This is a genomic window from Clostridium fallax (genome assembly GCF_900129365.1).
Classification (GTDB): Bacteria; Bacillota; Clostridia; order Clostridiales; family Clostridiaceae; genus Clostridium_AH; species Clostridium_AH fallax.
In genome coordinates this window covers 57,672-115,342 of sequence record NZ_FQVM01000005.1, presented here as the reverse complement: position 1 = coordinate 115,342, position 57,671 = coordinate 57,672, and the positions used below count along the sequence as shown (strand labels likewise).

58 protein-coding genes (2 of these 58 cut by a window edge) are annotated in these 57,671 nt (G+C 26.3%); 57 read left to right on the top strand and 1 reads right to left on the bottom strand.

The genetic code is table 11. The features are described 5' to 3' along the window. A protein-coding gene (gene recJ, locus BUA70_RS04360; protein ID WP_072893748.1) for a single-stranded-DNA-specific exonuclease RecJ crosses the window boundary here: on the top strand, nucleotides 1-806 show its final stretch. 970 nt of this gene lie to the left of the window's left edge; 806 of the gene's 1,776 nt are visible here — the last part of the coding sequence; its start codon lies beyond the left edge, outside the window; it ends in the stop codon at nucleotides 804-806. A gap of 27 nt (nucleotides 807-833) precedes the next feature. Then, complete coding sequence (locus BUA70_RS04355) at nucleotides 834-1,586, top strand: DUF5714 domain-containing protein (RefSeq protein WP_083573454.1); 753 nt, start codon at nucleotides 834-836, stop codon at nucleotides 1,584-1,586. A 255-nt stretch (nucleotides 1,587-1,841) separates the two neighbouring features. Here the strand turns inward: BUA70_RS04355 and BUA70_RS04350 are convergent, their stop codons facing one another. Then, nucleotides 1,842-2,021 carry an alpha/beta-type small acid-soluble spore protein gene (locus BUA70_RS04350; protein ID WP_072893745.1) on the bottom strand — a complete coding sequence of 60 codons (180 nt, stop codon included), beginning with the start codon at nucleotides 2,019-2,021 and terminating at the stop codon, nucleotides 1,842-1,844. 237 nt (nucleotides 2,022-2,258) lie between these two features. Between BUA70_RS04350 and BUA70_RS04345 the strand changes: the two genes are divergently transcribed. The 55 genes from BUA70_RS04345 to BUA70_RS04070 all read left to right on the top strand — a co-directional run. Beyond that, the gene (locus BUA70_RS04345; protein ID WP_072893742.1) at nucleotides 2,259-3,332 is read left to right on the top strand and encodes an undecaprenyldiphospho-muramoylpentapeptide beta-N-acetylglucosaminyltransferase; all 1,074 of its coding nucleotides are present in this window, start codon (nucleotides 2,259-2,261) and stop codon (nucleotides 3,330-3,332) included. A gap of 408 nt (nucleotides 3,333-3,740) precedes the next feature. Next, the gene (locus tag BUA70_RS04340; protein ID WP_072893739.1) at nucleotides 3,741-4,166 is read left to right on the top strand and encodes a flavodoxin; all 426 of its coding nucleotides are present in this window, start codon (nucleotides 3,741-3,743) and stop codon (nucleotides 4,164-4,166) included. 109 nt (nucleotides 4,167-4,275) lie between these two features. Continuing rightward, on the top strand, nucleotides 4,276-7,791 hold the full coding sequence (gene nifJ, locus BUA70_RS04335; protein WP_072893789.1) for a pyruvate:ferredoxin (flavodoxin) oxidoreductase: 3,516 nt from the start codon (nucleotides 4,276-4,278) through the stop codon (nucleotides 7,789-7,791). Nucleotides 7,792-8,117: 326 nt separating this feature from the next. Then, complete coding sequence (locus BUA70_RS04330; protein WP_072893786.1) at nucleotides 8,118-8,513, top strand: DUF1292 domain-containing protein; 396 nt, start codon at nucleotides 8,118-8,120, stop codon at nucleotides 8,511-8,513. A gap of 138 nt (nucleotides 8,514-8,651) precedes the next feature. Continuing rightward, nucleotides 8,652-9,296: an HAD-IB family hydrolase gene (locus BUA70_RS04325; protein ID WP_072893737.1), complete on the top strand. Its 645-nt coding sequence runs from the start codon at nucleotides 8,652-8,654 to the stop codon at nucleotides 9,294-9,296. Nucleotides 9,297-9,479: 183 nt separating this feature from the next. Continuing rightward, on the top strand, nucleotides 9,480-11,387 hold the full coding sequence (locus BUA70_RS04320) for a flagellar assembly protein A (protein ID WP_072893734.1): 1,908 nt from the start codon (nucleotides 9,480-9,482) through the stop codon (nucleotides 11,385-11,387). A 13-nt stretch (nucleotides 11,388-11,400) separates the two neighbouring features. Next, the gene (locus BUA70_RS04315; RefSeq protein ID WP_072893730.1) at nucleotides 11,401-11,844 is read left to right on the top strand and encodes a chemotaxis protein CheW; all 444 of its coding nucleotides are present in this window, start codon (nucleotides 11,401-11,403) and stop codon (nucleotides 11,842-11,844) included. Nucleotides 11,845-11,854: 10 nt separating this feature from the next. Then, nucleotides 11,855-12,340, top strand: a complete 486-nt coding sequence (locus BUA70_RS04310) for a chemotaxis protein CheD (protein ID WP_072893726.1) — start codon at nucleotides 11,855-11,857, stop codon at nucleotides 12,338-12,340. 13 nt (nucleotides 12,341-12,353) lie between these two features. Next, nucleotides 12,354-13,415 carry a protein-glutamate methylesterase/protein-glutamine glutaminase gene (locus BUA70_RS04305; protein WP_072893722.1) on the top strand — a complete coding sequence of 354 codons (1,062 nt, stop codon included), beginning with the start codon at nucleotides 12,354-12,356 and terminating at the stop codon, nucleotides 13,413-13,415. Between the two features lie 7 nt (nucleotides 13,416-13,422). Next, nucleotides 13,423-14,193, top strand: coding sequence for a CheR family methyltransferase (locus tag BUA70_RS04300; protein ID WP_072893720.1), 771 nt, complete (start codon nucleotides 13,423-13,425; stop codon nucleotides 14,191-14,193). An 11-nt stretch (nucleotides 14,194-14,204) separates the two neighbouring features. Continuing rightward, a complete protein-coding gene (locus BUA70_RS04295; RefSeq protein ID WP_072893717.1) occupies nucleotides 14,205-16,226 on the top strand; it encodes a chemotaxis protein CheA in 2,022 nt (673 codons plus the stop codon). Between the two features lie 15 nt (nucleotides 16,227-16,241). Beyond that, nucleotides 16,242-16,844: a chemotaxis protein CheC gene (locus tag BUA70_RS04290; protein ID WP_072893714.1), complete on the top strand. Its 603-nt coding sequence runs from the start codon at nucleotides 16,242-16,244 to the stop codon at nucleotides 16,842-16,844. Between the two features lie 18 nt (nucleotides 16,845-16,862). Further along, nucleotides 16,863-17,219, top strand: coding sequence for a response regulator (locus BUA70_RS04285; protein ID WP_072893711.1), 357 nt, complete (start codon nucleotides 16,863-16,865; stop codon nucleotides 17,217-17,219). A 20-nt stretch (nucleotides 17,220-17,239) separates the two neighbouring features. After that, nucleotides 17,240-17,641 carry a chemotaxis protein CheW gene (locus BUA70_RS04280; RefSeq protein ID WP_072893708.1) on the top strand — a complete coding sequence of 134 codons (402 nt, stop codon included), beginning with the start codon at nucleotides 17,240-17,242 and terminating at the stop codon, nucleotides 17,639-17,641. Nucleotides 17,642-17,659: 18 nt separating this feature from the next. Further along, nucleotides 17,660-18,655, top strand: coding sequence for a flagellar motor switch protein FliM (fliM, locus tag BUA70_RS04275; protein ID WP_072893705.1), 996 nt, complete (start codon nucleotides 17,660-17,662; stop codon nucleotides 18,653-18,655). Further along, nucleotides 18,648-19,814, top strand: a complete 1,167-nt coding sequence (fliY, locus tag BUA70_RS04270) for a flagellar motor switch phosphatase FliY (RefSeq protein WP_072893702.1) — start codon at nucleotides 18,648-18,650, stop codon at nucleotides 19,812-19,814. The genes fliM and fliY overlap by 8 nt, the downstream gene beginning before the upstream one ends. A 185-nt stretch (nucleotides 19,815-19,999) precedes the next feature. After that, nucleotides 20,000-20,281, top strand: coding sequence for a flagellar biosynthesis anti-sigma factor FlgM (gene flgM / locus BUA70_RS04265; RefSeq protein ID WP_072893699.1), 282 nt, complete (start codon nucleotides 20,000-20,002; stop codon nucleotides 20,279-20,281). Continuing rightward, nucleotides 20,281-20,691 (top strand): flagellar protein FlgN, encoded by a 411-nt coding sequence (locus tag BUA70_RS04260; RefSeq protein WP_072893696.1) that lies wholly within the window; start codon nucleotides 20,281-20,283, stop codon nucleotides 20,689-20,691. Before flgM ends, BUA70_RS04260 begins: the two co-directional genes overlap by 1 nt. Nucleotides 20,692-20,703: 12 nt before the next feature. After that, entirely contained in the window at nucleotides 20,704-22,539 is a 1,836-nt protein-coding gene (gene flgK / locus BUA70_RS04255; RefSeq protein WP_072893692.1) for a flagellar hook-associated protein FlgK, read from the top strand. Nucleotides 22,540-22,554: 15 nt separating this feature from the next. Beyond that, nucleotides 22,555-23,532 (top strand): flagellar hook-associated protein FlgL, encoded by a 978-nt coding sequence (flgL, locus tag BUA70_RS04250; RefSeq protein WP_072893689.1) that lies wholly within the window; start codon nucleotides 22,555-22,557, stop codon nucleotides 23,530-23,532. Between the two features lie 16 nt (nucleotides 23,533-23,548). Next, on the top strand, nucleotides 23,549-23,980 hold the full coding sequence (gene fliW / locus BUA70_RS04245) for a flagellar assembly protein FliW (RefSeq protein WP_072893686.1): 432 nt from the start codon (nucleotides 23,549-23,551) through the stop codon (nucleotides 23,978-23,980). Then, a complete protein-coding gene (gene csrA / locus BUA70_RS04240; RefSeq protein ID WP_072893683.1) occupies nucleotides 23,980-24,192 on the top strand; it encodes a carbon storage regulator CsrA in 213 nt (70 codons plus the stop codon). The genes fliW and csrA overlap by 1 nt, the downstream gene beginning before the upstream one ends. 16 nt (nucleotides 24,193-24,208) lie before the next feature. After that, nucleotides 24,209-24,538, top strand: coding sequence for a flagellar protein FlaG (locus BUA70_RS04235; RefSeq protein ID WP_072893680.1), 330 nt, complete (start codon nucleotides 24,209-24,211; stop codon nucleotides 24,536-24,538). Nucleotides 24,539-24,564: 26 nt separating this feature from the next. Further along, nucleotides 24,565-24,873, top strand: coding sequence for a hypothetical protein (locus tag BUA70_RS04230; protein WP_072893677.1), 309 nt, complete (start codon nucleotides 24,565-24,567; stop codon nucleotides 24,871-24,873). A gap of 10 nt (nucleotides 24,874-24,883) precedes the next feature. Beyond that, nucleotides 24,884-25,267, top strand: coding sequence for a flagellar export chaperone FliS (fliS, locus tag BUA70_RS04225; RefSeq protein WP_072893674.1), 384 nt, complete (start codon nucleotides 24,884-24,886; stop codon nucleotides 25,265-25,267). Nucleotide 25,268: 1 nt separating this feature from the next. Beyond that, nucleotides 25,269-25,601 (top strand): flagellar protein FliT, encoded by a 333-nt coding sequence (fliT, locus tag BUA70_RS04220; RefSeq protein WP_072893669.1) that lies wholly within the window; start codon nucleotides 25,269-25,271, stop codon nucleotides 25,599-25,601. Nucleotides 25,602-25,619: 18 nt separating this feature from the next. Then, the gene (fliD, locus tag BUA70_RS12905) at nucleotides 25,620-27,203 is read left to right on the top strand and encodes a flagellar filament capping protein FliD (protein WP_083573451.1); all 1,584 of its coding nucleotides are present in this window, start codon (nucleotides 25,620-25,622) and stop codon (nucleotides 27,201-27,203) included. Nucleotides 27,204-27,528: 325 nt separating this feature from the next. Beyond that, the gene (locus BUA70_RS04205) at nucleotides 27,529-28,347 is read left to right on the top strand and encodes a flagellin N-terminal helical domain-containing protein (RefSeq protein WP_072893666.1); all 819 of its coding nucleotides are present in this window, start codon (nucleotides 27,529-27,531) and stop codon (nucleotides 28,345-28,347) included. A gap of 115 nt (nucleotides 28,348-28,462) precedes the next feature. Further along, the gene (locus tag BUA70_RS04200) at nucleotides 28,463-30,226 is read left to right on the top strand and encodes a motility associated factor glycosyltransferase family protein (RefSeq protein WP_072893663.1); all 1,764 of its coding nucleotides are present in this window, start codon (nucleotides 28,463-28,465) and stop codon (nucleotides 30,224-30,226) included. After that, complete coding sequence (locus tag BUA70_RS04195; protein WP_072893659.1) at nucleotides 30,219-31,469, top strand: motility associated factor glycosyltransferase family protein; 1,251 nt, start codon at nucleotides 30,219-30,221, stop codon at nucleotides 31,467-31,469. The genes BUA70_RS04200 and BUA70_RS04195 overlap by 8 nt, the downstream gene beginning before the upstream one ends. Nucleotides 31,470-32,238: 769 nt before the next feature. Continuing rightward, nucleotides 32,239-33,999, top strand: coding sequence for a sulfatase-like hydrolase/transferase (locus BUA70_RS04190; RefSeq protein WP_072893653.1), 1,761 nt, complete (start codon nucleotides 32,239-32,241; stop codon nucleotides 33,997-33,999). A gap of 1,231 nt (nucleotides 34,000-35,230) precedes the next feature. Then, nucleotides 35,231-36,253 carry a UDP-N-acetylglucosamine 4,6-dehydratase family protein gene (locus tag BUA70_RS04185; protein ID WP_072893650.1) on the top strand — a complete coding sequence of 341 codons (1,023 nt, stop codon included), beginning with the start codon at nucleotides 35,231-35,233 and terminating at the stop codon, nucleotides 36,251-36,253. A gap of 21 nt (nucleotides 36,254-36,274) precedes the next feature. Continuing rightward, complete coding sequence (locus tag BUA70_RS04180; protein ID WP_072893647.1) at nucleotides 36,275-37,336, top strand: DegT/DnrJ/EryC1/StrS family aminotransferase; 1,062 nt, start codon at nucleotides 36,275-36,277, stop codon at nucleotides 37,334-37,336. Next, a complete protein-coding gene (locus tag BUA70_RS04175; protein WP_072893644.1) occupies nucleotides 37,326-38,054 on the top strand; it encodes a phosphocholine cytidylyltransferase family protein in 729 nt (242 codons plus the stop codon). The genes BUA70_RS04180 and BUA70_RS04175 overlap by 11 nt, the downstream gene beginning before the upstream one ends. Beyond that, nucleotides 38,051-39,223, top strand: a complete 1,173-nt coding sequence (gene apgM, locus BUA70_RS04170) for a 2,3-bisphosphoglycerate-independent phosphoglycerate mutase (RefSeq protein WP_072893641.1) — start codon at nucleotides 38,051-38,053, stop codon at nucleotides 39,221-39,223. Before BUA70_RS04175 ends, apgM begins: the two co-directional genes overlap by 4 nt. A gap of 13 nt (nucleotides 39,224-39,236) precedes the next feature. Then, nucleotides 39,237-39,878 (top strand): CDP-alcohol phosphatidyltransferase family protein, encoded by a 642-nt coding sequence (locus BUA70_RS04165; protein ID WP_072893638.1) that lies wholly within the window; start codon nucleotides 39,237-39,239, stop codon nucleotides 39,876-39,878. 34 nt (nucleotides 39,879-39,912) lie between these two features. Next, nucleotides 39,913-40,587 carry a class I SAM-dependent methyltransferase gene (locus BUA70_RS04160; RefSeq protein WP_072893635.1) on the top strand — a complete coding sequence of 225 codons (675 nt, stop codon included), beginning with the start codon at nucleotides 39,913-39,915 and terminating at the stop codon, nucleotides 40,585-40,587. A 30-nt stretch (nucleotides 40,588-40,617) separates the two neighbouring features. Next, nucleotides 40,618-41,664 carry a GNAT family N-acetyltransferase gene (locus BUA70_RS04155; RefSeq protein WP_072893632.1) on the top strand — a complete coding sequence of 349 codons (1,047 nt, stop codon included), beginning with the start codon at nucleotides 40,618-40,620 and terminating at the stop codon, nucleotides 41,662-41,664. Nucleotides 41,665-41,685: 21 nt separating this feature from the next. After that, nucleotides 41,686-42,660 (top strand): UDP-2,4-diacetamido-2,4,6-trideoxy-beta-L-altropyranose hydrolase, encoded by a 975-nt coding sequence (pseG, locus tag BUA70_RS04150; protein ID WP_072893629.1) that lies wholly within the window; start codon nucleotides 41,686-41,688, stop codon nucleotides 42,658-42,660. A 16-nt stretch (nucleotides 42,661-42,676) separates the two neighbouring features. Next, a complete protein-coding gene (locus tag BUA70_RS04145; RefSeq protein ID WP_083573448.1) occupies nucleotides 42,677-43,402 on the top strand; it encodes a cytidylyltransferase domain-containing protein in 726 nt (241 codons plus the stop codon). Between the two features lie 162 nt (nucleotides 43,403-43,564). Continuing rightward, a complete protein-coding gene (locus BUA70_RS04140) occupies nucleotides 43,565-45,577 on the top strand; it encodes a sulfatase-like hydrolase/transferase (protein WP_072893621.1) in 2,013 nt (670 codons plus the stop codon). Between the two features lie 144 nt (nucleotides 45,578-45,721). After that, complete coding sequence (gene pseI / locus BUA70_RS04135; RefSeq protein WP_072893619.1) at nucleotides 45,722-46,774, top strand: pseudaminic acid synthase; 1,053 nt, start codon at nucleotides 45,722-45,724, stop codon at nucleotides 46,772-46,774. Nucleotides 46,775-46,804: 30 nt separating this feature from the next. Continuing rightward, nucleotides 46,805-47,806 (top strand): dTDP-glucose 4,6-dehydratase, encoded by a 1,002-nt coding sequence (locus BUA70_RS04130; protein ID WP_072893617.1) that lies wholly within the window; start codon nucleotides 46,805-46,807, stop codon nucleotides 47,804-47,806. A 34-nt stretch (nucleotides 47,807-47,840) separates the two neighbouring features. Beyond that, the gene (pseC, locus tag BUA70_RS04125; protein WP_242977327.1) at nucleotides 47,841-49,001 is read left to right on the top strand and encodes a UDP-4-amino-4,6-dideoxy-N-acetyl-beta-L-altrosamine transaminase; all 1,161 of its coding nucleotides are present in this window, start codon (nucleotides 47,841-47,843) and stop codon (nucleotides 48,999-49,001) included. A 15-nt stretch (nucleotides 49,002-49,016) separates the two neighbouring features. After that, nucleotides 49,017-49,391, top strand: coding sequence for a DUF8042 domain-containing protein (locus BUA70_RS04120; protein ID WP_072893612.1), 375 nt, complete (start codon nucleotides 49,017-49,019; stop codon nucleotides 49,389-49,391). Between the two features lie 227 nt (nucleotides 49,392-49,618). Then, nucleotides 49,619-50,479, top strand: coding sequence for a flagellin N-terminal helical domain-containing protein (locus BUA70_RS04115; RefSeq protein ID WP_072893610.1), 861 nt, complete (start codon nucleotides 49,619-49,621; stop codon nucleotides 50,477-50,479). Nucleotides 50,480-50,948: 469 nt separating this feature from the next. Beyond that, entirely contained in the window at nucleotides 50,949-51,341 is a 393-nt protein-coding gene (gene flgB / locus BUA70_RS04110; RefSeq protein WP_072893607.1) for a flagellar basal body rod protein FlgB, read from the top strand. 4 nt (nucleotides 51,342-51,345) lie between these two features. Next, on the top strand, nucleotides 51,346-51,753 hold the full coding sequence (flgC, locus tag BUA70_RS04105) for a flagellar basal body rod protein FlgC (RefSeq protein ID WP_072893604.1): 408 nt from the start codon (nucleotides 51,346-51,348) through the stop codon (nucleotides 51,751-51,753). 9 nt (nucleotides 51,754-51,762) lie between these two features. Next, entirely contained in the window at nucleotides 51,763-52,065 is a 303-nt protein-coding gene (gene fliE / locus BUA70_RS04100; protein ID WP_072893601.1) for a flagellar hook-basal body complex protein FliE, read from the top strand. 15 nt (nucleotides 52,066-52,080) lie between these two features. Continuing rightward, nucleotides 52,081-53,655 carry a flagellar basal-body MS-ring/collar protein FliF gene (fliF, locus tag BUA70_RS04095; protein ID WP_072893598.1) on the top strand — a complete coding sequence of 525 codons (1,575 nt, stop codon included), beginning with the start codon at nucleotides 52,081-52,083 and terminating at the stop codon, nucleotides 53,653-53,655. A 5-nt stretch (nucleotides 53,656-53,660) separates the two neighbouring features. Further along, the gene (fliG, locus tag BUA70_RS04090) at nucleotides 53,661-54,677 is read left to right on the top strand and encodes a flagellar motor switch protein FliG (RefSeq protein ID WP_072893595.1); all 1,017 of its coding nucleotides are present in this window, start codon (nucleotides 53,661-53,663) and stop codon (nucleotides 54,675-54,677) included. 1 nt (nucleotide 54,678) lies between these two features. Then, entirely contained in the window at nucleotides 54,679-55,440 is a 762-nt protein-coding gene (locus BUA70_RS04085) for a FliH/SctL family protein (RefSeq protein WP_159429638.1), read from the top strand. A gap of 14 nt (nucleotides 55,441-55,454) precedes the next feature. Next, the gene (fliI, locus tag BUA70_RS04080; RefSeq protein WP_072893588.1) at nucleotides 55,455-56,765 is read left to right on the top strand and encodes a flagellar protein export ATPase FliI; all 1,311 of its coding nucleotides are present in this window, start codon (nucleotides 55,455-55,457) and stop codon (nucleotides 56,763-56,765) included. A gap of 5 nt (nucleotides 56,766-56,770) precedes the next feature. Continuing rightward, entirely contained in the window at nucleotides 56,771-57,208 is a 438-nt protein-coding gene (gene fliJ, locus BUA70_RS04075) for a flagellar export protein FliJ (RefSeq protein ID WP_072893585.1), read from the top strand. A gap of 20 nt (nucleotides 57,209-57,228) precedes the next feature. Further along, nucleotides 57,229-57,671: the beginning of a flagellar hook-length control protein FliK gene (locus tag BUA70_RS04070; protein WP_072893582.1), read on the top strand. 1,054 nt of this gene lie beyond the right edge of the window; only the first 443 of its 1,497 coding nucleotides appear in the window; its start codon is at nucleotides 57,229-57,231; its stop codon lies off the right edge, out of view.

Here is a 57,671-nt window from a genome sequence, read left to right as displayed (position 1 = left end):
CAAAAGAGCTTTATGAACTTAATAAAAAAAGACAGGATTTAACTACGGAAAGTGTAGAACAAATAATTGAACAAATAGAAAGAAATAAAATGGAAGAAGATAAGGTTCTTCTAATATATAATGATTATGTTCATGAAAGTATTGCAGGGATAGTAGCAGGAAGAATTAGAGAAAGATATAATGTGCCTTCTATAGTGATAACTAAGGGAAAGGATATGCCTAAAGGATCTGGTAGATCTATTGAAGAATATGATATGTTTTATGAACTATCAAAATGCAAAGATCTTATGAGTAAGTTTGGTGGGCATCCTATGGCAGCAGGACTTTCTCTAGAGAAAAATGCTATTGAAAAATTAAGAAAGAAGCTTTTAGATAATTGTACTTTAACAGAAGAGGATTTAATGTATAAGATAAGAATAGATTTACCTTTATCATTAAAAAACATAGATGAAAATTTAATAAAGTTTATAAATTTATTAGAACCTTTTGGTAAAGGAAACCCATCACCTATATTTGGAGCAAAAGGTGTAGAGGTTAAAAGAGTTTGGCTTTTAGGAAAAGAAAAAAATATAGTAAAGTTTAGATGTAAAATAAATGATAGTAATAATTATATAGATTGTATTTCCTTTGATAGATTCCAAAGTTTTAAAAATTTATATATTGAAAAATTTGGAGAAGAGAGGTTTAATGAAATTATAAATACTAGTTATTGTAGTTTCTATATGGATTTTATATTTTATCCTCAAATTAATGAATTTAATGGAAATAGGAATATTCAACTTGTAGTTAAAAACTTAAGGTTATAGTTACTATTTATAAGGGAGAGAATTATTATGGAAATAATAAAATTAAAAAACAAACCTAATATGGATTGTATGGTATGTGGAGAGGAATTGGTTTATAAGCAGAATAATGAAATTGCAGTTTGTTATTATTGTAAAAAAGAATTTATAACTAATGTTTCCTGTAAAAATGGACATTTTGTTTGTGATAAATGTCATGGAAAAGATGGATATTCTTTAATAGAAGAATACTGTGTAAATAGTGATGAATTAAATCCATTAGATATTTGCGAAAATTTAATGAATAATAAAAAAATAAATATGCATGGACCAGAACATCATTTTTTAGTTCCAGCAGCTTTATTGTGTAGTTATTTTAATAGAATAGGTGAAAAAGAAAAGAAAAAGGGAAAGATAGCTATTGCTAAAACTAGAGCAATGACAATTCCAGGTGGTTCTTGTGGATATTATGGAAATTGTGGTGCAGCAGTAGGGGCAGGCATATTTATGAGTATAATGACAGAATCTACACCTCTTTCAGAAGATAGTTGGGCTAAGTGTAATGAAATAACTGGTAGGATTTTAATTCATTTAGCAAAGATGGGTGGCCCACGTTGCTGCAAAAGATCTGTTTATACAGCAATAACAGAAACTAATAAATTTTTAGAAGAAAATTTTAGTATAACTTTAATTGGAAAGTCAGATAAAATATTTTGTGGATATTCAAAATATAATAAGCAATGTATCGGCAATAGATGTGAATATAATTTATCAAATAGTGATAACAAGATAGGAAATAAATAAGTTTTACATATTAAATTAAAGTCCTTATAAATTAAAAATTTTATGGTTTGTTTATTTATTAAAAAAATATATTAAATAAAAGAGAGCATCTTTTAATGATAAAATTCATTTTAAGATGCTCCCTTTACTCTTAAAATAATATTTTACTTTTTAAGAAGTCTTAATTGTATAAATATATTAATATATTTATATAGATTTTATCTTCTTAAATATAATTATATAAATTTAGTTTAATTATAGAAAGGAATATAAATATTATAGTCCTTTTTCGTATTGCTCAACCATTCTTTTAACCATTTCTCCACCAACGCTACCGCATTGTTTTGAGCTTAATTCTCCATTATAATCTGTAAATGGAACTCCCATTTCTTTTGCGATTTCCATTTTGAATTTTGATAATCCATTCTTAGCTTCTGGTACTAATTTTTGTGCCATTTTTAAGCACCTCCTTAATTATTTTTGTAATATTATATTGTCCTTTTAAATAAATTTTATTTTATATAATTGATGGACGATATAGAAAAATAATCCTCTTTAATAATAATTCCATTGCAAAAAAAATAATATTTAGAATATAATTAAATGTGTTTGATAATATAAGATAATTTTTATAGAAAATAAGTTATAATTATATAAATAAAATTATTGATTTTTATAAAGGGGATGTTTAGTTTGAATAGATATAAAATAATAATGACTGGTGGAGGTTCAGCTGGTCATGTTACACCAAATTTGGCTTTAGTACCTAAGCTTAAAAAGGCAGGGTTTGAAATAAAGTATATAGGAAGTAAGGATGGAATAGAAAAGGATATAATAAAAAAAGAAGGTATAGAATATTATTCAATATCATCAGGAAAACTTAGAAGATATTTTGATATAAAAAATTTTACAGATCCTTTTAAAGTAATGAAAGGTGTTTGCGATGCTTTTTTAATATTAGGAAGAGAAAAACCAGATGTAATTTTTTCAAAAGGTGGTTTTGTAACAGTTCCAGTAGTTATTGCAGCATCAATGAGAAATATTCCAGTGGTATCTCATGAATCTGATATGACTCCTGGACTTGCAAATAAATTAGCATCACCTTTTTGTAATAAGCTTTGTGTAACTTTTCCTGAAAGTGTGAAACTTGTAAAGGGGAATAAAGGAATTGTTACAGGTACTCCAATTAGGGAAAGTTTATTTGAAGGAAATAAAAATAATGGTAGAAGATTTTTAAATTTTGAAACGGAAAAAGATATTATTCTCGTAATGGGTGGAAGCTTAGGATCAAAAATAATAAATGATACTATAAGAAATAATTTGAAAGAACTACTATTAAAATTTAATATAGTCCATCTTTGCGGTAAAGGAAATTTAGATAAAAACTTAAAAAACATTAAAGGGTATAGACAATTTGAATATTTAAGAGAAGAATTACCAGATGTAATAAACGCAGCTGATTACTTAGTATCAAGAGCAGGGGCTAATTCTATATTTGAAATCTTAGCACTAAAAAAGCCTAATATTTTGATTCCTCTTTCTAAAAAGGCATCAAGAGGAGACCAAGTTCTTAATGCAAAATCCTTTGAAAAAAGTGGATATAGCATTGTTATAGAAGAAGAAAATCTTACTGATGCTGATTTTATGACTAAAATAAAATATTTAAAAGATAATAAAGAAAAGTTTATAAAAAATATGGAGAATAGTAAAAGTAGAAATGGAGTCGATAATATCATAAATGTAATATTAAATTCCATAAGAAAATAGTATAAGGTTTTTATAAATTATAAGGGTTAAAATAGCTTGTTAACTATATATCATTTAATTATATAGTTATATAGCTATTTTCTTTTTATTTTATAGAATTAGATAGCAGGATTAGAAGGTGATTTCAAGAAAATAAAGTATATAGAAAAAAGGAGCAATTTTGAGAAAATTCTAATAATGTAAAGATATATAGGGTTTGTAAAGAATATATAAAAACTAAAATGAGCTAAAATATTTAAATGTATTATATATAATGTTAAAAAAATAGAGGAATTTGGAGAAATAGCGTATATATGAAACTTGCAAAAAAAAATTCATGGGGTATAATAAATATGTAGTTACTGTAAAAACCAATGGCAAAAAATAGGGTTATGTTAAATTATTAACAAGTAGAGAGGTGCTTTTTATATGAAAAAAATATCAGTAATTTATTGGAGCAATGGTGGTAATGTTGAAGTATTAGCAAGCGCTATAGGAGAAAAAATAGAGTCTTTAGGTGCAAAAGCTATTATAAAACATGTTACTGATGCAAAGGTTGAAGATGTCCTAGAGGCTGACGCAGTTGCTTTTGGAAGTCCGTCTATGGATAATAATAGAATAGAACAGCATGATATGGAACCTTTTATAAGCCAATTTAAATTATTACCTGTGGAAAACAAAAAAATAATTTTATTTGGATCTTATGGTTGGGATGACGGAAAATTCATGGAAGAATGGGTTGAACGAATGAAGGATTATGGATTTGATGTTATTGGAAGCTTAGCAGTTAAAGAATCACCTACAGAGGAACAATTGCAAAAAGCAAAAGAATTAGCAGAACTACTTACAAGATAAAAAAGCTTAATTTATATTTCTAACATATTAAGTTTTTAGAAATATACTTAAATATATTCTATTTAAAAAAATTAATAGATTTAATGAAAGAGGGGTCAACACGATGGCAATGAGAAAGATGAAGACTATGGATGGTAATACTGCTGCTGCTCATATTTCATACGCATTTACTGATGTTGCAGCTATATATCCAATTACACCATCATCACCAATGGCAGAACACGTTGATGAGTGGGTTGCACAAGGAAGAAAAAATATATTTGGTCAACAAGTGCAAGTTATGGAGATGCAATCAGAAGCAGGTGCTGCTGGTGCAGTTCATGGATCACTACAAGGTGGAGCATTAACAACAACTTACACAGCATCACAAGGTTTATTATTAATGATACCAAATATGTACAAAATATCAGGTGAATTACTTCCAGGAGTATTCCATGTATCAGCTAGATCACTAGCTACTAGCTCATTAAATATATTTGGAGATCATCAAGACGTTATGGCAGCAAGACAAACAGGTTTTGCAATGCTTGCTGAAGGTTCAGTTCAAGAAGTTATGGATTTATCAGCTGTAGCTCACTTAACAGCTATAAAATCAAGAGTTCCATTTGTAAACTTCTTTGATGGTTTTAGAACTTCACACGAAATTCAAAAGGTTGAAGTTTTAGAATATGATGAATTAGCTAAATTAGTAGATATGGATGCAGTTGAAGCATTCAGAAGAAGAGCTTTAAACCCAGATCACCCAGTAACTAGGGGTACTGCTCAAAATCCTGATATATACTTCCAAGAAAGAGAAGTTGTTAATAAGTATTATGAAGCAGTTCCAGCAATGGTTGAAAGCTACATGGCTGAAATAACTAAATTAACTGGAAGAGAATATCACTGTTTCGACTACTATGGAGCAAAAGATGCTGATAGAGTTGTTATAGCAATGGGTTCAATAACAGATGCTTTAGAAGAAACTGTTGATTACTTAAATGCTAAGGGAGAAAAAGTTGGTGTCGTTAAAGTAAGACTATTCAGACCTTTCTCAAATGAATTATTAAAGAAAGCAATACCTGCAACTGCTAAGAGAATAGCAGTTTTAGATAGAACTAAAGAACCAGGTTCAGCTGGAGAACCTCTATTCTTAGATGTACAAAATGCATTCTACGGATCAGAAGAACAACCAGTTATAGTAGGCGGAAGATACGGATTAGGTTCAAAAGACACACTTCCAACTCACTTAATAAGTGTATACAATAACTTAAAAGAAAGTAATCCTAAGAATGGATTTACTATAGCAATTGTTGATGATGTTACAAATACATCACTTCCAGAAGTTAAAGAAGACGTTGATACTACACCAGAAGGAACTAAAGCTTGTAAGTTCTGGGGATTAGGATCAGACGGTACTGTTGGAGCAAACAAGAGTGCTATAAAGATAATCGGAGACCATACTGATATGTATGCTCAAGGTTATTTTGCATATGACTCAAAGAAATCAGGTGGAATAACAGTTTCTCACTTAAGATTTGGTAAGAAGCCAATTAAATCACCTTACTTAATAAACAAAGCTGATTTCGTTGCTTGTCATAATCAATCATATGTTTATAAGTATAATGTATTAGAAGGATTAAAGAAGAATGGTACATTCTTATTAAATACATTATGGACACCAGAAGAAATAGAAGAAAAATTACCAGCATCATATAAGAAGTTTATAGCTGAAAATAACATTAAGTTCTATACTTTAAATGCTGTTAAGATAGCTTCTGAAATTGGACTAGGTGGAAGAATCAACATGATAATGCAAGCTGCATTCTTTAAATTAGCTAACATCATTCCAATAGAAGATGCTGCTAAGTACTTAAAAGATGCTGTTGTTAAATCATACGGTAAAAAAGGTCAAAACGTTGTTGACATGAACCACGCAGCTATAGATAAGGGAATAGAATCAATCGTTGAGATAAAAGTTCCAGCTGCATGGGCTAATGCAAAAGATGAAGCTAAAGAATGCAACTGCGATAAACCAGAATTCATAACTAAGATAGTTGAACCAATGAACAGACAAGAAGGAGATAAACTTCCTGTAAGTACTTTCGTTGGAATGGAAGATGGTACATTTGAAAATGGAACAGCTGCTTACGAAAAAAGAGGTATAGCTATAAAGGTTCCAGAATGGATATCAGAAAACTGTATTCAATGTAACCAATGTTCATTTGTTTGTCCACATGCTACAATAAGACCAGTATTATACAACGAAGCAGAAAAGAATAATGCTCCTGAAGGAACTAAGGCTGTTCCAGCTAAGGGTATAAAATCAGAAGAACCATTATTCTTCAGTATAGCTGTAAGCCCACTTGATTGTGCTGGTTGTGGAAACTGTGTTCAAGTATGTCCAGCTCCAAACAAAGCTTTAGTTATGAAGTTACAAGAAACTCAACACGATCAAATAAAACCTTGGGATTATGCTATAGACGAAGTTTCACCAAAAGCTAACCCAATGAATAAGAAAACAGTTAAAGGTAGCCAATTTGAAAAACCATTATTTGAGTTCTCAGGTGCTTGTGCTGGATGTGGAGAAACTCCATATGCAAAACTTATAACTCAATTATTTGGTGACAGAATGATGATAGCTAATGCTACTGGATGTTCATCAATCTGGGGTGGATCAGCACCTTCAACTCCATACACTAAGAACCATAAAGGATATGGTCCAGCTTGGGCTAACTCATTATTTGAAGATAATGCTGAGTATGGTTTAGGTATGTTCTTAGGAGTTAAAGCTGTAAGAGATAGAATAGCTGAAACTGCTAAGAGAGCTTTAGAATCAGGTGTATCAGAAGAAACTAAGGTTGCTTTAAATGATTGGTTAGAAAATATGAACAATGGTGAAGGAACTAGAGATAGAGCAGATAAATTAGTTGCTGCACTAGAAAAAGAAAACAATGAATTAGCTAAGGAAATCTTAAAGGATAAAGATTACTTAGTTAAGAGATCACAATGGATCTTCGGTGGAGACGGTTGGGCTTACGACATCGGATACGGCGGTGTTGACCATGTTCTTGCATCAGGAGAAGATGTAAACATATTTGTATTTGATACAGAAGTTTACTCAAATACTGGTGGTCAAGCTTCTAAATCTACTCCAACTGCTGCAATAGCTAAATTTGCTGCAAGTGGTAAGAGAACTAAGAAGAAAGACCTTGGAATGATGGCTATGAGCTATGGTTATGTATATGTTGCTCAAATTTCAATGGGTGCAGATAAGAACCAAACTCTTAAAGCTATAGCAGAAGCAGAAGCTTACAAAGGACCATCATTAATTATAGCTTACGCTCCATGTATCAACCACGGAATTAAAGCTGGAATGGGTAAAACTCAATTAGAAGCTAAGAATGCTGTTGAATGTGGATACTGGGCAATGTATAGATTTAATCCAGAACTTAAAGATGCTGGAAAGAACCCATTCTCATTAGATTCAAAAGAACCTAAGGGAGACTTCAGAGAATTCTTAATGGGAGAAGTTAGATATGCTTCACTTGCTAAGGCATTCCCAGAAGCTGCTGAGGCTTTATTTGAAAAGACTCATAAGGATGCAATGGAAAGATTAGAAAACTACAAGAAGTTAGCTAATCAATAATCTTAATTTAGATTGTATATTTAGGCTGAATATCATATGATATTCAGCCTTTTATATTTTATAAAATAGTAAAAGTAGAACTCATATTTATATTATTTTTATAATTTTTTTATTAAGTTATTTTTTTGTATATTTTCTAAATTATAATGCTTTATTTATGTAGTACTGATATTTTGTACTTATATTTAATATATTTAAAAAAAGTATTTAATATTTAATAAAAAAACCTTTTAATATTATGGAATTAAGGTTACAATTAATACATAACTAAATTTTATTAAGGGAGGTGAATCCTCACATTACATTGTAAAATGTGTGGAGATTATATGTCAGATAAAGATTTAAATAAATGTGGTTGTGGTTGTGGAGATCATGAAGGCGAAAATACTTGCGGATGTGGAGAACATAATCACGAAGATCATAGCTGTGGATGCGGATGTGGAGAACATTCTCATGACGATCATGAATGTGGATGTGGTTGCGGAGACCATGAATATGAAACTTTTGTAGTAGATTTAGAAGATGAAGATGGAAATATAGTTAGCTGTGAAGTAATAGATGCTTTTGAGTATAATGAATTAGAATATGTTTTAGTTCAAAATCCTCAAGATGGTTCTGTATACTTATTCAGATCAGAAGGAGAAGAAGGAAGTCTTGCTGTTCCAGATGATGAAGAGTTCCAAGCTGTAACTAAATATTACGAGGAACAACTATCAGAGTAATAAAATTTTAGTATACAAATTTAAGGGTATTTGATTTAAATCAGATACCCTTTTATTTATTAAAAGAAAAAATTATTTAGTAAAAATTTAAAATGTATTTTTAAAATAAAAGTGATGTAAAAAGGAGAAAAAAATTAAATGGAAAAATTAGCTATATTTGATGTGGATTTTACCTTAACTAAAAAGGAAACTCTTATGGAATTTTATAAATTTATGATAAGAAAAGATATAAAAAATATAAGGTTCTTACCTAGGGCTGCTTTTTCAGGAATTATGTTTATATTAAAAATTTTTGATGAAAGAAAAACTAAAGAAACTTTTTTAAAGTTTATAGATAAAATAGATGAAGATAAACTTAAGGAAATAGTTAAAGACTATTATGAGAAAGTTTTAAGTAAAATTTTTTATAAAGATGGAGTAGATATGATAAAAAAATTAAAATCTGAAGGATATAAGATATATCTAATTTCAGCGTCTCCAGAGTTTTATTTAAAAGAACTTTACAATATAAAAGAAGTTGATAAAGTAATAGGAACGAAATTTAGATTCAATGATAATAAAGTTTTTTTAAGAAAAATAGATGGAGAAAATTGTAAGGGTAAAGAGAAAGTTAGAAGACTTATGGAAGAATTAAAAAAAGAAAATATAAAAGTTGATTTTAAAGATTCATATATGTTTTCAGACTCCCTTTCAGACAAACCGCTTTTTGATTTAGTAGGCCATCCCTATCTTATAAATTATAGAGGAAAAAATAATTTGATTAAAATTTTAAAATGGAATTAATTTATTGTAAATATTTAATTTTAAATTTAAATAATGTAAAAAATTTTTCTTAATGTTTATAAAAAATTAACTAAAAGTTATTATTTTTAGAAATAATATTAAGAATTTCCATGAAATAAACGATAAAAATAAAAAGATATAATTTAAAAAAGATAATTATTATTAAGCTTAGGAGAAATGAAAATGGATAGGGTTATTTATGAAGGACATAACATAGAAGAATGTATTGAACAAGCGGTAAAAGAATTTAATTTACCAAAGGAAGTTATTAATTACAAAGTACTGGAAAATAAAGGTATTTTTAAGAAAAAGGTTAAGGCAGAATTTTCAATAGATAAAGAAAAAGCTGATAAACTAAATGGAGAAGCTGAGATTATAAATGGAAAAATAAATATTAAAAGTCCACTATTTGGAGGACAAAAAGCAGCTTTAATTCCAACATCAAAGGTTATATTAATAGTTAATGGAAAAATAATAAAAGAAGAAGAAAAGGTTTATGTAACTGGAGAAGATCAAATAACAGTATCTTGTGAAGAAATAGAAGCTAAAAGAAATTTTTCAATAGATACAGATGAAAATAATATAAAAGCTTATGGTGAAATAAGATATGTTCCTAAGGTTACTTATAGGTTAAAAGATAAATCCTTTTCAAAAGAATTAAAAATAGAAACAGAGATTTCAAAAGAGGAGTGTCCACCTGCTTTTACTAAGGATGAAATAATTAATTTTTTAAATGATCAAAAGATAATATATGGAATAAAAGAAGAAAATATAGATGAACTTATAAGTGCTAAAGAGTCTAAAAGAATTTTAATCGCAGAAGGCGAAGAAAAAATAGACGGCATAAACGATAAAATAAACATTTTATACAATACTGGAGATAATTTTGATATAAACGAAAAAATAGATTTTAGGAAAAGAAATAATATAAATAACGTTCAAGTAGGGCAAATAATTGGAGAAAAAATATTAGGACAAGATGGTCAAGATGGAATGAACATTTTTGGAAAGGTTTTGCCTCACAAAAAAGCGGTAAAGAAAAGTTTAATAGCTTTAAAAGGATGTATAGTTAAAGATAATAGAGTTGTTTCACTTAAAAAAGGACGTCCTTATTTTAAAAATAATGGTTTTTATGTAGAAGAAGTTTACGAAGTAAATTCTAATGTAGATATGAAGACAGGTAATGTTGATTTTATTGGTGGTATAGATATTAAAGGAAGCATCAGCGAAGGAATGGAAGTAAATGCCGGAGGATATGTATCTGTAGAAGGAGGAATAGACTCAGCTAAAATAACTTCAAAAGGAGATATTTTTATAAAGGGAAATGTTTTAAATTCAAATATAGAAGCTGGTGGAAAAGAAGCTAGAAAATCTATGCAAATAGATGTTTTAAGAAAATTCTCTAATAATATTAAGAGTCTTATTGAAACTGTAGAAGAGATAAAAAATCATAGTTTGCTTGGACAAAACAGAACCGATGGAGAAATAATAAAAGTTTTATTAGAGAACAAATTTAAGAATGTAAATAAATATTATATAAAGCTAATTAATTTTAATGTTATAGAAAAAGGTAAATTTGAAGATATTATTAATTTAATAAAAAAGAAATTAATAGGTTTAGCTCCTATTTCCATAAAGCATTATAGTGAATTGAACGAAATTATTAATAAGATATATTCTAAAATACAAGAATTAGAAAAAAATATTGATCTTGAGGTTAATGTACAATTAAATTATGTGCAAGATTCAACAATTATTTCTTCAAATTCAATTATTATAAATGGAAAAGGAATGTATACATCAGAATTATTAGCAAGAAATTCCATATATTTCATAAATCCTGAAAGCGTAGCAAGGGGAGGAATACTATCTGCTGAAAAGGAGATTAAATGTCAAATTGTAGGTAGTACTGGACAGGTAAAGACAACTCTTAAGGTAGGAAAAAAAGGACATATTTGGGTTGAAAAAGCTTATGCTAATACTAAATTTGTAGTAGGAGAAAGAGAATGTATTTTAGATGAACCATCTAAAAAAATAGAAGTTTATCTAGACAATAGTGGTGAAATTGTTTTAGACAAGTTTAAATTATAAGGGAGTGTATGGTGTGAGTAAAGAAGCAAAGATATTAATATTTAGCTTGAATAATGAGTATTATGCAACTGATATAATTCAAGTTGAAAGAATTTTAGGTTATGAAGAGCCAACAGTATTACCTGAGGTACCTAATTTTTTAGAAGGAGTAATAAATTATGAAAATAATATATTACCAATAATAAGTTTATCTAGAAAATTTAATTTTGAAAGCCAAATATCATCTGACAGTAAGATTATAGTTATTAAAGATGATGATGTTAAATTAGGTGTAACTGTGGATAATGTATGCGAAGTTACTGATATTAATCTAGATGATATAGAGGTACCTCCAACAGTAGGAAGTTCTATATCAACAAGATATATAAAAGGATTAATAAGATTAGAAGATAAAATAGTAATATGGTTAGATCTATCAAAGGTATTAACTGAAGATGAAAAAGAAAAAATGGCATAAGGTGTAGGGTATGGAAAGTTATATAAAAGTAGGTATAGCAGATTTAAATATAGCCTATTTCCCTGATAAAATTATGACTATTGGGTTAGGTTCCTGTATAGGAATAGCTATATATGATTATGAGAAGAAAATTGTTGGATTAGCACATATAATGTTAGCTAATTCTAAGCAATTTAAAGAAGTTACCAATCCTTATAAATTTGCAGACTTAGCAATACCCATATTAGTAGATAAGCTTATAAAGATAGGATGTAATAAAAGAAGATTAAAAGCAAAAATTGCCGGTGGTGCTTCGATGTTTAATTTTTCTGATAAAAGTATAATAAATGATATAGGAAAAAGAAATGGTGAAGCTGTAATAGAAAGTTTAAAAGCATTAAATATACCAATAGTAGCATCAGATTTAGGTGGAGTTAAAGGAAGAACTATGACTGTAGATACAAGCGACGGAAAAGTAACTCTAAAAATAATTGGTCAAGGAATTAAGGAATTATAATGGAGTGATAATATTGAAAAAAGTTAAAGTTATGGTAGTAGACGATTCCGCTTTTATGAGAAAAATGATTTCTGATATGATAAAAGCAGATGACGAATTAGAGGTAGTTGCTAGTGCTCGTAATGGAGAAGAATTAATAAAGAAACTTAGCACATATGACCCAGATGTTATTACTTTGGATGTAGAAATGCCCATAATGGATGGATTAAGTACATTAAGGGAAATGAAGAGATTAGGTATAAATAAGAAAATAATAATGGTTAGTGCTGTAACTGTAAATAATTCAAAATTAACATTAGAGTGCTTGCAAGAAGGTGCAGTAGATTTTATTTTAAAACCATCAGGAAGTATTTCTCTTGATATAGATAAAATAAAATTAGATTTAATAAATAAAATAAGAACTATTTCCTTATCAGGTAGCAAAACTTTGGAAAAAAGTGTTGGTACTACAAGGGATAGAAACATTTTAAAAAGAGATGAAAATAGGAGTAATATTAGAGGTAATGATATATATAAGGCTATAGTAATTGCCGCATCAACAGGAGGTCCAAAAGCTGTACATACTGTAATAGAAAGTCTTCCAAGCAATATGGATGTACCTATTTTTATTGTTCAACATATGCCACAAGGTTTTACTAAGGCCTTTGCTGATAGACTAAATAGAACTTGTAAATTAAAGGTTACGGAAGCAATTCACGAAGATATTATTGAAAAAAATCATGTATATATAGCTCCGGGAGGATATCATATGGAAATAGGTTCAAAGGATAGAATAATACTAACAAAAGAACCTACCTTATGGGGAGTTAGACCTGCAGCAGATAAACTTTTTAAATCTGCAGCTAGAATTTATGGTGATAAATTAATATCTGTTGTGTTAACTGGTATGGGAAGAGACGGTGCATCTGGTACAGTAGAGGTAAAAAACTTTAATGGATATACAATTTCTCAAGATGAAGATACTTGTGTAATATATGGAATGCCAAAAACTACTTTTGAAACTGGTGCAGTAGATGAGGTTTTACCATTAAATGAAATAGGAAAAAGGTTAGCCCAGCTAGTAAGAAGAGGATAGATTAAATATGGATATAAAAGATTTTGAAAAAAGCATTTATAAGGAATTAGGAATAAATCTGTCAGCCTATAAACCTACTCAACTACATAGAAGAATAGATAGTTTGATGGGAAGATTAGGTATAAAAAGTTTAGATGAATTTTTAGTTAAAATAAAAACTGATAGTAATATAAAACAAAGATTTTTAGACTTTATAACTATAAATGTTACTGAATTTAATAGAAATCCTGATATATTTAATCAGTTTGAAAAAATAGTTAAAGATGAATTTTTAGATAAAAACAAAAAAATGAAAATATGGAGTGCTGCATGTTCCATAGGTTGTGAACCTTATTCAGTAGCTATGTTTTTAAAAGAGCAAGGAGCTTCTTTATATGAACATACTATAATTGCAACAGATATAGATAAAACAGCACTAAAAAAAGCAAAAGAAGGTATCTATACAGATATAGAAATGAAAAATATTTTATCTTCAACTTTAAAAAAGTATTTTAAAACAGTAGGAGATAAGTATTATATAGATGATTCTATAAAGAAAATGGTGCAATTTAAACAACACGATCTTATATTAAATTCATATGAAGGTGATTTTGATATAATTATATGCAGAAATGTGGTTATATATTTTAATAGTGATGTAAAAGATAATATTTACCGTAATTTTACAAAGTCCCTTAAAAAGGGAGGTTTGCTTTTTGTAGGAGCCACAGAAAGTATTTATAATTATAAAGAATATGGGCTGGAAAAAGCGTCCACCTTTATATATAAAAAAGTGTAGGAGGGAAATAAATGGATACATCTCAATATTTATCAATGTTTTTAGAGGAATCTATAGAAAATTTACAAACTTTAAATGATTCATTATTAACACTAGAACAGAATCCTCATGATGTTGATAAATTAAATGAAATTTTTAGAGTGGCTCATACAATAAAAGGTATGGCTGCAACAATGGGTTATAGTAAAATGGCAGAGCTAACTCATAAAATGGAAGATGTTTTATCTAAGTTTAGAGAAGGTGAATTACAGGTTACTCAAAATGTTGTAACAACATTATTTGATTGTCTAGACACACTTGAAAAAATGGTAGATAATATATCAGAAGGCAATGATGAGGGAGTAGATGTTGATAACATAATGAGCTCATTAGAGCAGATATCTAGCGGAGAAGTACTAGCTCCTAATAAGAAGGAGAAAAAAGAAGAAAAAAAGGAAGAAGTTATTTCTGTAAAAGGAATAGAAAAGTCTGCATTAGATATTAACGAGTATGATAAAAGTATAATAGCGCAAGCTAATGAAAAAGGGTTTAAAGCTGTACAAGCACAAATAGAGTTAAGCCCTAATACACTTTTAAAATCTGCTAGGGCTTTTTTAATATTCCAAGAACTTGAACAAAATGGAGAAATAATAAAGTCATATCCTACAACAGAAGATTTAGAAAATGAAAATTTTGAATTTATTATTGAAATTATTATTCTTACAACACTAAAAACAGAAGAAATTAAAGAAAAATTATTAAATATTTCTGAAGTAGATAAAGTTTCAGTAATAGAAATCGAATTAAATAATGGAGAAGAGAAAAAAGAGGATTCACTTCAAGAAGAAAAGAAGCCAACAAAACCAGCAGAAGATAAAAAGGTAAAAAATAAACCTAATAACAAAGTTAATAAAGACCATAAAAAAGTTCACCAATCTGTTAGAGTTGATCTTGAAAGATTAGATAAACTTATGAATATGGTATCAGAATTAGTTATCAATAGAACAAGACTAGAGCAAATAAGTAGTAATTATAAGCTATTAGATTTAAATGAAACTTTAGAGCAAGTAGCAAGAACAACTACAGATTTACAAGATCTTGTTATGAAAATAAGAATGTTACCTTTAGAAGTTGTATTTAATAGATTTCCTAGAATGATAAGAGATTTATCTTTAGAATTAGATAAAGAAATTAACTTTATAGTAGAGGGACAAGATACAGAACTAGATAGAACAGTTATAGATGAAATAGGGGAACCACTTATACATCTTCTTAGAAATGCTGCTGATCATGGTATAGAAAGTAGAGAAAAGAGAATTGAAAGTGGAAAATCAGAGGTAGGAACAATAAAACTTTTAGCTTACCAAGAAGGCACTAAAGCTGTAATTGAAGTTAAAGATGATGGAGCTGGAATAGATGTTGAAAAGGTAAGGGCTAAAGCAGAGAAAAATGGTATAAGTACTGAAGGAATGAGCGAGAATGATATTAAAAATTTAATATTTGCTCAAGGATTTAGTACAAATGAAGTTGTAACAGATATTTCTGGTAGAGGAGTTGGAATGGATGTTGTTAAAACTAAAATAGCTTCTCTAGGTGGAACTGTGGATGTTTATAGTGAGATGGGAAAAGGATCAAGTTTTATTATAAAGCTTCCGCTAACACTTCAAATAATACAAGCTTTATTAGTAAAGGTTGGAGAGGAAAGTTTTGCAATTTCATTAGGTTTTATCGATAGAGTTATAGACTTTAATCAAGCAGAGATAAAGTCAACTAATGGTAAAGAGGTTATTGTTTATAGGGGAAATGTCATACCTATAATAAGATTAAATGAAAAATTAGGTATTGACTGTGATAATAGTGGAAAAAGCTTTATTATAATTGTAAAAGTTGGAGACAGAGTGGTAGGACTTCTTGTTAATTCATTATTAGGACAACAAGAAATAGTTATAAAACATTTAGGGAAAACTTTAGAGAATATGAAGGAATATGTTGGAGCTACAATACTAGGAGATGGGTTAGTAACATTAATATTAGATATAGCAGCATTAATTTAATTTAGGAGGTTAATTATGGATTGTAGTGAGCTAAATTTACTTCAATTAGATGCTCTTAAAGAAGTGAGTAACATAGGGGCAGGAAATGCTGCCACAGCACTTTCACAGTTGTTAAATAAAAAAATTGACATGACTGTGCCAGCAGTTGAGGTTATATCTTTTGAACAACTTTTTGATATTGTTTCAGAAGATGAAATTGTAGCTGGTGTGTTAGTTAGAGTATTAGGTGATGCTCCTGGAAATATTTTGTTTATATTTGAAAAAGAACAGGCCTTTAATATTATAGAATTATTAACAGGCCAAAAAGGAGCAGAATTTGGAGAGATAGGATCATCAGTGCTTTGTGAAATTGGAAATATAATTTCTTCAGCATATATGAATTCTATAGCTAAGCTAACAAATCTATCAATAATGCCTTCAGTTCCGGCATTGGCATATGATATGATGAGTTCTATATTAAGTGCAACTTTTGCAGAAGTAGCACAATTTAGTGAAAATATTTTGGAAATAAAAACAACACTATTAGGAGAAGACCGAGAGAAGATTGGAGGATATTTTTACTATCTTCCAAATCCAGGATCTTTAGAAAAAATATTTAACTCAATAGGTGTTATTTAAATTATGGAGGTAAAAACAATGGCTAAAGTATTAATAGTTGATGATGCAGCATTCATGAGAATGATGATAAAAGACATATTAGAAAAGAATGGTTTTGAAATTGTTGGAGAGGCAAGTAATGGTCTTAAGGCAGTAGAATTATATAAAAAGGAAAAACCAGATGTAATTACAATGGATATAACTATGCCAGATATGGATGGAATAGAGGCAGTTAAGGAAATAAGAAAGTTAGATTCAAATGTTAAAATAATAATGTGTAGTGCAATGGGACAACAAACAATGGTTATGGATGCTATAAGAGCAGGTGCAAATGACTTTATAGTTAAGCCTTTCCAAGCAGAAAGAGTTTTAGAAGCAATTAAAAAAGCACTTTAAAATAGAAAGGGGCATTTTTTATGCAGGTTGTGGTATTTAAATTAGGCAATGAGCATTTTGCTATAGAGACTTCAATTGTTCAAGCTATAAATGACATGATGAAAGTGACAAGAGTACCAAAAGCCCCAGATTATATAAAGGGTCTTATAAATTTAAGAGGAAATATAATTTCTCTTCTTGATATAAATTTATTAATGGGCGTTAAAAGCGACTTAAAGGAGCAGGAGAATATTATAATAGTTAATATTCAAGACGAACAAGTAGGAATATCTGTAGATCAAGTAGATGAAGTTTTTGAAGTCAGTGATAAACTTATAAAAAAGTTTGACGAAAGAAATGAAAAACCGTATAGAAAAGGAGTAATTAATTTAAATGATCAAATAATTACTCTCTTAGATACGGAAAAACTTTTGATAAACTAATGGAAAAGAGGGAGTAGTATGGCAGATGTATTATCACAAAGCGAAATTGATGCCTTATTGTCTGCCTTATCTACAGGGGAATTAGAACCAGAAGAATTAGATAAGGAAGAAGAAAAACAAAAAATAAAGCCTTATGATTTTAGAAGTCCGCAAAAATTTTCAAAGGAACATATAAGGACCTTAGAGAGGATTCATGACAATTTTTCAAGGATAATCTCTAATTATCTTACAGCCCAAGTAAGAAAAAATACTAAGGTTAAAATAGAATCTGTTGAACAAATAACTTATGAAGAATTTATTCATTCAATACCGACCCCGACCATACTATTTCAATTTAAAATGTCGCCTTTAAATGGTTCCATTTTATTTGAAATGAATCCAAGTCTTGCCTATCAAATAATAGATATATTATTAGGTGGAACAGGTAATAAGGGTGAGGTAAATAAAGAATTTACTGAAATTGATAAGAATATTTTATCTCAAATGGGAGCAGGAATGTTAAGCAACTTAAAGTTAGCATGGGAAGATGTTGCAGATGTTTCTATAGAAATGGAAGGATTGGAAACTAATCCTGCGCTAAATCAAACCTTAGCTCCTAATGAACCGGTGGCATTAATAACTTTCTCTGTAGAAATAGGAAGCAATAATACATTTATGCATTTATGTATACCATATTTAAGTATAGAAAAAATACTAGAAAAGCTGGTTATACAGTATTGGTTCCAATCAGATGATAATGAAAATATAGAAGAATCTCAAGAATTAATAAAAGAAAAATTAAATTCAGTAGATATTAATATTTCTGCAGAACTTGGAAAAACAGTTATTAGTGTGGATGACTTTTTACAACTTGTGGTAGGAGATGTTATAAAGTTAGATAATAAATGTTCAAGCCCTGTAAAAGTAATTATAGAGGATGAAGAAAGTTATTATGGTAAACCAGGTATTATAGGTAAGAACAGGGGAGTTGCTATATTAGATATTATAGATAAGGATGTGGATAAATATGAGTAATAGTTTCCTTTCACAAGATGAAATAGATTCACTATTAAAAGGCAGCGACACACCTGAAGAAGACATTAAACCTCAAGATGAAAATTTAAGTGTAGATGAACTTAAAGAGGATGATATAACTGATTTACATAAAGATTTATTAGGAGAGGTTGGTAATATATCAATGGGATCAGCTTCCACAGCATTATCTCAGCTTATAAACCAACCAGTTAATATTACAACACCAGTTGTATCAGTTACAACATTAAAGGAACTTAGAAAAGAATTCCATGTTCCTAATATTGTGCTAGAGGTTAAATATGTATCAGGTATATCAGGAAAAAGTATATTAGTAATAAAATTACCAGATGCAGCAGTAATAGCAAGCCTTATGATGGGTGGAGATGGTAATGTTTCTAATAGTACTAGTTTAACTGAAATTGAAATAAGTGCAGTTCAAGAAGCTATGAATCAAATGATAGGTTCAGCAGCTACTTCAATGGCAACAATGTTTTCAAGGGAAGTTAATATATCACCTCCTATATCAAACACTTGGGAGGAAGATACAAGTCCACTAACTGAAGAAATTTCAGAAACAGAAAACTTAGTTAAGGTTTCTTTCAGAATGACTATAGGAAATTTAGTTGATAGTAATATAATGCAAATACTACCAATGGAAACTGCAAAAACTATAGTGTCAATAATGATGGGAGAGGAACCAGAACTTAGTGACAAAAATAATAGTAGAGAAGAGTCAAGAGAAGTTATGAAAAATAAAGAACAAACTAAAAATATAGATAATAGTACAATTAATGATAACTCAAATTCTAGACCAGCTACTAAAAAACCTTCAGCGCCTGTAGAGGTGCATGAAGCTACTTTTGATAATTTAGATCAAGAAAGAATAGGTGCACCTCATAAAAATATTGATTTAATATTAGATGTACCTTTAGAAATTTCTGTAGTATTAGGAAAAACTAAAAAATCTATAAAAGATGTTTTAGCATTAGCTAATGGATCACTTATAGAACTTGATACTTTAGCAGATGAGCCAGTAGAAATTTTAGCTAATGGCAAAAAGGTAGCTTATGGAGAAGTAGTTGTTATAGATGAAAACTTTGGTGTTAGAATTACTGATATAGTAAGCGGACCAGAGAGAGTTAAAAGTTTAAGAGATTAATAAAATTTTCTATTTTATTAACAGTAAATAATAAAAATAAGCAGGTTAAAAGCCTGCTTTAATTTTTTAGATGGCGATTTATAATAATAGTATTATAATAAAGAAAATACAAAGATAAAGACTAAATAATATATAACTTTTATACGATAACATAATTAAGATAACTTCAGTATATGGAGGTAAAGATGAATATTAATAAAATTAGAGAAATAAATAATACTATTAAAGTTTATAACAACAATAAAGTTTGTAAAGATAAAGAAAATATATTGAATTCTAATAATGACAAAATAGAAATATCATCATTAGGTAAGAAGTTAAGCGATATGAATATAGATAATATTTCAATAAATAATGACAAAAAAATAGAAGAGATTAAAAAGTCAATTAAAGATGGGACTTATAAGGTTGATACTTCTAAGTTAGCAGAAGCTATGATTAAAAAAATTAAGGAGGAAAAGCTTTAATGCTATATGTTTTAATTGATACTTTAAAAGAAGAAGAAAAGTCTTTAAGAAAACTTTTAGGCTTACTAGATGAACAATATAAATTCATTATGGCAAATGATGTTTTTAAATTAGAAGATGTTGTAGGAAAAATAAAACTTTGCAATAAAGAGGTTGCAGAGTATGAAGTAAAAAGAAGAAATTCTTTAAATGGATATTCTATGAAAGACGTTATTTTAAAGTCTAAAAATGTGGAACTTGAAAATAAGTATAGGGACATAAAAAAATTACTACATGAAGTTATATTACAAAAAGAAACAAATGAACTTCTTATAAAGCAGCAATTATCTATGACTAATAGGTTATTAAGTATAATAAATCCTAATAGAGAGGTTAAAACATATAATTCTATTGGAGGATTTAAAAGATAGTGGAGGGATAAAATGACAGGATTATTTTCAACGTTTAATATAGCAAAAAGAGGTATAGGATCACAACAAAAATGTATTGATGTAACTTCACATAACGTTTCTAATGTTAATACAGAAGGTTATTCAAGACAAAGAGCTAAAATTGAAACTAGTAGACCTCAAAGTTTATCATCTTTATCAAGTACAGCAGAACCAGGACAATTAGGAACAGGTTCACAAATACAAGCGATAGAGAGAGTTAGGGATACGTTTTTAGATTATCAAATAAGAAATGAAACTAGTCTTACTGGTAAATATATACAACGAGAAAGATTTTTAGGAGAAATAGAAGGAATATTTAATGAGCCTTCAGATACAGGTATATCATCATTAATTGGTAAGTTTTTTGATTCTTGGCAGCAATTATCAAAGCAACCTCAAAGCTCTAATGCAAGAACAGTAGTTGCTCAACAAACTTTAGCTTTAACAGATACTTTAAATCATACATATGGACAATTAAAAAAATTAAAAACTAATGCTCAAAATTTAATTAAAAATTCAGTTTCAGAGATAAATAGTACTTTAAATCAAATAGATCAAGTTAATAAAGAAATAAAAGGTGTAAAGGCTACAGGTAATAATCCTAATGACCTTATGGATAAAAGAGATAACCTTTTAGATTCTTTAAGCACCAAATTTGGAATCACAGTAGATAAAAATAGATTTGAGGCAATAGATTTAAGACCATCAGATATAGGTAAAATGAAATCACCTAATTTAGTAAATGCTGATGAAAATATGAAAAGTGCTAGATTTTCATTTATAACTGGAATAGAAAAGGATATAAATGACCCATCAGGAACAACTTATAAATTAACTTATTATAAGTTTGGAAATATGGATAGTGAGGAAAATAAACAAAGCTTAATATTAAAGGATGTATCTCCAGATCAGCTAAGAACTTTAGAAGAAGGAAGAGTTCTTTGGGCTAGTAGCAATGGAGTTGCAACTAAGGCTGATGGATTTGAAATAAAAAATGGTTCTATAATATCAGCTTCAGAATTAGTTAGCTTTGAACCTCAATCTGGTGAACTTAATGGAATTATGTCAATTCAAAATGATATAAATAACTACATGAAAGAATTAGATAGGTTAGCAAGAAGTATAGCTTTCTCTGTAAACGCCGTACATAGTGGACTTTCTTCTGCTGATGATAATAATGGAGTTCCAAATAGAGACTATATGCCTTTATTTGTTAATAGTACCGCTATTAAATATGGTACAAATTACGAAATAACTAATTTAGATGATACTCTAAGGGGAGAAAGTGAAATAAGTGCAGAAAATATAACAGTAAATAAAGCTATTTTAGAAGATGTTATGAAGATAAAAACTAGAACTCATGATAATAACTATTCTTATGCTAGTGAAAACTTTGAAGATGGAGAAAGTGATGGAGAGAGAGCTTTAGCAATAGCTCAACTTAGAAATACTTTACTATTAGTTCAAAATTTTGATACATCTATAAAAAGTAGAAAAGATTTATTTAACTTATCAAAAGGTGGAGCTATTTTAGGTGAAAATGGTCTTAAAATAGAAAATAATATTAATGGTATGACAATAGATGGTTATTTTAAAGATACTATAGATAGATTAGGTGTTCAATCACAAGAAGCTACAAGAGTTGTAGATAATCAATCAGCACTACTTCATCAGTTAAATACTAATAAGCAAGAAAAATCAGGAGTTTCATTAGATGAAGAAATGGCAAACTTAGTTCAGTTTCAACATGCCTATAATGCTAACGCAAAGGTAATATCAACAGTAGATGAATTATTAGATGTAATTATAAATGGATTAAAAAGATAAGAGGTGATTTAAAAAATGAGAGTTACAAATAAAATGCTATGTGATAATTTTTTAAATGATATGAGAGGAAATTTAGGGAATCTAAAAACCCTTCAATCTCAATTAACTTCAGGAAAGGAAATAAGAAAACCTTCTGATAATCCTTTTAAAGTAGCAAGAAGTTTACAGTTAAGAAGTGATATTGGAGCTAATAAGCAATACAACGAAAATATAAGTGATACTTTAAACTGGTTAGATGCTACAGATACAGCTTTAGATGAAGCAACTAATTCAATGCAAAGAATTAGAGAACTTATGATAGCTTCAGGAAATGCTGCTTATGGTTCAGATGAACTTAATGCAATAAATGATGAAATGAATCAAAAGATTGAAGAATTATCTCAAATATTAAATTCTAATTTTGATGGTAAATATATATTTGGTGGAAGTAAGGGAAGTTCAAAACCTATAGGGGTTAGAGAAAGTTATATAAATGGAAATAGAGAGCTATACTATTCAGGAAAACTTGGGGAAGAACTAGGAAAATCCAATCCTCAAGTAAATATGATAGGAGCTAAACTTAATGTAGAAATTTCTCAAGGAGTAACTATGGAATATAATGTCACTGCATCAGAGATCCTTCATTTTACTAATAATAAGGGAAGACAAATAAACGTTGCAGATTTACTTAATGATATAACAAATAATCTTTCATCTAAGGATCCAGGAGACAGGGATAAGGTTGTTGGTGAAAATTTACAAGATTTAAGTGATGCTATGGGGAATTTGTTAAAAATAAGAGCTGAGGTTGGTGCAAAGCAAAACAGAATGGAATCAGCTAAAAATAAAAATGATGATGAGAATTTTAATATGACAGAGCTTTTATCTAATACTGAGGATATTAACTTTACAGAAAAAATGATGGATTATTCAACAGCTCAAACTGTTTATATGGCATCTCTTCAAACTAGTGCTAGAATAATACAACCTTCTCTTATGGATTTCCTAAAATAAATAGGAGTGTGTAAAAATGGAGATTAATACAAAATATCATGGTATTTTAAAATATAATGATGAAAATATTATTGAGTTTAAAAAAGGAATTTTAGGCTTTAAGGATCTTAAAAAATTTATTCTTTTAGATTTAGATAATAATCCATCATTTAAACTTTTGCATTCTATAGAAGATGATGAAGTTGGATTTATAGTAATATCATCTTTTGATTTTTTTAAAGAATACGAGTTTAATCTGAAGAAGGATACAATTGAAAATTTAAAAGTAAAAAGTTCAGAAGAAATTTTAATATTATCAACTATAACATTAAATTCAGATGTAGAAAAAATAACAACAAATTTAAGAGCTCCTATAATAATTAATATTATTTCAAAACTTGGGGAACAAATAATATTAGATAAAGAAGAATATAAAGTAAAGCATCCTTTATATAGAGGTGATAAATAATGTTAGTTATAAAAAGAAAAGAGGGAGAAGGTTTAGTTATTGGTGATGATATAGAAATAAATATAGTAAAAGTTGATGATAAAACTGTAAAATTAGCTATAAGTGCACCTAAAGATGTTTCTATACTAAGAAAAGAGCTAGTTTTAGCAGTTGAAGAAGAAAATAAAGAAGCTATGAAAGTTGATTTAAGTATTTTAAATAAGCTTAAATAATGGGAGTGGTTTATATATGAGCATTATGGGAATAAATGGCCAAGAATTTATATCTGTTGAACCTAATTTGAAAAATAGTAGTTATCATTTTCCTAAAGAAAATAATGAAAAAGAAGAATTTTCTAAAGATCAATTAGAAAAAGCATTAAAAAAACTTAATAAGTTCTTAGAAGATGATGATGTTCATGCAGAGTATGATTTTCATGAAAAATTTGGAGATTTAATGATAAAAATTGTTAGTGATAAAACTAATGAAGTTTTAATGGAGATACCTCCTAAAAAAATTTTAGATGTGGTATCTAAGTTATGTGAACTTTCAGGAGTAGTTTTTGATAAAAGAGTTTAGGGTATATTTGGTGAGGGAATAAAATCATGGAATTTAGGCTGAATAAAATTGATATGGATCTTAGACAAAAAATTCAAGATGAAACTAGTGAAGGTAAGATTCATAGAAAAAAGGAAATATTAATAGAAAATACAGATTATAAAGAAAAAAAAGAGAAAAATAAAAAAAATAATAAAGAAAAAGAAAATAAAGATTTTAAAGATATAGTTAAGAAATCTAAAAAAATAACTATAGATACTGTAAAATTTAAAAGCTATAAAGTAGATGCAGAAAAAGACATTTCATTAAATAAAAGCAAGTCTAATATAGGAGTGTTTTTAGATACAAAAAAGTAGGAGGATCAAAATGTACGGAGCAAATGCATATAATGTTTATAAAAGTAATAGTGTAAATCTTGCATCAAGGGATCAATTACTTCTTATGATTTTAGACGGAGCAGTTAAATTTAGTAAAATTAGTAGACAAGCTATTTTAGATAAAGATATGAAAAAGGCTCATGAATCTTTAGTAAGAACTCAAGATATATTTGTAGAACTTATGAGTAGTTTAAATATGGATGCTGGAGAATGGGCACAAAAACTTATGTCTGTTTATGAATTTATAAATTATAAGTTAGTACAAGCTAATTTAAAAAAAGATATAAGGGAATTAGACGAAGCTATTCCTTTAATTGAGGAAACAAGAGATATGTGGTATGAGGCTAATAAATTAGCCAAAGGTGGAATATAGAATGGAAGTAAAAGAAAAACTTCTTAGATATAAAGCTTTTACCGAAAATATTATAGAAAATCTAAAAAATGATAACTTAGATAATTTAGAAAGCAATTTATTTGAAAGACAAAAGATAATAAATGAGTTGCTAGAAATAAAAGATTTAAAAGAAAATAATGCTAAATTAGGTGAAGAACTAATAATATTAGAAAAAGAATTAAATAAAATTTACAGAGAAAAAAAAGAAGAATATAAAAAAAAATTAAGCGAAAATAATAAATCAATGATGGTTAATAAAACTTATGGAAATAATGTTTCAAAAATTAATGGTCTAGTCAATTTAAAAATATAATTATTATGAGGTGAGAAAATGAATATTAATGGAGCTTCAAATAGTGGAGGAAGTTATAATAGAATTACAGGAATGGCTACAGGAATGGATACAGATAACATGGTAAAGCAAATGTTATCAAGAGATAGAGCAAGAGTAGACAAAGTAAAACAAGATGAGCAAGCTCTTAAATGGAAGCAAGAAGCATATGTAGACATTACAAAGGATCTTAAAGAATTAAATGATTATTTTGATATAACAAATCCTAATGGATTATTTAAAAGTGAAAACTATTCAGGATTTAAATGCAATAGTAGTGATGAAAATTCAGTAACTGCAAAAGCTTTTGGTGGAGCTGCAAAGGGAAAGTATAAGGTTGAAGTTAACCAGTTGGCAACTGGAGCTAAGGCTGAGATCACATTAAATTCTAGTAGTATAAGTAATTTAAGTAGTTCTACTAAGTTAAAAGATTTAGGTATTACAAAAACTGACTTAACATTAAAAATAAAAGATAAAGAGTTTAATATTAAAATAGATACAAGTAAAGATATAGAAGATTTAGTTTCAAAAATAAAATATGCTAAAAATGGAGATACTATATTAGGAAATTTAGTAGATGTTCATTTTAGTGAACTAACTGGGAAACTTACAATTGAAACTAAAGAAACTGGAGAAAATGCTAAATTAGAAATTACAAATGATATTTTTAACGGCACAAAATTAGAGCAAGGTAAGAATGCAGAATTTAAAATAACTCCTCCAGGAGAAAAAAAAGCATATACAAAAACTAGTTATAAAAATACTTTATTAGTTGATAATATAAGTTTTACAGCTAATGAAGTTACAACTTCAGAAGTTAGTATAAATGTAATTCCTGATGCTACAGATCAAGTTAAGAAGTTTAAAGGCTTTATAGATAAATATAATAGTATTTTAGATAAGATAAATGATAAACTTTCAGAGAAAAAAGAATATAAATTTAAACCTCTTACAGAAGAACAAAAGAAAGAAATGAAAGAGGATGAAATAAAAAATTGGGAAGAAAAAGCTAAAAAAGGTCTTGTAAAAGGTGATATGCAGCTTTCAACTCTTATGAGTAGTATAAGAGGAGCCTTTTATAAATCAGTAGAAGGGGCAGGATTAACTTTAACTGATATAGGTATTTCTACTAGTGGAAACTATAGGGATAGAGGAAAACTTGAATTAGATGAAAATAAGTTTAAGGAAGCCCTTGAAACTAGAGGAGATCAAGTGCAAAAGTTATTTACAGCTTATGATAAGCCATTTCAATATGATAAAACAAAATCACAAAAAGAAAATAATGATATGTTAAAAAGTCATAATGAGAAAATAGGAATATTTACTCAAATAAAAGAGCAGCTAGAAACTGCAATTGGAAAAGATGGTTTCTTGATAAAAAAAGCAGGATATAAAAATACAAGATGGATAACTAATAATGATCTTTCTAAAAAAATACAAGATAAAGCTAAACTTATAAGAGAATTAGAAGCCAAAATATTTACAAAACAGGAGCAACTTTATAAGAAGTTCGCTATTTTAGAAAAAAATATGAATAATATGAATTCTCAAAGCAGTTGGCTTTCACAGCAATTTGCTCAATAAATAATGAAATTAGAAATATAAAAGTAAATAATAATAAATAGTATTAAAGGAATATCTAAAAAATTATTAAGTGATATTCCTTTATTTTCATAAGATGTAATAAATCAAAAAATTATTTCAGTTGTTTTTTATATTTTTTAATAAAGTAATTAGATAATTAAATAAAAATTCATTATTGTATATACATTAAATAAAAAAATAAAAATTTTTTATAAAAAGTATAAAGTGATAAAAAAGTTTTACGATATTAAATATGTAAGGTGATTAAAACCTTAAAAATTAAAAAAAGGCAAGGATGCCGACATAATTCAAGGAGGAATTTAAAATGATAATCAATCACAATATGAACGCAATGAATGCTCATAGAAATATGGGAATCAACATCGGAAGTGCTGCAAAGGCTATGGAAAAATTAAGCTCAGGTTTAAGAATAAACAGAGCTGGAGATGACGCTGCAGGTCTTTCAATATCAGAAAAAATGAGAGGACAAATCAGAGGTCTTAACCAAGCATCAAGAAATGCTCAAGATGGTATCTCATTAATTCAAACAGCAGAAGGAGCTTTAAATGAAACTCAAAGCATTCTTCAAAGAATGAGAGAATTAGCAGTACAAGGAGCTAACGATACAAACGTTGCTGTTGACAGAAGTGCTATACAAGCAGAAATAACATCATTAAACTCAGAAATAAATAGAATAGCAAAAACAACTCAATTCAACGAAAAGAACCTATTAGATGGTACTTGTAAAGGAGCTAACCTACAAATTGGAGCTAATGTAAGTGCTGATTTAACTTTAAGTGTAACTATAGGATTAATGGATGCAAAAACATTAGCAGTAGATGCTGTATCAGTTGCAGATAATGCTAAAGCTACAGCTGCAATAAGCTCAGTAAACTCAGCTATAAAGACAGTTTCAACTCAAAGATCACAATTAGGAGCTATACAAAACAGATTAGAGCATACTATAGCTAACTTAGACAACGCTTCAGAAAACTTACAAGCAGCAGAAAGCAGAGTAAGAGACGTTGATATGGCAAAAGAAATGATGAACTTCTCAAAGAATAACATTCTTCAACAAGCTGCACAAGCTATGCTTGCTCAAGCTAATCAACAACCACAAGGAGTTCTTCAATTATTAAGATAATAATTAAGAAATTTTTATAAAAAGAGTAACTATTTTAGTTACTCTTTTTTTATACCTAATAAAGTTTTAATAAGTATTTACGAAGATTTTAATATATAAGGTTATGAGGTGTAGTATGAAAAATGATAATTATATAATGGAATTTTCAAAAGATAATTTCCCAATTTTAAAGGCCAATATTAATAATAAATTAGTTTATTTAGGTAGTAAATATAATGAAAAAAAGAATATAGAATCTTTTATAAAATCTTTAAATATAAAAGATGGAGAAGATTACATAGTTATTATAGGTTTAGCTTTAGGCAGTTATTTAAAAGATTTAATAGATATAGCTACAAATAATAATATTTTAATTATTGAACCTGATGAGAATATATATAGTATAAATAAAGAGAATAAAGAAACTAATAAGATTTTAAAAAATAAAAATATAAACTACATATTATATAAAAATGATGAAGAATTTAGTGAAAAAATAAAATCATTGATAGATATAAGTTTTAATAAAACCTATGCATTTAGTATATATACTAATTATGAAAATACATTTAAAGAAAAATGCGTAAAAATAGTAAATTGTATAAATAATCATTTAAATTATATAAACTTATTGAGAAATAGCAATATATATTTAGGTGAGCAGACATTAAAAAATTATGTTAATAATTTTAAGCATATAGGAAATAATTTAAGTGCTTATGATTTTAATAATTTATTTGAAAATAAAACAGCAGTTATAGTATCTGCTGGACCGTCATTAAGTAAAAATATAAAGTATTTAAAGGAATATAAAGATAAGGTAGTTATAATAGCAGTAGCTAGAAGTTTAAATGAATTGTTAATGAATGATATTAAACCAGATTTTATATGTGCTATTGATCCGGGAAATATAATGTTTGAGTTATTGGAAAAAAATATTAATTCTGAGATTCCTTTAGTATGTATAGATCAAGTTAATAGTAAATTAATAGAAAACTATAAAGGAAAAAAAATATTTGTTTTAAATATGTTTAAAGAGACAATTAGTAAATTATTAAATAAAAAATTTATTTCTTTACCTAATGGAGGGTCAGTAGCTCATTTAGCTACAAGTTTTGCTTTATTTATGGGAATAAAGAATGTAATTTTTATAGGACAAGATTTGGCATATACAGATATGAAATATCACTCAGACAATTCAAGTAGTGAAAAACTTAGATTTGAGGAAAATTCATGGAAAAATACAGATATAGATAAAAGTACATTTATTTATGTTGAAGGTAATGAAGAAGAGTTGGTTCCTACTAATAAAGTATTTATAACTTTTAAAAATTGGTTTGAAGATTTTATAAAAGCAAATAATACTATAAAATTTATTAATTCTACTGAAGGTGGAGCAAAAATAAATGGAACAATTAAATTAAGTATAAAAGATGCGTTAAGAGATTATAGTGAAAAAAATATTAATGTTTCAAAGACTATAAAAAATAAAATAAATAATATACAAGAAAATAAAATTAATCTTATAGAAAATATAAAAAAAGATATAATTAATATTTTAAATTTATGTAGAAAAGCAAAACAATTATCTATTGAGATGAAAAATGTATATAAATACAATAAAGGTAATTTAAATGATATACTTAGAAAATTAGATAATATCGATATACGTATAAATAAAAATAAAGAGTTATTTTCACTATTAAATCTTGCGGCATATGAAGAATTAGAGGCTTTACAAATGAATAAAGAATATAGAACTAAAATTAAAGAAAGTGAAATAGAGAAACAAAATAGAATTTGTGAAAGAAATATTAAAATATACGATATATATATTAAATCTTTAGAAAAAATTTTATTGTATATAAAAGAATATGATAAGGAAGAGATTTATGGATAAATCATACGAATTATTAGAAACAAAAGAAGACTTTTTAGATATAAAATTAAATACTTTAAAAATAAATAATATTTTTATACATAGCAAGTACTATCCATTAAAAGAGGCGAAAACTTTTATTAAGAGCAAGGAAGTTCAAAATTTAAAAAAAGTTGCAGTTTTTGGATTAGGATTAGGGTATCATATATATGAAATATTAAATCAAAATTCAGAGTGTATTGTATATGTATTTGATATATTAGATAAAACAGAAGAAAAGATTATATTTGAAGATAAATTTATTAAAGAATTAAGGAAAAATTCACGAGTAAAATTAAAAATATCTTCAAGATATAGGGAAGTATTAACTTATATAAATACATATTTAAAAGAATGCGAGGAAATTATATTATTAAAATCTTATATGAATATAATAAAAGAACATTATAATGATTTATATAATGTATTAATGGATTTTGATGCCCAAAAAAAGGTTAATAATATTAAAAAAAATATATTAAATTATAATTATATAAATAATAAAAAATTAAAAATAGATGGAATAAACTCATTTTATAAAAATTATGATTTAACTAACAAAAATGTATTTATTATTTCAGCAGGCCCTTCATTAAATAATAGTATAGAAGCGTTAGAAGAAATATCAAAAAACAAAGAAAATTTCATAATTTCAGTGGGAACTGCACTTTGGACATTAAGTAGTAAAAATATACTTCCAGATGCAATTTGTATTTTAGATCCATTAGATGCTATATATAAACAAGTAAAACCATTTAAAAATTCCAATATACCATTATTATTATTTTATACTGCATCTTATAAAGCAGCAGAATGTTATTTAGGTCCTAAGTATATTTATTATAACTTTGAAAATAATAATAATAAAGTTATAGAATGTAGTAATTCAGTAGCAACGGCAGCTTTAAGTATAGGAATAAAGGGAAATCCAAAAAGAATAATATTTGTTGGACAAGATTTGGCCTTTGTTGATAATAAAATTCATAGTGATAATACGATTTATGGTTTTGAACATAAACATTATAAATCAGATAAGGATTTAATTACAGAAAGTGTAGATGGAAATTTAATATATACTAAAAAATTCTTTTTAGATATGAAAATTTGGATTGAAAGAACAATAAAGTTAAATTGTAATAATATAGAATTTATAAATTGTAGTTTAGGTGCGAATATAATTGGATGTAAAAATATAAATATAAATCATCTTAAGGATTATTTATAAAGAATTTAGTGCAATATACTATAATAAGAAAATAAAATTTTTAGGAGAAAAAATGAAAAATATTTAGGTTATAAAAACTAAAGATTATATTTCAATTAAAAATATATTTATAAAGGTTATGCAGCTATAATATTATCATTAGGGTAAAAAATATAAGGTAAAGATTAATTCTACATAAATAGAAAAAATTAACTTACAATATAAACAAATTAAATATTTATATACTGAAATAATAAAAGTATTCATAAAGGAATAAATTTAATATTTGATATATTAGGAGAAAAATTGGATTAAAGTTATATTAATATGGAGAATATAAAATCTAAAATATTATAGTATATTAAAGATAACTATGAATAATATTATTTTATCAATATAATCTAGATAAGTTATTAAAATAAAATTTGTAGCATCAAATTTTCAAGATGTTATTCAGTATGGAAAATATAGTATTTTATTATTAAAAAATATATATTTGATAATTTACATAAAGGATTAAATAAAGTTTATTAGATAGTTTGTAATGAGAATGGATTAAAAAATATTGAGTATGAGCCAAACATCTAAAGGCTTTTAAAATAGATTATTTAAGGGGACAAAATATAGTCTTAAAAGATATAAATTTAAGTGCTGATAGAAAAGAAGACTTTCTAATGGTAAAAGAAGTAATAGAAGGTTTTAAATCCCCTATAGAATACAACAATATATATAATTATTTAAAGAATAAATATTATATACACGAATTATATTTAATAAGGATGGTCATAAAATGATTGATTTTCAAGATAGATATTTAAAAATTGTAAAAAAATATTTAAAAGATAAATTTGTAGATAATAATATAGCAGAAGTAATGGAAATAATAAAGAAATCCATAATACAAATAGATAATAACAAATATAAAAATTGTGCAATATGGGGAGCCGGTCAACATACTGATAATTTTATGAAGTATTTTAGCACAAATTTAAAAAAAGTAAGCTTTATTATTGAAAATAATTTACAATTAGCTAAAGAAAAATTTAAAGCTTTAAAGGTAATAGCCCCAGAAGAGATTAATAGTAATAATATAGACTGCATACTTATATCTAGCTATGCATCAAGAAAAGAAATAACCAAAAGTATAGAGAATTTTGATAAAAATATAAAGATAATTGATATATATGAAAACTTACAGGAAAAAGGTATAAATTTAAATTTACCTTTCTATATATTATCAGATGGATATATAAAAATAAATGAATATTTACAAAAATTAAAAGAATGTAAAGAAAATGTAGAAAATGGCGTTATATTAGAAAATCTTTTATTAGAATATATAAAGTTAAGAGATTTTAAAAATATTTTTAAAACTATTAATTATTATCAAAAATTAGAAATAACAGAAAATGATAAATTTAATGATTTATTTAATGATTTAGAAGAAATGCTTATGGATTTAAAAAATATATTAAAAACAAAAAAGAATAATACTTCTTTATTATTTATTGATGCTTTAAGATATAAAGATGTAAATGATAATATGAAATATATAAAGAAAATATCAGAAAATAACGTGAAATTTACTAATGTATTTTCTACATCTATAACAACATATGAAAGTATGATATCTTGTTTAAGTGGAAAAATGCCATATTATAATCAAAATTATAAAAGACAAAGTATAGAGGAATATGAGAGTATATTTATAAAAAAAGCTTTAAGTAAGAATTATAATATAAATTTTTATGTTTTAGGAAGTGATAAGTTTATTAATAGTGATAATATAAACTATAAAGATGGTGGTATTTATTGTAGTAAAACTTTATGGAATTATGTATGTGATATGGCTGTATCAGATAATAAAAATATATCATTATTATATTTTTTACAAGAGAGTCATGCACCCCATATGGGAGGAAATTATATAGAAAATTTTGAAATACATAATACACCATTTACTTCAGGAGATTGTAATTTTAAGCAAACAAGAGATCAATATGTAAATCAATATAAAAAGTCATTGCAATATCTGGATGAACAATTAGAGTTTTATTTAAATTTTTTAAGTGACGATAATGATTTTATAATTTTTTCAGATCATGGACAAATAATTGAAGATGCAACTACTAATTTAAATTATTTAGATACTATACTAGGATGGCATGATGATAGATTTAAGGTGAATCTTATAATAAAAAGTAATAAATTTAAGAGACAAAAGATAAAAAAAATATTTAGCTTAATTGATTTAAATGATTTATTATGTGGAATAATTGATGGAAAGTTAAATGTTAAATATAGAGATTATATAAAAATGCAGTTTTCTTCAACGAATAATAAAATAATAAGAGAAAAATTTAGTTCGCAAGGGAAAGATGACTATATAAATGGATTTGAAATTTATAGAGATAAAAATTATAAATTAGTTGTAACTGGACTAAAAAAAGTTAGAGCATTTAAATTAGTTAAAAATAAGGAAATAGAAATTTTTGATAGCATAAGTATAAAAAAATTAAAAAGAAGGTTTTTAATTAATGATAGGTTATAAAGTTAACTATAATACTTAGTATAAAATTATTCAATAGAAAATTAAAAATAAAGATAAGTATGTGGCAAGTTATTTAGATAAATCTCTATTAATTAAATAACTTAAATTAATTATTTTTAAAAACAATGTATTTTCAGTTATTGTATTAGATATTTATTTAGGAGATCAAGCAATTTTCTATTACAGATTAATTTCTAATATATTTCGATATTTTTTCTATAGATAGTTAGTTTCTGCTGATTCTGTATTGTATGATAATTTGTCATTTCTAAATATTTTTAGAGATAGGAAATATATATTTCTTTTGTAATTTTTCTAGTAGAATAACTTAATGTATTTAAAATTTTATTTTATTTTTTAAAATTTAGTAGTATATTTATCGTTCATATTTCAATAAACTCGTGTATAATTTTTAATTACGATGTAATTTATTTATGAACTGTTTTTGTGTAATTTAACGGTATAATTTGTATTGTGATAAATAATTGGAAAATTTAGTCTATTTAAGAAGTAAATATAAGTTTAAATAATGATGTAGATATAGTTATAATAATAATCAATTCTAAGAAAAATATAGCAAAATTAGGCGAGATCAATATTTAATATGTAGATTATAAAATCTAAAAATGCATTATATACTTTGTAAATTAAAGAAAGATTTCTTCATAGTAAATATAATCTAATTAGAGAAGAAAAACTTAAAATTTATATATGAATATATAAATAATTTTTATGGAAAATGAATTATAATTGTAATTGCAGAATCACCTTTAACATTTTTAAGTATCACATAAAGATGGGTTATTTATAGTTTTTTAGAAGAAAAATATATGTTTTTTAATAAAGAAAATGAAAATAGTAAATATATAATTACAATAGGAAAATAGTATCAACAGCTATTAATAAGTATTGCAACAAAGTGTAAGCCAGAAGAAATAATATTAGTTGGACAAGATTTAGCATATTTAAATAATATACATCATGTAAAATGTTATGAAGAATATATAATGCTGATAGTAAAGTTAAAATAGAATCTAATAGTATTATAAAACATGTTGAAGATATAAATGCAGAAAATATTGCAATAACATAAGGATATTTATATTTTAAAACTCAAATAGAAAAAATAATAAACGATAATAAAAATATTAGATTTTATAATTATAGCAAAGGTGCAATTATAAGAGGAACGATAACTAAAGATTTTATTGAAATACTCTAAGGAGGAAATATGGAAAGTTTTAAAGATAAAAAGATACTTATAGTAGGTGGAACTGGTACTATTGGTAAAACATTAGTTAAACAAACATTAAAAGAAGGGCCAAAAGTTATAAGAATATTAAGTAGAGATGAACATAAGCAATTTGAACTTGAAAGATATAATGAATTTGAAGACTATTCAAAAATTAGATTTTTAATTGGTGATGTTAGAGATTATGATAGATTAGAAAGAGCTATGAATGATATAGATATTGTATTTAATTTAGCAGCGATGAAGCATGTACCATCTTGTGAATATAATCCAGATGAAGCTATTAAAACAAATATTATAGGGATGCAAAATGTAATAAGAGCTGCTATAAAAAATAATGTTGAATGCGTACTATTTACAAGTTCAGATAAAGCAATAAATCCAACAAATACATATGGAGCTACAAAAATGCTTGCTGAGAAATTAGTACAAGCAGCTAATCATAGTAAAGGAAGTGCTAAAACAAAATTTGTAGCAGTAAGATTTGGTAATGTTATGGGATCTAGAGGATCTGTTATTCCATTATTTAGAAAACAAATATTTGATAATAGAGAAATAACAGTTACTGATCCTAATATGACAAGATTTATGATGACTTCGGAACAGGCAATAAAGCTTCTTATGGATGTTTGCAAAATATCTAAAGGAGGAGAAGTATTTGTATTAAAGATGCCTGTAATAAAATTAAGAGATTTAGCAGAGATTGTAATAGAAGAAGTTAAAAATAAATATAAAATTAATGAAGATATAAATATTAGAGAAATTGGATTAAGACCGGGAGAAAGAATGTATGAAGAGTTAATGACAGAAGATGAATCATATAAGGGATTAGATCTTGGAAATATGTATGTTTTATCTAATAAGGAGTGTTCATTAAAGGACTATAGTAAATATTTTTCTAACATAAAAAAATGTGAGATACAAGAGTACTCATCTCATAAAGCTGAAGTTATTAGCAAAGAATTAGTCAGAAAATTTTTGTTGGATGAAAATATAATATAGTTTTTGATAGGAAAATATAGTATGAATGAATTAGAAAAAATTATTTCAAAAGAATATGACAAAGCATATACATATTTCACTGGCAATGGAACAACTGCTTTATACTTGATTTTTAAAATGTTAAATATGAAAAGTAAAAAAATATTATTTCCAGACATAACATGTATGGCTCCAGTTAATGCAGCTATATATGCTGGTTATGATGTGGTCTTTTGCGATGTAAATATTGATGATTTTACAATGAATATAGATTCTTTAAAAAAAATGATTTTAAAATATAATGTAGGAATTATTGTTCCTACACATATTTATGGTCATTTATGCAATATGAAAGATATATATAAACTAGCTAAGGAAAATAAAATAGTAGTTGTAGAAGATGCAGCACAAAGTTTAAAGATTTCAGATTATAATGATTTTGCTATAACTAGTTTTGGACATACAAAATTATTAGAAACTAACATAGGTGGAGGAGCAATATTTTATAAAAATATTGAATTTAAAAAGCTTTTTAATTATTATTCAGCAAATTTAAAAAAAGATAGCAATAGTGAAGATTTTAAAGTATATACAGAAAAATATTATAAAATAAAAAATTCTATGTTCAATGAAAAGTTTTATCTTGAAATGAAAAAATTACAAATTGAAAGTAAAGATATTTTTTTAAGACATTTTAAAAAAAATAATGAACTTTTAGATGTAATAAATAAAAAAGATTTTATAATTTCAGAGAGAAGAAAAAGAGTAGAATTATATAAAAATTTTTTGAATAAAGATAAATTTCAATTTGTGGATAATGTAAATGGTGAATTATGGAGACTCAGTCTTTTGGTTAAAGATATGGATAGAGATGAATTTATAAATAAAGTAAGAAAAAATAATATAGATATAAGTAACTGGTATCCTTGTTTACATAAGTTTTATAATAATCAAAAAGATGAAGAATTTAAAAATGCCAATTATATTTCTAAAAATATAGTTAATTTTTGGGTTACAGAGAAGTGCAGTTTAAAAAATATAAAATATGATATAGAAAGAATTAATAAAATATTAAAACTGAAAGGAGATAAAAATGAAAACTAAAGAAGCAATAATTTTAGCTGCTGGAAAGGGTACTAGATTAGCTCCTTTAACAAAAGATATTCCAAAATGTTTAGTAAAAGTAAATAATAAAACTATTTTAGAGAATACATTGAACATATTGAATGAAAATGGAATAGAAAAGGTTACTATAGTAACAGGATATTTAGAACATAAAATAAGAGAGACTATAGGACAAAGATATTTAAATATGGATATAAATTATATATACAATAAAAAATATGAAATAACAAACAACATTTATAGTTTATATTTAGCTTTGAAGATTCAAAAAAATTCAACATGGATATTTGAATCAGATGTATATTTAGATAAAGGAATACTAAGTAATACTAATTATAATGGTATAACATGGTATGTTGATTCAAAAGTAAAAAATATAGATGGATCATACATTAAGTATGATAAAAGCAACAATAATTTGGTTGTAGACCATGATATAATTAGAAATTTAGATTTAATTTATAATGATCATTGTAAGTCCATAGGAATACTTCATGTAGATAAAAATATTATTGAGAGTTTTATTAATTGGATAGAACAAGATATTATATTATTTGGATGTGACATATATTATGATTTAGTATTATATCATAATTTAAATAAAAATAGTATATATGCAAAAGATATATTAGGCAAGAAATGGTTTGAAATTGATAGTATTAAGGATTTATCTATTGCAAGGGAGATATTTCAATGAAATATGTAATGATTATAATAGATGGAATAGGAGATGATCCAATAGAAGAATTATCTATGAGAACTCCTTTAGAAGCTGCATTTATTCCTAATATTAATTATATTGCAAGTAGAGGACAAATAGGAACAATTAATACTGCTTTTAATGGATTCCCCATAGAAAGTATGGTTTGTATAATGGGAATTTTAGGCTATGATCCTAAATATTTTTATCCATGCGGAAGAGCTTCTTTTGAGGCTATGGCGCAAGGAATAAGTATAGGAGAAAATGATTTAGTTTTTAGATGTAATATTGTTGAATTAAATGAAGATGAAAATTCTATAAAAGACTTTACAGCAGGTTTGATATCTGATACTGAAGCAAAAAAATTCTTAAGAAAAGTAAATAGACCTAAAAATACATGGGAAATATATCCAGGACAAAGTTATAGAAATTTATTAATAATAAGAGATGCAGAATTATCAGCAGATAATATTAATTGCTATCCTCCTCATATGCATATAGGAGAAAAAATTAATAACTTAAAACCATTTCTCAATAGTTTAGATAAAAATAATTTGATTGAGGATTTATGGAGCTTCTTATTGAAATCTTATAATAATAATCAAAAAAGAATGTTATGGGCATGGAGTCCATCTAAGTCTATAGAATGGCCAAGCTTTAAAGAATTAACAGGCTTGAAAGGAGCGGTTGTTTGTGGACTGGATTTTTTGAAAGGAATAGCTATGGCGGGTGATATGGAATTTGAAAATATTCCAGGAGCAACAGGATATACCGATACAAACTATGAGCAGAAAGCTATATATTCCAAAAAGTATATTGAAAATAATGATTTTGTTTTAGTTCATATAAATGCTACTGATGAATTAGCACATCAGCGTGACTATATAGGAAAAATAAAAGCTATTGAAAAAATTGATGAATTAATAGTAGGACCAATATTAAAAGAACTAAGATCAAAATTTGGAGATGAATTTAGGATGGTAATTTGTGGGGATCATAAAACTAGATGCAAAGATGGAAAACATGTAGGTGATCCAGTTCCATATCTGATCTATGGTAAAGATGTAAAGCCATCGAAAGAATATATTTTTAGTGAAAAAGAATGTGGAAAATATAATGCTATAGAATCTTTAAATTTTATAAGAGAAAATTTAATACTAAAATAATAGGAGAAATTTCATGGAGTTAAGAAAAGGACCATTTCACATTGCAGAATTTTTTTATAATAAATATTTAACTTATCCTATATTACCTTATATTTCAAAAACAAAGATTACACCTAATATAATAACAACTCTAAATATACTTTTATCATTTATAACTTTTTATTTAGCTTATAAAAAAAGATTTATTATTGTCGCATTTATGATGCTGATATATCAATTTTTAGATAATTTAGATGGAAACTTGGCAAGATATAAAGATTTAAAGAGTGATTTTGGAGCAGTTTTAGATCAAGTAAGTGATTTTATATTTTACAATTTTATATTTATTTTTTTAGGGTGGGGTAGGATAAATATAATTTTAATAATATTATTAGTATTTTTAATTAATTTTTATGGATTATATGCAACAAAATATATAGTTCCCAGATTGAGAAAATTAAAAACTATAGAAAGAATAGGTTTAAAAAAATATTTGTTTAATAAGGGAATAATATTAGGAATAGATGTTGGAACTATGGACATTATATCAAGTGTATTTTTGATTTTTAGTAAAGTACAAGAATTATATATTTTTTTAATTGTATGTTTTATCTTAGATTTAGTTTATAGAACATTAGAATTAAAATATAACGAAAAATTACAATATAGTAGATAAAAAATATGATAGAGAATAAGAGGAGAACAATAATATGAATGAAAAAACAAAAGAACTATGGGAATCTTTACATAAAAACAGTAGGTTTAGACCTAAATATCCATCAGAAGTAGTTGTAAGATATGTATTTAGAAATTTTAAGAGAAATGGAGAAGAAAAAATATTAGACTTAGGCTGTGGTGCTGGAAGACATGTATATTTTATGGCTAAAGAAAATATAAAAGTATATGGAGTAGATATATCTTCAAGTGGTATAGACTATACTAAAAATGTATTAGAAAACAATGGGTTAGAAGGCGATTTAAAAGTTGGCTCTATGGATAATATACCTTATTGTGATGAAACGTTTGATGGTTTAATAAATTATGGAGTTTTATGCTATTGTGATATTAAAGGGGCATCAAAAACTGCAAGTGAAATATATAGAGTAATGAAAAAAGGTGGAAAAGTATTAATAGTAGTTAGAACAACTGAAGATTATAGATATGGAGATGGATTAGAGATAGAGAAGAATACATTTATAATAAATGAAAATGATAAAAATAAATGTGCTTTTAATGAAAATGGTATGAAGATGCATTTTTTTGATAAAGATGAAATTTTAAATATATTTAGTGATTTTAGTAGTATAAAAATAGATAAATGGGATGAAACCATAGATAATGAAAGTTATAAGGATTCAAATTTTATAATTCAACTTGTAAAATAGAATTATTTAATTTTAGAAAGTGTGAATTTTATGAAATGTTTTATTTATGATGAAAAGAAAAATTCAAATTATGATATAGATAAATTCTTAGGTAATAGTATATTACAAGTAAATTATAAACTTCACAGTATATATGAAGCTATGAAAAATTATAATTATAATTATATAGTTTGCGTAGAGAATGATTTAGTAGTTGGAGTTATGCCATTTATAATATATAAAAATGAATTTTCTAATATAATAAATTCTATGCCATTAATAGGATACGGTGGAATTGAAGCTACAAAAGAGAATAAAAATAAAATTTTTGAAAAAGTTATTGATTATTTAAATAAAGTAGCGAAAAAAAATAATGTTGATTTAATAACTATTTGTACACAACCATTTAAAGATGATGAATATACTCTTTATAAAGATATTTTCAAACCAGATTTTGAAAGAAAAAACTTTTATCAGTATTTAGATTTAAAAAAAGATATTTTTGAAAATATGAAATCTAAATTTAGAGGGAATTTAAAAAGAAATATAAAAAAATGTATAGAGAAATATAATATTGATATAGTAGAAAGTTATGATTTAAAAGACTTAGAATATTGGTATGAAAATGTATATAAGAAAAGACTTAAAGAAACAGGTTGTGTAATATATCCATATAAGGTATTTGAAGTATTTCTTACTAATATTAAAAAAGAAAAAATAAAAATGCTATATGGTATTAGTGAAGGTAAGATAATAGCAGGAGGATTGTATTTAAATCAAGGAAAATCTATAGACAACTTTATGAGAGTTGTAGATTCTAATTATTTTAATACTCAAGTAGGAACGTATATGGATTACTTAAGTATTAAATATTCTATAGATAATAAGTTTCAGTATTATAATTGGCAATCCTGTGATGATATTGGATCAAGTATATTTAAATATAAAGAAGATTGGGGATCAGAGATAGGATATCATTATTATCTTACTAAAGTTGTTGGAGACATAGAAGATTTAAAAAATATGTCTATTAAAAAAATAAAGAATAATTTTAGTGGTATATATGTTTTGCCATATGAAGAGTTTAAAAATAAATAATATTAAAAATTGGGAGTTTTTATGGATATATGTATTAGAGCAGATGGTGGATCTACTATAGGAATGGGACATATAGTAAGAATGCTGACTTTAGCAAATAAATTAAAAATAAACAATAATGTTTTTTTTGTATGTAGAGTTGATAAACCTCTTACAAATAAATATATTCCAGGTATAAACTTAATAAAAGAAAATGGATTTATAGTTAAAGAAATAGAAGAAAATAGATTGAAGCAAGATATTAAGTTTATAGAAGCTGATTGTATAATTACAGATTCTTATGATATTGACGTTGAATATTTTAATATTATAAAAGAAAATTTTAAATTAAGTGGATGTTTAGATGATGAGAATATATGTTCTTATTATAATGTAGATTTTTTAATTAATCAAAATATTTATGGAAATGAATTAGAGTACACCGTTAATGAAGATACTAAAATGTTTTTAGGAAGTAAATTTGTAATATTAAGAGATGAATTTAGAACAAAGAAAAAACAAAAATATATAAGCAAAATAATAAAAGATATTATGATTACTGTTGGTGGAAGTGATAATAATAATATTACACAAAAACTAATAGATAATTTGAAACGTGATAAATATATATTACATGTTGTTATAGGAAGTGGTTTTAATAATATAGAACTATTAAAAGGATATGAGTGTGAAAATATAAAATTATATATGAATGCAAATATGAAAAAATTAATGGACTTAGCTGATATATGTATATCATCTTGTGGAACAACAATATATGAATTAGCATCTTGTGGAACTCCTACTATAGGTATTCCGATTATAGATAATCAAGAATTACTTGCAAAAACTATGAATAAAAAAGATTTAATAAAGGTTGCATCTATAGATAATATTAACAATGTAATTAAGTCATTAACATATGAAGAAAGATTAAAATTAAGTGAAAAATGTAGTAATTTAATTGATGGACTAGGTGTAGATAGATTGGTAAAAGAAATAAATAATATGTTTTAGAAAAGAGGAAATAATGATGAATTTATTAATTATTCAAGCACATATGGGATCAACTAGATTACCTGGAAAAGTAATGAAAAAAATTTGCGATAAAGAAGTTTTATTACATGTGTATGAAAGATGTAATAAGTGTAAATTAATAGATAAAATTATAATTGCAACTAGTACAGACAAGGATAATGATGAAATAGAAAAATTTTGCTGTATAAATAATATAGAATGTTTTAGGGGAAATGAAAATGATGTTCTAGATAGATATTATCAATGTGCAAAATTATATAATCCTAATTTTATAGTAAGAGTAACGTCAGATTGTCCATTGTTAGAGCCGAGATTAATAGACTATTGGCTAGAAAATGCTATAAATGATAATGTTGATTTTGTTGAAGAAGAAAAAGAGATATTTACTGGATTTGGAGTAGATATTTTTAGTTTTAATAGCTTAATAAAAATGAAAAAAAAAGCAACTACAAATAAACAAAAAGAACATGTTGTTGGATATTATTATGATAATAAAAATCAATTTATAAATAAAAAATATCCATTAAAAGATAATTTAAAATATTTATATAGAGATTATAGACTAACATTAGATACTAAAGAAGATTTTGAACTTATTAGCTTATTATATAAAAAATTTTATCATAATGATTTTTTAGACTTACAAGAAGTAATGTGTTATTTAGATAAAAATAATCAAATATTAGAAATAAACAATATGATAAATCAAAAACTTTATTAATAGTAAAAATTATAATATAAAGTATATTTAGTTTAATGATAGTCATATTTTAATTTAAAAATATAATTTGATATACAACCATAAAATACATTAATAATAGTATATTATTAATATATAAAAAGCTGTTTATTCTATACAAAAAAGTAAGGAGTAAGTTATTTTGTGATTAATTTAGAAAAGTGCAAGTTACTAAAAAAGGCTTTTGAAAAGTCTATTAATATTGGGAACTTAGATGAAGCTCAATCAATTTTAAATGAATATTCTAAGTTAAATAAATCAGGGTTAGAATATTATAGTATGAAGGCAATTCTATGTTTTATTAGGGGAGAGTATAAAGAGGGAGAGAATATATTATTAGATATATATGATAAATATGAATATAATTTTGATATTAATTATAATTTATCATTATTTGCTTTACAAGAAAAAAAATATAAAAAGTCTTTAGAATATTTATTTAAAGCTATGCTTATTGATTCTAGTAAAAGTAAAGAATGTGAAATTCAGTTATCAATTTTGAAAAAAAAGATTAGAAAATCTGAATTTGATAAAATAAAAAATTCAGCTATAAGTTTTTTTAATAATTTCAATAAAAGCTTTCCATTTATGGATATTGATAAAGATTATGTGGGGAGTGTAGATCTTAAATTTAATGATAAATCTTATGGCGTTGGGATATATGATCATTATTTTGAAGAAAGAGATGGATTAAATGTTCCTTTAACTTTAAATCAAAGTACATTTACCAAAACTGAAATTATTCCAGGGGAAAAAGTAAAAGAGCAGATATTTAAGGTTAAAAATAAATCCTTAATGCCTATTATGGTATTAAAAGGAGATTCCGAATTGGTTATAAATATAAATAAAAAAGAAGATTTAGTACTTAAGTCTCTTTTGCCTAATAGATTTTATTATTATCCGCTAGAAAGCGGAGATGAAGTTATAATAGTTTGTAAGGATGATTTTGTTTTAGGAGATTTAATAGATTTAAATACTAATGATAATAATTCTAAATTAATTTTAAATATTTTTGTAGATGGATTATCTCAAAAATTTTTAAAAGAAAATGGTTTTGAAGATGTAATGCCAAATACATATAAGTTTTTTAAAGAGGGAACCATTTGTGAAAATTGCTATGTATCAGGAGAGTGGACTTATGTCAGTTTAGCTAGTTTTTTCACAGGGATGTATACGACAAATCATAGGGTATTTCATTCTAAATGGGATACAGATAATATAAAAAATAAAGAATTATATACTGAAATATTTAATGAAAATGGATACTTTTGTTCTAAGATAGATGGTGATTGGCGTAGTACACCAGCTTATGGATATGTTAAGGGAATGAATAGATATCTATATCAACCATCTGTAAGGGGAATGCATTGCGATGAAATAATAACTGAAACAATAGAGCATTTAGAAGCCTTTAAAGAAAAAAATAATTTTCTTTGGATTTGTATTCCAGATTTACATGATATAGCTGATGAATTTGAAGGTAGGATAAGTACTCAAGTTAAAGATTTAATTCTATGGCGTATTGATGAAAAAACTGAGGAAACAAGTGTAAGAAAAAATTTCAATATAAATAAAATCAATAGATATAGAACTCAAATTAAAAGAATAGACACATACTTAGGATTATTATTTAACTATATAAGAGATAATTATAAAGATGATGAAATTATAATAAATATGATATCAGATCATGGACAAGGTTATTTAGTTAAATCAGATGAGTTTTTAGATGAGGAAAGAACTAATACTGTTATGATGTTTAGGGGAAAAAATATACCTAAAGGAATTTGTAAGGAATTTGTTCAAGGGTTAGATTTATTTCCAATAGTATTTAATTCACTAGGAATAAAAAATTACAATATAAAGGATGGAAATATTCCTAAATGGTTCGGTGGAGAAAAGGAAAGAGAGTATACTTATACAGAAACAATTTTCCCAGGAAGTCCTTATGCTGCAGTTATAAATGATGAGAATCATAAGTTTTTCTTTGAAACTATAGAAAATTGTACTGAGGATGGTAGAATAAATGTTGAAAATTATAAGATTAAATTAATTAATAAAAATAATAATCTAGATGAAAGCGAAATCTTAAAGGAAAAAGTAAATAAATACATAAGTTTAGTTATGGAACATATAAAAGATTATATAATAATATAAAATGATTTTAAGGCGTGTAAAGTATAGTATAAATTTTTATTTAATTAAATTATAATATACTTCACATGCTTTTTTTAAAGAACAAAAACTTAAATACGATAATTAAAAGGATTTATTATATTTAATAGAAAGGAAAGACCTTATATGAATAAGTCATTTTACATAGATAAAAGAAAAGTTGGAGAAAATGAAAAAACTTTTATAATAGCGGAAATTTCAGCTAATCATAAACAAAGTTTTGAAAGAGCTGTGGAAATAATTAAAGCAGCTAAAGAATCAGGAGCAGATGCGGTAAAACTACAAACTTATACCCCAGATACTATAACTTTAGATTGTGATAATGAATATTTTCAGATAAAACAAGAAACAATTTGGGATGGTACTACTTTACACAAATTATATAGAGAAGCTTATACTCCATGGGAGTGGCAACCAGAACTAAAAAAAATAGCAGAGGATATGGGACTTATTTGTTTTTCATCACCTTTTGATTATACATCAGTAGAGTTTTTAGAAAAGATGGATGTACCTGCATATAAGATTGCTTCTTTTGAAATAAATGATATTCCATTTATAGAATATGTAGCATCTAAAGGTAAACCAGTTATAATGTCTACAGGAATTGCAACATTATCTGATATTGATGAAGCAATTAAAGCTTGTAAAAGAGTAGGAAATGATAATGTTATTTTATTAAAATGTACATCAGCTTATCCATCTCCTCTAGAAGATATAAATTTAAAAACTATACCTAATATGAAAGACACTTTTGATGTATCAGTAGGTCTTTCAGATCATACACTAGGTAGTTCAGTTTCTATTGGAGCTGTAGCTTTAGGGGCAACAGTTATAGAAAAACATTTAACTTTAAAAAGAGAAGATGGGGGACCAGATGCAGCTTTTTCTATGGAACCTCACGAATTTAAGGAAATGGTTGATGGAATAAGAAGTATAGAAAAGGCCTTAGGTAAAGTTACTTATGAATTAACTTATAAGCAAAAAAAATCAAGAGAACACTCTCGTTCTTTATTTATAGTTGAAGATATTAAAGAAGGAGAGATTTTTACAAAGGATAATTTAAAAAGTATAAGACCAGGATTTGGTTTAGAAACAAAGTACATAAGTAATATATTAGGAAAAAAATGTACTAGAGATATAAAAAGGGGAACTCCTATGGATTGGAGTTTTATTAAATAATTAAGTTATAAGTAGGAGGATGAAAATACTATGAATATATTAGTAACTGGTGGAGCAGGTTTTATCGGAAGATGGGTTGTAAAACAACTTTTAAAAGATGGACATACTGTAACAGCATTAGATAATCTATCTAATGGTAGTGAAAAAAATATAGAGGAATTTAAGAAAAATGAAAAATTTAAATTTATAAAAGGAGATATACAAGATAACTCTTTATTAGAAAAAGTTTTTTCAGATAAATTTGATATAGTATATCATTTAGCAGCATCAATAAATGTTCAAGATTCTATTGATGACCCTAAAACAACTTTTTATAACGATACTGTAGGAACTTTTAATATATTAGAGTATGCCAAGATACAAATGTTTGGTAAAAATGGACATATGGATGGAGACAAGTGGATATTAGATGAAAATGAGGAGCATCATCCTTGTAAAGTAGTATTTATGAGTACTTGTATGGTATTTGATAAATGTGATAAATTAGATGGAATAAATGAACTTCATCCAACAAAGCCAGTTTCTCCTTATGGAGCAAGTAAAATAGGTGCAGAAAACTTAGTTCAATCTTATTATCTTTCTTATGGATTACCAACGGTGGTAATAAGACCATTTAATACTTATGGACCTTTCCAAAAAACAGGAGGAGAAGGTGGCGTTGTTGCTATATTTATTAAAAATGCTATAGATAATAAAGATATAAATATTTATGGTACAGGGGAACAGACTAGGGATCTTCTTTATGTAAAAGATTGTGCAAGATTTATAATAATGAGTGGTCTTGAGAAGAATGTTGATGGTGAAATTGTTAATGCAGGGACTGGAAGAGATGTAACTATTAATGAGTTAGCTAAAATTATTTCACAGAATAAAGTGAAAATAAATCATGTAAAACATATACATCCTCAAGCTGAAATTATGAAACTTCTTTGTGATTATTCTAAGGCAAAGAATTTAATAGGATGGGAACCTAAATATACTTTAGAAGAAGGTATAGAAGAAACAAGAGAATGGATAGAGAAAAATTTTTAAAAGTTAAATATTTTTATAAATGGAGATGAGAATTTTGTGTAATAAGTTTATACCTTATGGAAGACAAAATATAGAAAATGATGATATAGAGGAAGTAATAAAGGCTTTAAAAAGTGATTTTCTAACTACAGGTCCATATGTTAAAGATTTTGAGGAAGCCATTGCAAAATATGTTGGATGTAAGTATGCAGTTACTTTTTCTAATGGTACTGCAGCTCTTCATGGGGCATGTTTTGCTGCTGGAATAAAAGAAGGAGATGAGGTTTTAGTAACTCCAATGACTTTTGCAGCATCAAGTAACTGTATATTATACATGGGAGCAAAGCCTGTTTTTGTGGATGTAGATCCTATAACTGGGAATATAGATGTTAATAAAATAGAGGAAAAAATAACTAGTAGAACAAAGGCTATAATACCGGTAGACTATACAGGACATCCAGTAGATATTGATAAAATTATGGATATAGCTGAGAAATATAATCTAATTGTAATAGAAGATGCTGCTCATGCATTAGGAAGCAAATATAAGGGAATAAAAGTTGGTAATAAGGCTCATATGACAGAATTTAGTTTGCATCCTGTAAAACCTATAACAACAGCAGAAGGTGGAATTATAACTACTAATGATGATAAACTTTATAAAAAACTTTTATTATTTAGAAGCCATGGTATAACAAGAGATGAATCTTTAATGATAAAAAATGAAGGCCCTTGGTATTATGAACAGCTAGAATTAGGTTATAATTATAGATTGCCTGATTTAAATTGTGCTTTAGGATTAAGCCAATTAAAAAAATTAGATAGATTTATTGAGAGAAGAAGAAAAATAGTAGAGAGGTATAATGAGGCTTTTAAGAACATTGATTCATTTGAAATACCTTTTGAAGAAAGTTATTCAACATCTGGATATCATATATATGTAATAAAACTTAATTTAGATAAAATTACTTATAGTAGATTAGAAGTATTTAATAAATTAAGAGAAGAGGGTTTAGGAGTTAATGTTCATTATATTCCTGTTTATTATCATCCATATTATAAGAAAATAGGATATAATAAGGGATTATGTGAAGAAGCAGAAAAGTTTTATGAAAGAATAATAACATTACCATTATATCCTGCAATGAGTGATGATGATTTAAATTTTGTAATTGAAAAGATAAAGAAAGTTTCAAATTTAATTTTAAAAAGTTAGGAGAAAAATTATAATATGGAAAATAAAGAATTAAAACAAATGAAAATAGATACAGTTATAACTTTAGATGAATATTTAAATGCTTTAATAGAAGATGCTAGTAATGTAGCTGAACTATTTAGAGAAGATGAAATTAGTCAAGGATTATTTTTTATATCAAATATTTCAGAAGCTATTGAAGTGGTTTGTCAAGCTGTTATTGAGATTCAATCAATATTAACGGAAGAATTTGATTTAGATAACTTAAATAATTTTATGAATGAAATGATACAAGCTTTAGAAAATGAGGACTATATACTATTAGGAGATTTACTAGAATATGAAATAATTCCAATACTAGAAAATTTAAAAATAAATATAGAAAAAACTATAAAATTAAATTTAAACTAAAAAATAATAAGTGGATTTTATTGTTAGTAGAATTAAAATTAAGTTTATTATAGTAAATTCATAAAATAATCAATTTTATATTCAATTAATAAGGTGATTATTTAAGCAAAATTATAAATCCTAATTATATATTGAATAAATGAAATACATAAATTATAAAGAATGTAACAATAAATAACGATTAATAAAGAGAAGTTATTTATATTTTATTAGGTGGTGAGAAAAAAATGAGACTAAATCATAATATGATGAGTATGAATGTATATAGAAACTATACAAAGGATTTAGCAGGAAGAGCTGATGCAATTTCTAAAATTAGTAGTGGAATAAAATTAAATTCTGCAAAGGATAATCCTAATGCATTAGGAAGAAGTGAACTTTTTAGAATGCAAATAAGAGGACTTCAGGCAGCACAAAGAAACCTACAGGATTCTGTATCAATGGTTCAAGCAGTAGATGGTGCTTTATCAACAGTTTCTGACAGTTTATGTAGACTTAAAGAATTAGCTACACAAGCTTCAAATGGAACTAATACCTCTGAAGATTTAAGAACTATTCAAAATGAAATAAATAGTATTAAAGATCATATTAATAGTGTAGCAAAGGAAACAGAATTCAATGGAATTAAATTAATTGGTGATGATGATGTAATTGATAATAATAATCCTAGATATTTAAAGGTTGTATCTGGTACTAACGTTGGAGAAAATATAAAAATACCAAGGTTTGACATATCTATAGATAAGTTAGCTAAAGACGGTGCTTTAAGTTTAAAGGATTTAGATATTACAGATATTAATAAGATTTCTCAAAATCTTAAATTGATAGATGATTCCATAAAAGAGGTATCAAAAATAAGAAGTAAATATGGAGCATTACAATCAAGACTTGAAACGTCTGTAAATAACATAGATTTTACAGTATGTACATCTGAAAAAGCTGAAAGTTATTTAAGAGATGCAGATCTAGCGGAAGAAATGATGGATTATGCAAGAAATAATATTTTAGTTGAATCTTCTAATGCTATGATGGTTCAAACTAATAATTTCCCTCAGGATGCATTAAGAATTTTAGAAAGACTTAAATAATTAAATAAATTCAAAAATAGTTGGAAGACCTCTATTAAAAAAAGTAGAGGTCTTTTATATGTTATAAAAGAATTTATAAAATTGGAAATATTAATTAAGTATTAAAGATGTAAAAAATAAAAAAACGACAAAAAATATATTAAAAGAAAATAATGTCAAATATGGTTAAAACATAGAAAAAAATACGTCGAAAATGATATTTTCTGAATTTTCAAAAAATATATAATAAAATTTAAATTTATACAGGTTAGATTGCATTAAATATAATTATTGTGCATTATAACAAAAAAAAAATCGAAAATACTCAAAAATATATAGAAAAAAATGTTATATTAAGGTATAATATGAAATGTCATTAAACTTTTGTCTTATAAAAAAATAAATGGTAAATATTATTTTGTAGCAAAGTTAAATTCAATTAATAAAAAAGTAAAATTTAAAATAAAAATTAAAAATGAGGAGGTAACTAATGAGTTTAGTAAGAATGGATTCGGATGGTTATAGCTATAATCTTATAAAAAGAGCCCTAGATGTTTCCACTTTAAGAGGAAAAGTAATTTCAAATAATATGGCTAATATAAATACAAAAGGGTATAAAAGGTTTACTGTATCATTTGAAAATACTTTAAAAGCGATGGATGAACAAATTTCTAAAAATGGATTTGATTTAGAAAAAGGGTTAGGGGAGATAAAAATAGAGAAAGATAAATCAACTAGCATGAAAGCTGATGGAAATAATGTTGATTTAGATATAGAAAAAACTAATCAAGCTGCAAACACATTAATGTATAATGCATTAATAACTCAAGCAAATAATAAGCTTAGTATGACTAAATGTGTAATCAATGGTGGAGGGAGGTAATTAGATGAACAGTATGTTTAATGCATTAAGAATAAGTGCTAGTGGTCTTTCAGCAGAAAGGCTTAGAATGGATACAATTACTTCTAATATAGTAAACTGTAGAACTACAAGAGGAGAGAATGGAAAACCTTATGTAAGAAAGATTGCGGTGTTCCAAGAAAATTTAAATGGCGCTTTAGGTATGAATGGAGTTAAAGCTGTAAAAATAGAGGAGGACAAGTCTCCCCTAAGAAAAGTTTATGACCCTTCACATCCAGATGCTGATAAAGATGGATATGTAACAATGCCTAACGTAAATGTGTTAAATGAAATGGCAGATATAATAGCTTCGTCAAGAGCTTATGAGGCAAATGTAGACACATTAAATGCTAGTAAATCAATGTTTATGAAAGCTTTAGAGATTGGAAGATAGGTGAGATAGATGAGAGTTAATAGTTTTGTACCAAGCGAGAAAATATTTGATTTTAATAAAAGTAATGAAGTTAAGAAAAATAATGAGGTTGGCATTAGCTTTGTAAATACCCTTAAGGAAAAATTAGGTGAAGTTAATGATGATCAAATAAAAGCAAATGAACTTACAGATAAGATGATTAGAGGAGAAAATGTAAATGTACATCAAGTGATGTTAGCAACAGAAGAAGCTAAGATGTCTTTACAACTTGCAGTGCAAGTTAGAAACAAATTGTTGGAGGCATACCAAGAAGTTAATAGAATGCAGTTATAGTAAGGAGTGCTACAGATGGAAAAGTTGAAAGAGACTTTTAAGAATATATTTGAAAAATTTAAAGAACTTAGAAAAGGCGTAAAAATTGCAATCATAGTTTCTGTAGTAACTGTACTTGTAGCTATTATTACCTTATGTGTATATAAAAATTCTAATAAATATAAAGTTCTATTTTCAAATTTAGATACTAAAGATGCCCAAGTTATTACTAATAAATTAAAAGAACTTAAAGTAGATACTAAAGTAGAAGGCGAAAAAATATTAGTACCAACAGAAAAAGTAGATGAACTTAGATTAGAATTAGCCCCAGACATATCCAATGGTAGTAGTGGTTATGAACTTATGGATGAGGGCAGTAGCTTTGGAATGACAGATGAAGAATTTCAAATTAAGAAACTAAGAATGATTCAAGGAGAACTTGAGAGAACTATAAAAAGTTTTCCGCAAGTAGAAAATGCAAGAGTACATATAACACCATCTAAAGATTCGGTGTTTGTAAAGGATAAAGAACCAGGAAAAGCATCTGTTTATTTAAAATTAAAAAACGGAGAAAAGTTAAGTGATCAGCAGGTAAAGGCTATCGTTTCATTAATGGCAGGTAGTACAGAAAATATTCCAAAAGAGAATATAGAAATAGTTGATCAGGATTTAAATTTATTATCTAGTGGATTGTATGATGAAAAAAGTGAAGAAAATGGAGCTTCATCAACAGCTATAGAAAAGCAAAAGAAACTAGAACAAAATTATGAAAAAGCATTAGAGAAAAATGTATATGAACTTTTAGAGCCTGTAATGGGTAAGAATAAGGTTAAAGCTAAAATTAATGTTGCTTTAGATTTTGATTCAAAACAAAAAACAGAAACAGTTGTAGATCCTAATAAAGTTATCTCAAGTCAACAAACTCTTAGAGAAACTAATAATGGAGATTTAAGTGCTGCAAATAGTGAAAGCCCAGTAGACAATAATATGAGTAATACTATTGATAATAAGGAAAATGCAGCAAATAAAAGCTTAAAAGAAGAACAAAAAACTGAATATCAAACAGGAAAAACTGAAAGTAAAGTAATAAGTGCTCCTGGAGAAGTTAAAAGAATAACAAGTTCAGTAGTAGTAGATGGAAAGATTGATAAAGCTACAGAAGAAGCTATAAAAAATATTGTTTCTACAGCTATTGGTTATAAGCAAGATAGAGGAGACGATATTTCAGTAGTTGGAATGGATTTTGATCCTACTATGAAGGCTAAAGCTCAAAAAGAAATTGACGCTATGAATTCAGAAGCTGAAAGAAATAAAAAATTATCTCTTTATAAGAATATAGGATTAGGTATTGGTGGATTACTAGTACTAATAATAATAGCAATAATAATAATAAAAGTATTTAGAAAAGATAAAGAGGAAGATGAACATATTTTAGATATGGTTGTAGGCGATAATATAGCTGACAATGAAACTCAAAAATTTGATCCAATTGATTTTGGTGAAGGTGATGAGAAAACCCATATAGAAGCAGAAATAAAAAAATATGCGCAAGAGAAACCAGACCAAGTCTTTGAAGTTATTAAATCTTGGCTTGCAGAAAATGAGAGGTGATAGTTTTGGCGAAAGAAGCAAGTAAATTAACAGGAATACAAAAAGCAGCAATATTATTTATAACTCTTGGACCAGAAGTATCCTCTAGTATAATAAAAAAATTTCCTGAAAGTGATATCCAAAAGATAACATACGAAATTGCAAATACTACTTCAGTAACAGCAGAACAAAGACAGGAAATTTTACAAGAGTTTTTAGAACTTAATAGGGCAAGAGATTATATTTTAGAAGGTGGAATAGAGTATGCTAAGGCATTGCTTTCAAAAGCTTTAGGTCCACAAAGAGCAAATGAAATTTTACAAAAGGTATCAGAGGCAACTCAACAATACAGACCTTTTGCTATTGCAAGAAAAGCAGATGCTAATCAATTACTTAATGTAATTTCTAATGAGCATCCACAAACAATAGCTTTAATACTTTGCTATTTACAAGCTGAAAAAGCAGCTCAAGTTTTATCAGAACTTCCAAATGAAGTTCAAAGTGATGTAGCTTATAGAGTTGCAACAATGAATAGTACATCACCTATGGTTATAAAAGAAATAGAGAAAGTATTAGATAGTAAACTTTCATCAATAGTAAGAAGTGAAGTTTCTACTTTAGGTGGAGTTGACACTCTTGTTGATATATTAAATCAAGTAGATAGAACAACTGAGAAGAATATAACTGAAGGATTAGAACAAGAGGATGTTGAATTAGCTGAAAAAGTTAAGAGTAGCATGTTTGTATTTGAAGATATTATTATGCTTGATAATACATCTATTCAAAGAATTCTTAGAGAGGTGGATGTTAAAGATCTTTCACTTGCTCTTAAGGGATGTTCAGATGACGTTGCAAGTGTAATATTTAACAACCAATCAAAGAGAGCTGCTACTTCATTAAAAGAAGATATGGAATTCTTAGGTCCAGTAAGACTTATGGATGTTGAAAAAGCTCAACAAAAAATTGTATCTATAATTAGAAGATTAGATGATTCAGGGGAAATAATCATTTCAAGAGGTGGAGAAGATGCAGTCATTTTATAGTGTGATAAAAAACAAAGAAGTGATTATTGCAAAAGATAAAAAAATATCCACAGATTATAAATCCTTTAAAGAAATAGAAAAATTAGATAAAGAAGAAACATTTAATGATGAATTTAAGACAAATGAAGAAGAAAAAAAGAAGGAAATACTTAAAAGTTATAATGTTATTGGTGAAGGCATTATAAAAGCAGCCCAAAATACTAAAGAAAAGATAGTAGAAGAAGCTTTAGTTAAAGCAAAAGACATAGAAAGAGAAGCTTATGAAAAAGGGTATTCTTTAGGATTAGATAATGGACATGAAGATGGATATAAAGAAGCTTATGAAGAATATATTAAAAAAGCAAAAGAAGATGGAGAAAAGATAAAAGAGGAAGCTAATAAAGTTCTTTTCTCCGCTAATAAAACATACGAGAATTTTTTAGAAGAGAAAAAAGCTGAAATTATAAAATTATCATTATTTATGGCTGAGAAAATAATAAAAAAAGAGCTAATAAAAGATGATGGAATAAATAAAATAATAGAAGATGTTATTGAAGAATGTAAGGGAAGTAAGAGCATCCTTATAAAATGCAATCCAATTCATAAAGAAAAAATTTCTCAGGAAATAGATCTTTGGAAAAATAAATATTCTATAAAAGATAAAATATTTGTTTTAGAAGATGAAGATTTAGAACCAGGAAATGCCGTTATAGAAAAAGAGACAGGAAAATCTATAGTAGGTATTGACATAGCCTTAGAAAAATTAAAAGAAGCACTGAAATAAGACAGGAGGAAGATATGTTATCTATTGATTTTAATAATATAAAAAAGAGAGTAGAAAATATTAATCCTGTTTATTCAGAAGGAGTAGTTAGTAAAGTAATTGGATTAACAATAGAAGTTCAAGGAATAAAGGCCTTTGTAGGTGAGTTATGTTTAGTATATGGCCAAAAAAATTCGGCAATAAAATGTGAAGTAGTTGGCTTTAAAGATGATTCAGTAATACTTATGCCTTTAGGAGAACTTATAGGTATTGCTCCAGGCTGTAAAGTTATTCCACAGGGAAAGCCATTATCAGTTAAATGTAGTAATGGACTTTTAGGGAAAATAATAGATGGATTAGGAGTTCCTTTTAATGAAGAAGAACTTCCTTTTGGTGAGGAGTATGCTTTAGATAATGCTCCTCCGGATCCACTTAAAAGAAGAAGAATAAGTGAAATTATACCTACGGGAGTTAGAGCTATTGATGGTTTTCTAACTTGTGGGGAAGGACAAAGAATAGGTATTTTTGCAGGTAGTGGTGTTGGTAAAAGTACAACTTTAGGAATGATTGCAAGAGAAGCAGAAGCAGATGTAAATGTAATTGCACTTATAGGAGAGAGAGGAAGAGAGGTCTTAGATTTTATTGAAAAAGACCTTGGTGAGGAAGGAATGAAAAAGTCAGTAGTAGTTTGTGCAACTTCCGATAAACCTGCTCTTATAAGACTTAAAGGAGCGCTAACAGCAACAGCTATAGCAGAATATTTTAGAGATCAAGGCAAAAAAGTTATTCTTATGATGGACTCTGTTACAAGATTTGCTATGGCTCAAAGAGAAGTAGGACTTGCAATTGGTGAACCACCAGCAACTAAAGGATATACTCCATCAGTTTTTGCCATGCTTCCAAGGCTTATGGAAAGATCAGGAACATCTGATAAAGGATCAATAACGGCTTTTTATACTGTATTAGTTGATGGAGATGATTTTAATGAGCCTATTGCAGATACTGTTAGAGGTATTTTAGATGGACACATAGTTTTATCAAGAGCATTAGCTCATAAAAACCATTATCCAGCTATAGATATATTAAACTCAGTAAGTAGATTAATGCCTACTATTGCAGATGAAGAACATATAAATTCAGCATCTTATGCTAGAGATTTATTAGCAACCTTTAAAGAGTCAGAAGATCTTATAAATATAGGTGCTTATGTAAGAGGAAGCAATAGAAAGGTAGATTTAGCAATAGATTATAATGAATCAATTGTTAGTTACTTAAAGCAGGGTATAAAAGAAAGTACTAGTTTTGAAGAAAGTAGAGAGCGATTGGTTTCAATGTTTAGAAGGTAATAAATATGGAAAAATCATTTAAGTTTAACTTAGAAAAGGTATTAGATATAAGAAAAGAAAAAGAAGAAGAAAGTATAAGACAGTTTAAGGAAGTACAAAAAGAAAAAATAAGTATAGAAAATTGTCTTAATGATTTAAAGGATAATTATGATAAATATAAAGGAGTTAAATCTGGAGAAAGTATTATTTATCAGAAAATCAAAAGAAATTATTTAAATTCAGTAAGTTTAGGAATAAAAAATACTGAAAAGAAACTTCAAAATAAAATAGAAGAACTAGAAACTAAAAGATTAGATCTTAATGAGAAAAGAATAGAAAGAAAAACAGTAGAAACTTTAAAGGATAAAAAATTTAATGAATTTATTAATGAGCAAAATAGAGTTGAAAGAATAAATAATGATGAATTAGCTCTATATGCTTTTGTAAGAAATAAAGCAATTTAATTGAAAGGAGGTGAAAATAAATGCAAGGAGATTTATTAAAAGTAATTTCAAAAGAAAATTTATCTAAAAAGAATATTATCAATAAAAAAGATACTAAAATTTCTAATAGAAATAAAAATAATGATTTTACATTTAAAGATGCTGTTAATGAAGCAAGTAAAAGCAAAGAAGTTAAAAAAACAGATAATTTATATGAAAATAAATATAATAAAGAAATTGAAGATACAGATGAAGATAAAGATTTAATAGAAGACGATAAAAAATATGAAGATGATATTTTAAAGTTTTTATTAATGTTTATAAATGAAAATAAATTTGATTCTAATAACAAAGACGATGAAAAGTTGCAAAAAGTAAATAATTTATTAAAGTCTTTATTAAAAGAAAATATTGATCTTGATATAAATCAAGCTTTAAATAATAAAAATAAGAGCAATGAATCAAAAGATTTAATAAATACTTT

Coding starts and splice junctions, on each gene's coding strand:
- BUA70_RS04160 (WP_072893635.1), top strand. CDS start 39,913: ATGAATGAAAAAACAAAAGAACTATGGGAATCTTTACATAAAAACAGT.
- fliF (WP_072893598.1), top strand. CDS start 52,081: ATGGAAAAGTTGAAAGAGACTTTTAAGAATATATTTGAAAAATTTAAA.
- BUA70_RS04205 (WP_072893666.1), top strand. CDS start 27,529: ATGATAATCAATCACAATATGAACGCAATGAATGCTCATAGAAATATG.
- BUA70_RS04185 (WP_072893650.1), top strand. CDS start 35,231: ATGGAAAGTTTTAAAGATAAAAAGATACTTATAGTAGGTGGAACTGGT.
- BUA70_RS04230 (WP_072893677.1), top strand. CDS start 24,565: ATGGAATTTAGGCTGAATAAAATTGATATGGATCTTAGACAAAAAATT.
- flgC (WP_072893604.1), top strand. CDS start 51,346: ATGAACAGTATGTTTAATGCATTAAGAATAAGTGCTAGTGGTCTTTCA.
- BUA70_RS04175 (WP_072893644.1), top strand. CDS start 37,326: ATGAAAACTAAAGAAGCAATAATTTTAGCTGCTGGAAAGGGTACTAGA.
- BUA70_RS04235 (WP_072893680.1), top strand. CDS start 24,209: ATGAGCATTATGGGAATAAATGGCCAAGAATTTATATCTGTTGAACCT.
- apgM (WP_072893641.1), top strand. CDS start 38,051: ATGAAATATGTAATGATTATAATAGATGGAATAGGAGATGATCCAATA.
- flgL (WP_072893689.1), top strand. CDS start 22,555: ATGAGAGTTACAAATAAAATGCTATGTGATAATTTTTTAAATGATATG.
- BUA70_RS04260 (WP_072893696.1), top strand. CDS start 20,281: ATGCTATATGTTTTAATTGATACTTTAAAAGAAGAAGAAAAGTCTTTA.
- BUA70_RS04130 (WP_072893617.1), top strand. CDS start 46,805: ATGAATATATTAGTAACTGGTGGAGCAGGTTTTATCGGAAGATGGGTT.
- fliY (WP_072893702.1), top strand. CDS start 18,648: ATGAGTAATAGTTTCCTTTCACAAGATGAAATAGATTCACTATTAAAA.
- BUA70_RS04155 (WP_072893632.1), top strand. CDS start 40,618: ATGAAATGTTTTATTTATGATGAAAAGAAAAATTCAAATTATGATATA.
- fliI (WP_072893588.1), top strand. CDS start 55,455: ATGTTATCTATTGATTTTAATAATATAAAAAAGAGAGTAGAAAATATT.
- flgM (WP_072893699.1), top strand. CDS start 20,000: ATGAATATTAATAAAATTAGAGAAATAAATAATACTATTAAAGTTTAT.
- fliT (WP_072893669.1), top strand. CDS start 25,269: ATGGAAGTAAAAGAAAAACTTCTTAGATATAAAGCTTTTACCGAAAAT.
- fliD (WP_083573451.1), top strand. CDS start 25,620: ATGAATATTAATGGAGCTTCAAATAGTGGAGGAAGTTATAATAGAATT.
- fliW (WP_072893686.1), top strand. CDS start 23,549: ATGGAGATTAATACAAAATATCATGGTATTTTAAAATATAATGATGAA.
- flgB (WP_072893607.1), top strand. CDS start 50,949: ATGAGTTTAGTAAGAATGGATTCGGATGGTTATAGCTATAATCTTATA.
- BUA70_RS04300 (WP_072893720.1), top strand. CDS start 13,423: ATGGATATAAAAGATTTTGAAAAAAGCATTTATAAGGAATTAGGAATA.
- BUA70_RS04355 (WP_083573454.1), top strand. CDS start 834: ATGGAAATAATAAAATTAAAAAACAAACCTAATATGGATTGTATGGTA.
- flgK (WP_072893692.1), top strand. CDS start 20,704: ATGACAGGATTATTTTCAACGTTTAATATAGCAAAAAGAGGTATAGGA.
- BUA70_RS04285 (WP_072893711.1), top strand. CDS start 16,863: ATGGCTAAAGTATTAATAGTTGATGATGCAGCATTCATGAGAATGATG.
- BUA70_RS04120 (WP_072893612.1), top strand. CDS start 49,017: ATGGAAAATAAAGAATTAAAACAAATGAAAATAGATACAGTTATAACT.
- fliE (WP_072893601.1), top strand. CDS start 51,763: ATGAGAGTTAATAGTTTTGTACCAAGCGAGAAAATATTTGATTTTAAT.
- BUA70_RS04340 (WP_072893739.1), top strand. CDS start 3,741: ATGAAAAAAATATCAGTAATTTATTGGAGCAATGGTGGTAATGTTGAA.
- BUA70_RS04325 (WP_072893737.1), top strand. CDS start 8,652: ATGGAAAAATTAGCTATATTTGATGTGGATTTTACCTTAACTAAAAAG.
- BUA70_RS04165 (WP_072893638.1), top strand. CDS start 39,237: ATGGAGTTAAGAAAAGGACCATTTCACATTGCAGAATTTTTTTATAAT.
- BUA70_RS04350 (WP_072893745.1), bottom strand. CDS start 2,021: ATGGCACAAAAATTAGTACCAGAAGCTAAGAATGGATTATCAAAATTC.
- fliM (WP_072893705.1), top strand. CDS start 17,660: ATGGCAGATGTATTATCACAAAGCGAAATTGATGCCTTATTGTCTGCC.
- csrA (WP_072893683.1), top strand. CDS start 23,980: ATGTTAGTTATAAAAAGAAAAGAGGGAGAAGGTTTAGTTATTGGTGAT.
- BUA70_RS04115 (WP_072893610.1), top strand. CDS start 49,619: ATGAGACTAAATCATAATATGATGAGTATGAATGTATATAGAAACTAT.
- BUA70_RS04330 (WP_072893786.1), top strand. CDS start 8,118: ATGTCAGATAAAGATTTAAATAAATGTGGTTGTGGTTGTGGAGATCAT.
- fliS (WP_072893674.1), top strand. CDS start 24,884: ATGTACGGAGCAAATGCATATAATGTTTATAAAAGTAATAGTGTAAAT.
- pseG (WP_072893629.1), top strand. CDS start 41,686: ATGGATATATGTATTAGAGCAGATGGTGGATCTACTATAGGAATGGGA.
- BUA70_RS04145 (WP_083573448.1), top strand. CDS start 42,677: ATGAATTTATTAATTATTCAAGCACATATGGGATCAACTAGATTACCT.
- BUA70_RS04320 (WP_072893734.1), top strand. CDS start 9,480: ATGGATAGGGTTATTTATGAAGGACATAACATAGAAGAATGTATTGAA.
- BUA70_RS04190 (WP_072893653.1), top strand. CDS start 32,239: ATGATTGATTTTCAAGATAGATATTTAAAAATTGTAAAAAAATATTTA.
- BUA70_RS04195 (WP_072893659.1), top strand. CDS start 30,219: ATGGATAAATCATACGAATTATTAGAAACAAAAGAAGACTTTTTAGAT.
- pseI (WP_072893619.1), top strand. CDS start 45,722: ATGAATAAGTCATTTTACATAGATAAAAGAAAAGTTGGAGAAAATGAA.
- BUA70_RS04295 (WP_072893717.1), top strand. CDS start 14,205: ATGGATACATCTCAATATTTATCAATGTTTTTAGAGGAATCTATAGAA.
- BUA70_RS04280 (WP_072893708.1), top strand. CDS start 17,240: ATGCAGGTTGTGGTATTTAAATTAGGCAATGAGCATTTTGCTATAGAG.
- BUA70_RS04310 (WP_072893726.1), top strand. CDS start 11,855: ATGGAAAGTTATATAAAAGTAGGTATAGCAGATTTAAATATAGCCTAT.
- BUA70_RS04290 (WP_072893714.1), top strand. CDS start 16,242: ATGGATTGTAGTGAGCTAAATTTACTTCAATTAGATGCTCTTAAAGAA.
- nifJ (WP_072893789.1), top strand. CDS start 4,276: ATGAGAAAGATGAAGACTATGGATGGTAATACTGCTGCTGCTCATATT.
- fliJ (WP_072893585.1), top strand. CDS start 56,771: ATGGAAAAATCATTTAAGTTTAACTTAGAAAAGGTATTAGATATAAGA.
- BUA70_RS04200 (WP_072893663.1), top strand. CDS start 28,463: ATGAAAAATGATAATTATATAATGGAATTTTCAAAAGATAATTTCCCA.
- BUA70_RS04180 (WP_072893647.1), top strand. CDS start 36,275: ATGAATGAATTAGAAAAAATTATTTCAAAAGAATATGACAAAGCATAT.